We start from the raw sequence: 57,671 nt of genomic DNA on the forward strand, positions 1-57,671 counted from the left end.
ACATACCACAGTCTACATTCAGTATTTTATATTTTAATGCTCGTCCTGGACAATTATTATTTCCCGGATTGGGCATTATTATCTTTTATATGCAGTTGCAAAACAGCAAAATACATGTATATGACATAACAAGTCATCAGTACATGGGTCAAGGAGTGGTGGTTGAACCACTTGCTGATGGTGATTTGAGTGTTGTAAACATAGGCGATCAGTCCCGCAAATAATATTCCGGAAATGACATACCACGATTTGTTGTTTTTCCAGTTAACAAGAGCGTAAAGGTAAAGTGGCAGAATGACGCCCAGGTAACTAAAGGTCGCATTCAGCTGAACCACTCTGAAACTTCGAGTGGACGGAAAAATCAAAAGCAGATAAAACGCGACCAACTGAACTAAAGTGATGATTTTCAGCATATCATAGACCCGGGGAGGCAATTCTTTTTTAAAATATTCGAAGGAAGCCCGCTCAAAACAGTACAGTCCTATAGCACTTAAACTCCAACCCACCATTTTCCATTGCGGACTGATATAGTGTAAAAAAGCATGACCGATGGTGCCGGCACACACGGTAGCCAAACCGGTGAACAGAAAATACAGGGTAAAAAGCTGCATACTCCTTTCCGGTGATCTGTTTCTCCACAGGAGATAAGCCACGATAAGTCCTGTAACCCCGGTAATAAAATCCGTAAGGGAGCCTACCGGTTCCAGGATTACAAAACCATTGATTTCCATTTCATTGAGTTTCATAGGCATTGTTTTTGTAGCGCTTTTGCAAATTTTTGGAGGTCTCACGGGAGCCGTCTACAGACCAGCCGGGAGGACCGAATACATACATGAATGCTTCGTGTGGATTGCTAGCGTTTTTTACATCATTCCAGATATCCTTGAATTCGTGGGTGAGGATGACAAAGGGATTAAAGGAATCAGGCGGATGAAGTACCCCGTATTCTACTTTATCGGTGGATGGATCATATTCGTAAAACGTACCAAATAGCTTGTCAAAAATGCACAAAATACCTCCGTGATTCATATCCAGATGAGGAATATGCCTGGAATGATGAACCTGGTGTTGGGAGTGGGTAACCAAAAACTTCTCCAAAAATCCCAGTTTTGGAACATACTGTGTATGCAATTGGAACTGGTAAATGGTTTCGATCCCCAGACAAATGAGGAGCATTTCATAAGGGAACCCAATGGCCAGTATCCAGAGGTAAAAAATTGGCTTGTATATTAACACAAACCACCCAATCCGGATCCCCGTTCCATAATTGAAATGATCAGAGGAATGGTGGGGAAGGTGCATTGCCCAGAGGATTCGAATGGTATGGCTAAGCCGGTGATACCAGTAAAATGAAAAATCGTCCAAAAATTGGCAGGCCAACCAGACATACCAGGCATAACCAAAGGATTGATATCCGAAAATATTCATCCTGACCCCATCTACCAGTGGGTTGAAAAATTGATAAACATAGAAAAACAATATACTGATCACCATCACCTTTAAAAGAGAACCCAAAACAAGAGTGCCTGCCCCGATAAATAGGCTGGCTCCGAAATCCCTGGCCTCATAAAGTTTTTTATCTCCAAATAACCGGCTAAGACTTGCTTCCAGTACTATAAATCCAATAAATACTGGAGCGGCATAAATTATTGGGTTTGAAATATCCATATTATGGGGTGTAATTATTTTGTCTTTATGGGGTTTGATTTTTTACTCATTGTCTGTTTAATCTGTTCCCTAAACTTTCATGTTCGATGGCAACAAATGAATAACAATGTGACAAAATTAGAATAAAAAAAATTCCTCATTAGGAGAATCCCAAAATTATTATGGATAAAAAGTACACATTATCCGATGATCAGGCGATAACACTACCTGAATAGGAGATTTTTGCATTTTCTTATCATCGTAATTGGCATACAAGTTTTACATGCCCAACAATTTTTTCTCAAAAATCCGGTACCGCTTATATATATTCCCCCCCAACCTTTCATAAATCGCCCGCATCTTGGTATTTTCCTCCATGACCACGTGACTATCCATAATGTCGAGGTTGCCTTTGCGGGCGGCTTCAAGCTGGGAAACGGCCATGAGGGCATCAAGGCCTGAATTCTGGTATTTTGTTTTGACGCATCCGAGCAGAAGATCGAGCTGTCTGGCTGTTTTGAGAGACCGGAGGATGTGGATAAATCCGAAAGGAAACAACCTGCCATTGGCCTTTTTAAACCCTTTGCTGATATTGGGCATGGCCACCATAAAGGCAGACAATTGGCCTTCTTTGTCTTTTACGAGTTGTATGTATTTAGGGTTCAGCAGTGGAAGGAAACGCTCAGAAAATTCCTTCGACTCGATTTCCGTCAACGGGGCAAAACCGTAGATATCGGTGTATGTTTCATTGATGAGGTCAAAAACCGGCTGGATATAGGGCCGCATCTCTTTTGATTTTTCGAGAGCAACCAGGTCGAAACCGCGATTTTGAACTCTTTCAGCCACTCTTTTATAAACTTCAGGAATAATTTCCGGGGTTTCAATCCTGTACTGGACCAGGTCTAATTTCTTTCCATAGCCATTCCGTTCCGTATGGTCTATCATATAAGGTAAACTACAATTCGTCACCATTACCGTCATGGGATCCTCAAAACCTTCTATGAGAAATCCTTGTGGATCCTTATCGGAAAAACCAAGCGGGCCAACCAGCTTTTCCATACCTTTTTCCTTTGCCCAATTTTCAACAGCCTGGATCAGGGCATCAAAGACTTCTGCATCGTCATAACATTCTACAAAACAAAAACGACCGGCTTTTTCGCCATGAGATTTATTGTAAAGCGGATTTATTATGCCCATGATGCGCCCCACCACCTGCCCTGCCCTTTCGGCCAGTAACAAAACCGTTTCGCAGGTGTCAAAGGAATGGTTTTGGGTTTTATCAAAAACCTTCCATTCATCAGAGATTAAGGGGGGAAGCCATTCTTTGTGATCTTTATGAATGCTAAAAGGGAGATGAATAAACCGTTTGAGGTCTTTTTTACTTTTTACGCTGGTAACTGTTATCATAAGTCCTAAATTTTTATTCATCCCAATCTTCCCTAAAAGTATAAATAATACCCTAAAATACTCCAACTTTTTCGTGGTTTCTAAACCAGGAACAAAAATGTATTTTCGGGAAGGGCTATAAACCATATTTACCCCTCAATATTTTGTTTATCGTGGATAATTAATTTACCTTGGAACCCCGCTAAATATAAATTTGTATCAAATGCAAAAAAGACAAAACATCCTGATTCTGGGATTTTTAATGCTTTCGTCTGCCGGATTTTCGCAGCCCCCTGCAAAAGAAACGTTGGATTCAGATGAAAAAACCACCCTGGTGACCATTTCAGAAACTAAAATGTACGCCGGCACCACATCTCCTAAAGCTCAAAATTTCTTTTCACAGGCACAGGAATACGACAGGAAAAACGACCTGGAAAATGCAAAAAAATATTACCTAAAAGCCATTGAAGAGGATGAATCATACATTGAAGCATATGATAATATCGGGTTGGTTTATAGAAGATTAGGCGATTTTGATAAAGCAGAATCCTACTACCTGCAATCGATAAAAATGTACCCGGAAGGCCTCATGGCTCACCAAAACCTGGCGGTGGTTTACTCCCTGAAACAAGAATACCCAAAGGCGATAAAATCCTATGACAATATCATTGCCATCAATCCGGAGGATCCTGAAGGCTATTTCGGAAAGGCCAACACTTATTTGCAGATGGGTGAATTTGAAAAAGCCCTTAAAAACGGGAAAAAAGCACTGGATATTTACCAGTTGACCAATTCCCCTCACCTGGCTGACGGTTATTACCTGGTTGGCCTTATTTATTATTATAAAAACGAAAAAGACCAGGCCATAACATTCCTACAGGAAGCCAAAAATCTTGGGGCTCAATTACATCCTCAAATTGACCAGGAACTATTCCCAGCCCCCAAGGCCCAAGAAAAAGATTTCACCCTGGAAAGCCCGGAGGATTATGCCAAATATGAAGAAGATATGATCAAACTGATCAATTGGCTTGAAAACACCCCACTCACCGAAGCCCCCGAACAACGCAAAGCCGTCAATGCTTTTGTGATTCAATGGATTACAGGTACACCTACCTTTTCCATCGAAATTAAACAGGAGATCATTCCCTATATGGATTGCGCAGAGTGCCTGATGATATTTATGGGCGGCTGGACCAAATACGCCCTGGAAAGTAAAGATTACGAAAATAAATTCCAGGGAAATTTAGCCGGTACCGAAAGTGTCATTTCCTTTTACCAATCCAATAAAAAGGCGATCGGAAAAAATAAAGAGATCGAAAAACTGGCCAAACTTAAGGAAAAGGGGCAGTTGGAGGCTTTCATTCGTTCGAACATGTAAATGTTTCAAAATCTTAATACCTTGTAACGAAAGATTAATTATATTTTTTGAATAAGGAAATTTTACAGATTGCTCCTGGAAATTTAATTTTTAAAAAGCCATCCATCACCCTGTGCTTTAGCCGCAAGAAGGCAGGCGCAGCAGACTAGTCTTTTTTTCAAATGGTTTATCGGAATTTGAAATACCCTGGAATCTTGAGGGAAAAAAGAATTGAGGCAAAAGTAGATATCCTGTTAATAAATCATTCCGAGGATGATTACGAGGTGATTATTAAAAATGAATCCGGATTTTTATTTGAACAAACCATAAAGTCTTCTATTGAAAAAACAAGAGAAATCTGGTTAAAAAAGAATGAGAAAATTTTCGTGGAATTCTGTATTTGTTTCAAATTAATTGAGAACAATAACACGATCAGTGAACTTGATTGTGATTGCCCCATTATTGAAGAACAATTTGCACCAATTATAAAGTATTGATTGATGTTACGCAAATAAACAAAACTGGGTTTCCATTTTCCTGCTTGCATATTTTCGGCCTCTCCTGGATAGTATCAAGGGGCGTTGTTTTTGGCAATTGAAATAACTTCGTTTGAGGGCACATATCATGATTTTTATTTTTAATTAATGATTCTCTCTAAAAGGATAATGACTTGTTTCAAAATAATTCATTGATCTGAGTTTAAATTCCTGCCAGGATTTTTTTAGATTTACTACCCTAACAAAATCTACCAACCTATGACTCGATTTATGTCCTTCCTCCTGCTCGTCGCCCTTTTTATTTACCCTGATTTTATCTACGCACAAGGGAAAGGGAAAAAAGGCAAAGATGAAAAAGCCTCCACTGAAAAAAAGGATACTTTTTCGCTGAAAAAGATTCCCCACCCCGGGTTATCTTTCCGAAGCATCGGCCCTGCTGTCACCAGCGGAAGGGTCATCGATATTGATGTCAATCCGTTGGATCATAGCGAATATTACGTGGCCTCCGCCCATGGCTCTTTGTGGAAGACCACCAATGCAGGCGTTACCTTCTCTCCTGTTTTCGACCATCAATCCTCCTTCGCCATGGGCGCCGTAACGATCGACCCTAACAATCCTAATGTGGTTTGGGTAGGAACAGGAGAAAACAACGCCCATTCAAATGTCATTCCGGGAGACGGCATCTATAAAAGCGAGGATGGCGGTAAGTCATGGGTGAACAAGGGGTTAAAAGAATCTCAGCACATTGGCGGGATCATTGTGCATCCGGATAATTCCAACATTGTATGGGTCGCCGCCTACGGCCCTCACCGAACCTCCGGAGGGGAAAGGGGTGTTTACAAAACGACCGACGGGGGCGAGACCTGGGAACATGTACTCAACATCAGCGATTATACGGGTTGCTGGGAAATCCATATGGATCCGCGTAATCCTGACGTGCTGTACACGGTTGCTCATCAGCGGCAGCGTTACCTTTATACCACCATTTCCGGGGGCGATGAAAGTGCTATTTACAAAACCACTGATGGAGGAAAAACCTGGAAAAGGCTAAAAGGCGGTTTACCTCAGGAGAACGTAGGTCGTATCGGCATGGCCATCTCTCCTGCTGCACCCGATGTATTGTATGCCGTGGTTCACGCCAAGGAAGGCAGCGGACTTTATAAAAGCACGGACCAGGGCGCCAGCTGGAGCAAACAGAGTAGTTATAATACCTCCTATCCCTTTTACATGCAAAAACTCTTTTGCGATACCAAAGACGTTAATAAACTTTACGCCATGGACGTTTTCAACCAGGTGAGCACTGACGGAGGGAAGTCGTGGTCAAATCTTGGCGAAGACAAAAAACACGTGGACAACCATACCCTCTGGATCGATCCTCAGGATAACAGGCACATGTTGTCCGGATGTGACGGAGGCGTTTATGAAACCTTCGACACCGGCAAAAACTGGGATTTTAAAGCCAACCTGCCCCTGGCCGAAGTCTATAAGGTGACAGCCGATCATGCCAAACCTTTTTACAACGTTTACATCGGCACCCAGGACAACAACAGCCTAGGCGGCCCCTCCAGGACCATCAACTCAGGAGGGATCACCAATGCCGACTGGTACTTCACCCTCGGTGGCGACGGATTCGAAACGCAGGTGGACTGGGCTGATCCCAATATTGTGTATTCCCAGGCTCAATTTGGCGCCCTTGCTCGTTATGACAAAAAAAGCGGAGAAAGACTTTACATCAAGGCCTATGAAGTGGGCGACACTTCCTATCGTTTCGACTGGGATGCCGCCTTATTAATCTCCAGCCATGACCATAAGCGCCTTTATCACGGTGGCAATAAATTGCTTAGATCAGATGACCAGGGCAGCACCTGGAAGGAAATCAGCCCGGACCTTACCCGGGGCATTCCCAAAGAAATGCACAAACTGATGGGACGAAGCTGGAGCATCGACGAATTAGCCTCCAAACGGTCCATGGCAAGTATTGTCACCATCGCTGAATCTCCTTTGGATGAAAACTTCCTGTTTGTCGGCTCGGCAGACGGGTTGATCCATTACACGCATGACGGTGGAAAAACCTGGAACAAAGGCCGGGCAGCAGGACTTCCCGAGCAGGCCAGGATTCACCATATCGTCGCCTCCAATCACAATAAAATGGTGGCTTATGCCGCCTGCAACAACTTTTTCGCCGGGGATTTCAAACCTTTTTTATACAAAACGACCGATGGAGGTGCCAGCTGGATAAACATCAGCGCCAATCTGCCTGAACGCGGAAGTACTTTTACCGTTGGTGAAGATCATATCAATCCCGACCTTTTGTTCGTTGGAACCATGTTTGGCGTTTATGTTTCCACGACAAAGGAGCCTTATTGGGTCCAACTGGATTCAGGGATTCCCACGGAAACGGTGATGGATCTCGATATTCAAAGAGATGAAGATGATCTGGTGGTGTCCACCTACGGGAGAGGCGTTTATATTCTGGACGATTATTCCCCTTTGCGTGAGGTAAATCCTGAACTCGCCGAAAAAGAAGCGGCCATTTTTCCAATCCAGGACGGGCTGATGTTTATACAGGCCGATCCGTTTGGATTCCCCGGAGTTGGGTTCCAGGGAGGCAGTTATTTTGCCACGCCCAACCCGGAAGTGGGGGTCGTTATCAATTATTATATCAAAGACAAACCAAAAACACGGAAGGAACAGCGCCAGGAAATGGAGCAGGAAAATCGCAAAGCAGGAAAAGACATAAAATATCCTGATTACGAAACCCTGAAAAAGGAAAATGATGAGCCTGAAACCTTCCTTTTGTTTACCATAACCGATGAGGAAGGGCATCTCGTGCGAAAAATAAAACAGCCCATTGCCAAAGGCATTCAGCGGGTGGTTTGGGATTTCAGGTATAGTCCGGTGGTCCCGGTTTCTTTAACGCCTTTTGATAACTCCGTTCCCTGGAACAGCCCTGACCTCGGATACATGGTTACCCCGGGGACCTACCAGGTTTCCCTTTCCCGATATGAAGATGGCAAAATGACTGAACTGGTAAAACCACGGTCTTTTAAATGTAAACCTTTGAACATTACAAGCCTTCCTGCTGAAGACCAGCAATCACTTGAACAGTTTAATAAAAAAGTGGCTTCTTTGTCCAGGGCCGTTTCAGCTGCCGATGCCCACATGGGACAAATAAAGGGTCAATTGCCTTACCTGGAACAGGCCATCATGAACGTTCCGGCCATGCAGGAATCCTGGTACACGAATTATTACGCCATCAAAGACGGGCTAAAGGAGCTGAACCAAAAGCTGAATGGCGATCCTTTGCTATCCAGATATGAAGGGGCGGACCGTACCTCTTTAAAAAATAAAATTGATCTGATCACTTCTGCTTTATGGAGTACTACTTCCGGACAAACGGCCACTTTTGAAAGAGCTTATACAGAAGCTTCCGGGGGCTTTGAACAAATTTTGTCCTCCTTAAAGGAAATAAACGATAGAATTTCAACCCTGGAAAAATCATTGGAAGATGCCGGGGCACCTTACACTCCGGGAAGGTTTCCTGTCTGGAAAAAGGTAGATTAGTGGAAGTCATCAGCGGGAAAAGGGCCGCTAAAAAAGAGAGTATAGGTGTCCTAAGCAAAATTTTCCGTAAAATTGCACCTAAATTTGAGGAGATATGACTTTTGAAGAACTGAATTTGAATAAAGCCCTTTGGAATGCGCTGAGTGACCTGGAGTATGAAAATCCTACGCCGATTCAAAGAGAAGCCTTTTCCGTGATCATGTCGGGAAAGGATATAGTGGGTGTTGCCCAAACAGGAACGGGTAAAACTTTTGCCTATTTATTGCCCTTATTGCGGCTGCATAACTTTTCCAATGAAAGGGATCCACGCATTCTAATCCTCGTGCCTACGCGGGAACTGGTATTGCAACAGGTGGAAGAAGTGGAAAAACTGACCACTTATATGAATTTACGGGTGGCCGGAGTTTATGGCGGCACCAATATCAATACCCAGAAACAAGTGGTCATGAATGGCCTGGATATTTTAATTGCCACCCCGGGCCGGCTCCGCGACCTAGCCCTGAGCGGGGCACTGAAACTGCGTTCTGTCCGCAAACTCGTCATCGATGAGGTGGACGAAATGCTGAACCTGGGATTCAGACCCCAGCTGGAACGCATTTTTGAATTACTTCCCCAAAAAAGGCAAAACATCATGTTTTCGGCTACCCTTACTGAAGAAATTGAAAAACTGATTACTGATTATTTTGAAGCCCCGGAAAAGATAGAGATCGTTCCCCACGGAACGCCCTTGGAAAAAATCATACAGCGGGGTTATCATGTACCCAATTTTTTCACCAAAGTGAACCTGTTAAGGCTTTTGCTGGAGCGGGATGAGACGATGAACAAAGTGCTCATCTTCACAGGAAGCAAAAGGCAGGCCGACCGGCTCGAGGAACAATTGTCGGAACAGTTTCCCGAACAAATTGGCGTCATCCATTCCAATAAATCACAGAATTTCAGGATCAACTCCCTCAACAGTTTTCATGAAGGAAAATACCGGATTCTTATCGCCACCGACATCATGGCGCGCGGACTGGATATTTCCGATGTTTCTCATGTATTGAATTTTGACATGCCCGAAGTGGCGGTCGATTACATCCATAGAATCGGAAGAACCGGGCGTGCAGACCGCGACGGTATGGCCATCAGTTTTATTTCCGATAGAGAACAGGAATATCAAGTAGAAATTGAAGCCCTCATGGACAGGACGATCACTCTTGAAAGCCTGCCGGAAGATCTCGTTATCTCCGATGAACTCCTCCCGGAAGAAAAAATTCCCATCGGAGGAGATAAGCATTACCTCAAGGCGCCTTCCCTGAAAAATTCAAAAGGAGCATTCCACGATAAAAAAGCAAAAAACCTGAAAGTAAACCGGGCCCAGGAGAAACGCCGGGCGAGACTGAAAGAGAAAAAGAAAAGCAAGAGAAAGAAGAAAAAATAGTCGAAGAAAGAAGGTGGACGAGGGAATATATTTTGAAATTTATTTAAATCCGCGGAGTACCGTGTAACAAAAATAATGGCTTTAAATAAAATTTCGATTGCCAGGTGCTTTAGCGCTATTTTCGATTGCCCAGTGCTTTAGCGCTATTTTCGATTGCCCAGTGCTTTAGCGCTGGGTAAAATATCATCAAGAACCCCAGGCCTTTAGGCCTTACCAATAAACGATCATGAGAAAGGGCTGAAAGCCCTGTAGTTTTTTTTTATTTCCTTTAGCCTGCCTTCCTGCGGCGTCAGGCAGGCTAAAGCACAGGGTGATGGATGGCTTTTTAAAAATTAAATTTCCTTAATTAAAAAATATAATTAATCTTTCGTTACACGGCGCTGAGTCCAAAAACGAGCTACCTGGTTAAGCAAAAAAAATGAACATAATTGAATGAAAAGGTATTGGTTTATCTTACTCTTTTTCCCGATGGGACTTATCGCTCAAATTGATACGCTTCCGCCTGAAACGCCTTCGGAACTGCAACAAATTATTGAAGACTATCTGGCGGAAACGGAAGAGGAAGATTTTGACTTCAACACCATCCTTGAAGAACTTGAAGTATATCTCAGGTCGCCACTAAACCTGAATACGGCCGATGAATATACCCTTCAGGAAATGATTTTGCTCACCAACATTCAGGTGGATGAACTCATTCGTTACCGCACCGAGATCGGCCCCTTACTTTCCATTTATGAATTACAGGCCATTCCGGGTTTTGACCTTCCTTCTATACGACGATTATTGCCCTTTGTGACCGTGGGGGGAGATACCTATGACTACAATTTGTCGCTCAAACAGATGGTCTCCACGGGAAAAAACGAACTGTACTTCCGATGGTTTCGGATACTGGAACAACAAAAAGGATACAGCCCGCTTGAGGAGGGCGAAACCGCCAGCCGTTATCTCGGCGATCCCAATCAGTTGTATATGCGTTTTAAACATTCCTATGGCAATAGGCTGAGTTATGGCTTTACGGCCGAAAAAGACCGGGGGGAAGAATTTTTTTCGGGTGCCAATAAAAAAGGTTTCGATTATTACACGGCCCATTTTTATCTCCGCGATTACAATCAACGCATCAAAGCTCTGGCCCTGGGGGATTATAGTATCAGCCTTGGACAAGGATTGATCCTGTATTCCGGATTCAGCTCCGGTAAAAGCACCCAGGTCACCAACATCAGGAAGGGAGGCAGAGTGATCCGTCCCTACACCTCCGTTAATGAAGCTCTTTTCATGAGGGGTGCCGCTGCCACCATAGGGATTACCAAAAACATCGACCTCACGGCTTTTGCTTCGATTCGCAACAGGGATGCCAGTTTTGTCGATCAGGTGGACACCTTTCTCGTTGACCCAACCCTGGCCGTCATTGCCTCACTAGGCACCACAGGTCTTCATCGCACCGCTACTGAGATTGAAAACAAAAATATCACCCGACAATATGCTACGGGCGCCAGTGCAAGATATCGAAAAGGCAACCGCCATGTGGCCTTAAATGTGTTGTACAACAGATTCAGTAATCCCGTTGAAAAAGATTATAAACCGTACAATCAATTTGATTTCCGGGGAAAGCAACTGCTCAATGCCAGCCTGGATTATGGTTTCCTGATCCGTAACCTCAGTTTTTTCGGGGAAACGGCGATCAGTGACAACGGAACCCCGGCCACTTTAAACGGCGTATTAATCGGCCTCACCCCCAAGGTGGATTTTGCTGTTTTACACCGTTATTACCCCCGGGATTACCAGGTTTTGGAAGCCAATCCTTTTGGAGAAACAAGAGGAGGAAAAAACGAAACCGGTTTGTATCTCGGTATGGAGGTTCGTCCTCATAAAAACTGGAAAATTTCCGGATATTTTGACCGATGGTATCATCCGTGGCTGCGTTTTTTAGCCAATGCGCCCTCCCGCGGACATGAATACCGGGCCAGGATTACCTGGTGGGCAAAACGTAAATTCGAAGTTTACGTAGAAGTGAAAGATGAAACCAAAGAAAAGAATTTTACCCTGGAAGAAACCAAAACCAAAATCGTACCTGAAACCCGGACTTTTCAAACCCGGCTGCATTTCAGTTATAACATCAACAAAGCCCTCACCATCCGAAGCCGCTTGGACATGGGATTTTATGACAATCAGCAGGAGCCTAAAAGTACCGGGGTAGTACTCTACCAGGATGTTATTTACAAATCACTGGAATTTCCAATATCTTTTTCGGCACGATTCGTATTGATGGATACTGACGGATTTGATGCCAGGTATTATTCCTACGAAAATAACCTGCTCTACACCTTTTCCATCCCTCCTTATTACCACCGCGGATCGAGGTATTACTTAAACGTTCGATACCGTGGTATTCGCAACCTTACCCTTGAAGCGAGATTGGAACGCACCTTCTGGTCGGATCAAACTTCCATTGGCGGCGGGCTGGAAGAAATTAATGGCCAAACCCGAACCGCCTTGAGTGCCCAGGTAAAGTATGAGTTTTGAGCATGTCGGAAGTCCGTTGCCGGTGCAGCACCCCTTGTATTTGACGATGAAGATTGAAGGAGATCCTCGTTTACGCAGTGCGGCCTGTCGTCAGAGAATTTTGCTTCAATCAACCTGGAACAATTTGAACCATTGGAACAATTTGAACTATTTTGAGACAATCTGAAACACCAAACATTAAACAAGGAAAAACTATCCCCATTCGACAATATCACATGACCGTTTTTCTAAAATTTTCAAAAATCCATTCGATGAATCGTTTCTTTTCGGTGATGATTTCTGCGGTTCCCGTCATTTCGGGGCTGGGTTCGATGGTCCTGTTCGTAGTAGTAACCAGGCCGTTAGGAAAGGAAATTTCTGCGGGGACGCTGTTATTGTGAGGCACCTTGCCCTTGTAGATGACCTCCCCGATGACGGCTCCAAAAGCTTCAAACGGGTAACTTTTAAACTTCACCACCACTCTTTGCCCTGTTTTCACCTTTCCTGACCCGTCGAGCCCGAGTTTCACCCTGCCGATAATGCCATCTTCCTTGATGGGCAAAACTACGGCCAGTTCTGTTTCATTTGGAATATATTGATCCTTGCCCAGGGTTTGATTGGTAATCAAAACGACTCCGTCCATGGGAGAGACGATCAGGAATTCCTTTCGCCAGTCCTCAATGCCTCGTTGTAGTTTAAGGAAAGTTTCCTTCAATTCTGATGAGGCTGTGCTGCTATTGATTTCGGAGCCGGTTTGGTAAGTACTTATTTCTTTCCTTAAAATGCTGATTTCGAATTCCTTACTTTTAATATTGGATTCAGCACTTTGAATAAGACGGTCCAGGGAAAGTAATTCTTCCTGTAATTGACGGACTCTTGCCACGGTGCTTAGTTTTTCCTGCAGTAGGTTTTGCTCCCGGATGTAACGTTCATTGACGAGATTATGCTCTTTGGTGAGGTTTTCCTTTCTTCTTTTCTCGAATTCAATACTGCTTTCAGCCTTGGAGATTTGTTTTCGCAACTGACTGATACTCAAATCCTCTAACCTGGACCTTCCCGAATGGTTCAACGCCTCTTGTTTTTCAACAAAAGCATAAAATAAATCCTGGACTTCGCCAAGCAATAGGTCTTTTGGCGGTTTAAAAGCCAGTAACGAAGAATCTTCGGTGTTTTTAACGCTGAGCATCTGGTCTTCGAGGCTGAGTACATCTTCAAACTGCGCTTTGCTCTTTAAGACCATCAGCACCTGGCTGGCTTTGACGGTATCTTCGTTTTTAATCAAAACTTCATCAATGAACCCGGATTTTTCGGTAACGAGTTTCCTCGGCGGTTCTTTAGAGGATACGACGATATCCGTCCGCACCACATCGGGATACCTGTAGAAATAACTCCCCCACCCCAACATCAACAGGGCCAGCAAACCAAGTATTGTCCCCCAGCGAACCAGCCAGCCGGGAGGAGTCCCCAGGATTTCCTGCACCTCATCACTCCGTATTTCTATATCTGAAGCCATTGATAATATTTTTTTCTACGTGAAAATGAATCACAACTCGGCATCGAGAATATCCTCGGAATCCAAAACATCATTCGATTCATTCACTGCAGCAGGCGCATTTACTGCAATCGTATAACTAATATAGGCACCTAACGCCGCTCCTAAAAGGGCAAACAGGTACAACATCCCCCCCTCTCCGTAAATCATGGCCCCTATTACTGACCCGGTAATCTCCAAGCCAAGCCACAATGCCACCATAATAACAATGTATTTCGTGGCTTTTAATCCTTTAGCTTCGACAATTTTTTTAATTTCCTTCCCAAGGAAAACTGCCGCAATAATTTCTAACATCTTGCAAAAATTTATTGGTTGATCACTTTATTCCTAATTTCTTTTGAGCACTTGCTTATGCCCCAAGTTCCAACTGGTTTTTCACCAAATGATAATACGTACCCCGTAAATAAGAGAGTTCTTCGTGCGTACCCTGTTCCACAATTTCGCCCCCATCGATCACAATAATGTTATCTGCTTTTTTAACCGTACTCAGTCTGTGTGCCACTACCACTACCGTACGTCCTGCAAAAAACTCTTCCAGGCCTTCCATCACGATCAATTCATTATAAGCGTCGAGGGAAGAGGTTGCTTCATCAAAGAAAATATAATCAGGATTTTTATAAACCGCTCTGGCAATAAGAATACGTTGTTTTTGTCCCTGGCTCAATCCTAATCCTTCCTGTCCGATTTTAGTATTGTATCCCAGTGGAAGCGTTTCTATAAAAGTCTGAATATTAGCAACTTTAACGGCTTTTAGCAACATTAATTTATCAACGATATCATCTCCAAGGGCGATATTCTTGGCAATGGTATCATTGAAAATATACCCATCCTGCATAACTACGCCACATTTGCTCCGCCAAAGACTACTGTATACATTACTGAGGTTGATATCCCCAACCCTGATCGTCCCCTCCGTAGGTTGATAAAAGTTGAGCAATAATTTCAACACAGTGGTTTTACCGCTACCGCTGGCCCCGACAATTGCGGTTGTTTCTCCTTTAGGAATGGTAAAATCGACATTATTGAGGACCATTTGCGATTGAGGCCCATTATATTGGAAGGAAACATTTTCGAATTTGAGGTCGCCTGTTTCCGGCAAAATGGTAATTTTTTCCTCTATTTTTTCTTCATCCTCTTTGGTATGGATTTCATTCATGCGCTCGAGGCTGATTTTAGCCTCCTGGAGCGTTCCAATGAAAACGACAAATTGGTTGAGGGGAGTGTTCAACTGGGCAATGATATATTGAATGGCCACCAACATTCCAAGGGACATGTTCCCTTTCAACACCCCTAAAACGACAATAAAGGTGATCAGAATATTTTTAGTCTCGTTGATAAACCGGGCGCCGGTCTGCTGCCATTGTTCAATGGTTAAGGAAGCAATTCCGGTTCGGAACAACCTTGCCTGATTGCGTTCCCAGGCCCATCGTTTTTGTTTTTCTGCATTATGCAATTTCACCTCCTGCATCCCATTGATCAATTCGATCAGTTGTCCTTGTGATTCAGAGGATTGGTCAAATCGCTTATAATCCAGTTCCCTTCGCCTTTGTTGTGAAATAATCACCCAGGCGAGGTTCATAAGGGTACCCAGGAGGAAAACGCCAAAAACGACGGTATCCCAGACAAAAAGCACAATGAGGAAGGTTAAAAAATTGAACAAGGAAAAGACAGAAACCAGGCTGGTGGAAGTCAGAAATCGCTGTACCCGCTCGTGGTCGGCAATTCGTTGCATCAGGTCGCCGGTCATCTTGGAATCGAAAAAACGAATGGGAAGTTTGGTGAGTTTGATCAAAAAATCACTGATCAGGCTCATATTCACCCGGACACCGATATGCAGTAATATCCACCGTCGAAAAGATTCCACGCCCAATTGGGTGATGAATAAAAGAAACTGCGCCAGGATGACCAGGGACACAAATGAAAAGTCTACTTTGAAAATCCCTACATCTACAAGGGATTTGATGAGGAAGGGAAATATGAGCTGAACTACGCTGCCCACAAGCAATCCGGCCGCCAACTGTATGATCAGCGCCCTGTATTTTCCCAGGTAAGAGGCCAGGTAACCAAATCCTGATTTATTGATCTCTTCACCGTCTCGCCGGTAAAACTCAGGAGTGGTTTCGAGCAATAACAATACCCCAAGATCCTCCCCGTCTTCAGTGGTGCTAATCCAGCTTTGGAGAAATTCCTCCCTGGTCAGTTTGAATTTGCCGGCCATGGGATCGGCGATCCAGACGAATTTATTATTGGTCTTGTAAACCACCACAAAATGTTCCTGTTTCCAGTGAGCAATGCAAGGTAAAGGAATATCTTTGGATAGTCGGTCGAAGCTGGTCTGTACCGCCAGGGATTGCAGCCCGATATGCTCGGCCGCATCGCTGATGCCAAGCAAAGTAACCCCCTGTTTCCCCATGTACGTGAGTTCCCGGAGATAATCAAGGGAATAATACCTGCCAAAGTACCTGGCGACCATCCTCAGGCAGGTAGCCCCACAGTCCATTGCATCAAGCTGCTGGTAAAATGGGAAAATTTTGGGCATATCCTACTAATTAAGTTCACTGCTGTTTCAGGTTGGCGCTGTTATCCCCAACCCCTAAAGTTTTCCATTAGACTTCATTCCACAGCAAATGTCACTGTTTTGATGTCTTCTGATTGAAAGGCCCGGACAACGTCCATCAGGCTTTTTGTTTTTTCTCAATAGTATGCCTAAAAGTATGAATGATCTGAAACCAAACACTTCAATTCCAGATTTGTTTTTGCTGATTCACAATCTGTAAATCAAGTGATTAAAAATAATCAACATTAAAGTTACTAATTAAAATACAAACTTTAACTTTTTTGCTGCAATTATAACCATTTCAAGGTCTTCTGTCCAATATTTTAAAAGAAATAACTGCGAATAGAGTGTAAAGCGTTTTACCTTTAGGCGATCAAACAATTTTGAAAATTTCTTTTTGGGAAAGATTCATCATGAAAATTGTATCTGAACGCATATGCACAATAGTTTTATTTCAGTAGTCAGCGTCATCAATTCCCCTTGGGAAAAGAGCAAGGTTCCCGAATTGCTTGAAAACGTTTATAAGGTATGCAAACCTGCATTCAGTGATTTTGAAATCATCCTGGTCAACAATATTACCGGAGAATCCATCGACCCTTTGATCGATCCGCTGCAAGAAGACCTCAAACACCAGGTATCCTTAATCAACTTATCGAACCACGTAAACCGAAATAACGCAATGTTGGCAGGGCTGGACCGCTCCAACGGGGATTACACGGTCATTTTCGACATAGACACCTACGATCATCCCGAAGTCATCTCCCAACTTTTTGAAAAGACCCGGGAACATTTTGACGTCGTTTACCTGAGAGCTGCCGACCGAAAAATAAAATTGCAGCACCGCATTTTTTATCGCATCTTTTACTACATCATCCGCAATTATTCCCAACTCAAAATTGACGAAAAAGCACTCAATGTGCGCATCATTTCCCGAAGAGCGTTGAATTCACTCCTCCGCCTGCGGGAAAATTTGCGCTACATGAAAGCCATTTACTCCATCGTAGGATTTAAAACGACCTTTATTGAGTCCGAAATACCGCTGCAGGATGAAAACGAACCCTTTTCCGAAAGATTCAAAACCCTACTGGTGGCCGTTTCCTCTTTCACGACTTTTTTGAGGGCTACTTTGTTGAGAATATTTTTGTTCTCCATCGTTTTCCTGATGGCCGTTATTGGGAATGCGCTGAAGGTGAAATTTACCGGTATTGATGTCTTTGGCATTCCCAGTGAAAATGCAATCACCGGCTGGACCTTCCTGGTCGTGCTGATGTCCGTCTTTTTTGCCATCACCTGCCTGAACCTTTACATCATGTCCATTTACCTTTCCAATATTTACAACGAGATCAAACAGCGGCCTTTGTACCTCATTGAGTCGATCAAAAGGTTTTGAACTATTGAAGCAGCAGTTTACCTAAATAACTTCCTTCAATTTTTCATAATATCCCAGGTACTCGACTAAAAATGGAATCAAGCCTTTCTCTTTATTTCCGGAAACGAAAATAGAATCGAGTTTTTCCACCTGTAAAGCCGAAAGATAATAATCAGGCACCAACTGCTGCTGGATTAATTCAACTACCTTCCTTTTCCCAAAAAACGCCGGATGATCAAATAATAAATGTGGATAATGAATAATGGCCAAAAAATCAAATTCGCGGTTCAATGACTCCATATCCGCCCAATTTCCTGTCATTAATACCATATTTGAAGCGTATTTTGACCATTCACTTATCCGTTCCATTACGCCGTAATCAAACAGGAAATAATAGTTTTCAGGAACCAGCTTTTCGGCATCAGAATAAATCCTGGCTTCATGCCCTGTAAGCTCGCGTATGGCTTGTTGAATGGCAGAAACCTTAAAAAAAGTTTCCCGCTTTTCAGGGTCTGAATTTTCGTCAGGAGAAAAAACAAGATCAATTTTCATTTGTTTAAAAATTTATTAATGTTTTTAAAATGGTTCTAAGGTAAAAAGTATATCAAAATTAACCAACATCGTTCCGGGTTTTGAAATATTGAACAAGCAGCTTGCCTAAAGAACTTCCTTCTTCCTTGCGAAAATACACCAATTGCTTTCCGTCTGGAAATTTGAACCGACCTAATTCCTTTCCCTGCATTTTTTCTACCCACTCCGGATGACCGTATATTGCCGGGTTTTCACTTGACAGCTGCCTCAGATCAAATGCGCCTAAAAATGATGTTGCCACGCCGTCGAATTCATAAATATCCATGGACATACAAAGCAAAACCACCTTTTCTATTAATGGCCCCAGTTTATCGCGCAAATAATTTCCCTCACTGTTAATGGCAATGTAAAACCCATCAGGGAGCGGCATTTCCGGTTTGTAAAGGACGAGAGGCATTTGCCCTGTTTCCTTAAAAATTTCCTCCCGCAGCTTTTCTATCTCAAATATTTTCTTCAATTGAGGCAGGTTGTTGTCCTCTGTGACATCATAAAGAAGTATTCCTAAATTCATTGTTAAAATGGTTCTAAGGTAAAAAGTATATCAAAATTAACATAAATCTGATCACTCCAATCAAACCCATATTCATCCAGAAGTTCCTGGGTCATTTCAGTAATTTGGTAATTTATCAATGCCTGCTCAGGGGTAATCAATTTGACATTGAGGTTCGTTCCGATTCCTGCTTCAGATATCCTATATCCTGCCTGTTTCAAAGTTGAGACAGCATAATCCACAGAAGACACTTCGAGAATTTCAGCCCCAAATTGGGTCAGGTCGGCCAAATTGCTTTCATTCATACGCTTGGTAACCTCCAACATCGTCCTGGCATTCTGAATCATACTCATTTTACTATTCGTAAGCGATCCATCAGGAATCCCCATCATCTTCATCTGACGTAAGGAAGCAAACATCTGAGTTGGAATCCCCTTACCTTCCACTAATGGAACCTGGCCATTATCCAACCACGGGGGAGCATCCCTGATAAACCCCACCTTAAAAGTAAATAAATTTTGAGATGCATCGTAGGACCTTTCAAAAATTCCTGGTTTAATTCCAATGTCGGGTGCTACATACGTTAAAATACCATTTCCAATCACTACATCACTCAGCTTTCCTCCTAAATCATCTTCAACAGATATTTCATCATACAAACCTCTTACCCGATGTTTAATATAATCCCCCGGTTGTCCAGGTCCTAGCAGGTCATCCACATACTCCTGCTTATTCGTTGCCAGGATATAATCGATCTGAGTATCCGTAATGGATTCTGGATATTCATAAAGGTACTCATCGACTATGTCAAGGTTACTGGTGTTGGTGCGCATGGCCACCAGGGCATCATCTCCCTGTCCGTACAATACATCCCATGCCTTGACAAACGTTGGCCGATCTTTAAAATAATTGAGGAGCCATACCTTTTCCTCAAGGTCTGCGAGCAAGGTTTTGGCCTTGAACATCCCGGTTTCATTAATGCCCAGTGCTTCGATTTCATTCCGGATCTCTTTCCAGCAACCAACAGCATCAATGCTTTCGCTATGTTTGGCCATCAGGGCGTAGAATTCATCCCCGTATTGTTCCAAATGAGTGTAAAAAGCGATCTTACCCGTTTCATCCAGCGCCTGGATCGCCTCTCTTGCCGGGGCACCGAGAGCGTTGACCTTTCGCCACAACGCCACGGGTTTCATCGTCACCGAAGCATCGTCAAAAATTTGTTTGAGTACTTTGGGGTTATCGGCCATCTCCGCCAGGAATGCCTGTCGCTCGGGTTTAGGCATCACGCGGATGTGATCAAACAATTTGTCGTTTTCCAGAATCACGCGGTGCAGTTTCCGACCATCCTCCACGGTAGTGGTCACCAATTTCTGGGCCGTGCTCCCATAGCTCGATTCAGCCAGGCCAAAGAGTTTTTTCACCCTTACCGGATCAGCGCCTTCGGCTATGGTCTGTTTGGTTACAAAACCGATGGATGGACCGATGAACAACTTTTTACCTTGTTTTAGCGGGACTTCCACATAATTCTCCCCGATCAAAAAGAGTCCTACCCCACTGGTGGAGATGGCCGTTAATGCCCGTTCCGTGTCTTCTCCCCAAATGAGCTCAGACAACCCCACCAATAAAATGGCTCCATCTGCCACTTCCCCTATCCCCGGGATCAGGGACAAAACATCCAGCGGATCATAAGCCAGTTCATAAAACCCTATGTCAAACACAATGCCATTGTCCTCGAGATCATTGAACTCCGTATGCCATTTTGCGGTAAAGGCGGTCTCATTCTCAAACTCAAGGATAGCGTACTTCGCCAAGTATTCTCCTCCTTTCCAGTAGGTTGGCAATTCGGGGTCCAGATACCTTTCTTTGATCTGGTATTCGTAATTCACCAGGTCAAAACCATTGGGTGCCGACATATAAACGGCCTCGAGCTGTTCCGCCAGGGCATCACATTGGGAATAGGTGTCTTCATCGAGATCCAGTTCCGAGAGGCAAGACGTTAGCTTTTCAGCTTCCAGGTCCAGTACGGTTTGAATTCTTTTGTCCTTGTACAAATACAAATCGTTCATATTCATATACCCCGTCACCAGCTCCGGTTGATCCGGCGGGGTCATGTCTTCCAGAAAAAGGCGGGAAGCATAATCCTCTTCCCTGAAGTTGCCCAGCATGAGCGTAGCTCCATGTATCCGGTGAGGCTTCGGGGTATGTTTGTAAGCCAGCGTCATAAGGTCCCAAAGCATTTCGCCTTCGGCGAGTACTGCATTCACTTCCGTGTAAAAATCTTCACCGATCAGGTTAGGTGAACAGGCAATTCCCGGCATGGTCGAAGGATGATCCGTTAGGTTCACCCCCCCCACGTTCAAAATGTCTTCCCCAGGCATGAAATACGGGAAACACAACAAAACGGCTCCTTCCTCCAACTCGCTCAATCCCGATTCAATGAATAAACGGTTGGCAAAAACATTGTATTGCTGGGGAGACATCAGGAAGTCGGCCCGTTTGAAGTAGAGGTAAAATTGCAAGCCGGACTTATGGGCCAGGTAAGCCAGCTTGTCATCCAGCATGAGCATCTTCTTTTTAGTCAGCTCGCTGAAGTCTGTCGTGACGGCATTGATGATAAATTTATGTTGGGGCGTTTCCGACAAAAGGTCTGTATTCAAATTTTGGGCTTTTTTCAGGGCAATTTCCGCCGCTGCCACTGCAACGGCAGCTTCAAAGGCCTCTCCCCCATCCTGGCTTTTGAGGTGGTCAGGAATGGTTTCCCAGGGAACGTAATGCATGCTTTCAAAATTCAGCTGATCTACCAGGGGGACGTAAGCGGGGTCTAAGTTTCCATTCATAAATTCAGTAAAACCCTCCACATTATGGCGTACGGAGGTTTCACGTGAATTGAGGCTGTTATAGGTTCGATGGTTCCGGACAAAATCCACATACTCAAACAACTCCTCCTTATCTGCAAAAGCGTTCATATCATTCGGTATGGAAGCCCATGACCGGAGGACACCCCCTGAAAGTTTTTCCTGCCCGAAATAAAAATTGGCACGAAACTCTGCAAGTCCCCAAACCACTTTATTGCTTTTGGTAAACTGGCTGTACGTCTGCCCCTGGTGGGTATTTTCCAGTATGGCACCCAGGATGTTATAAAACCGAACCTGGACAGAATCCCGGAATACCTCGTCGTCATGGGATGAAAATTCCAGCAACAGCTCTTTGGTGGAAATGACGGCATTTTGATTCTGGATCAGTTGCTCCGGATGGAAAGCCCGTATCGGTATTTTCCAGTCCGTGACCAGGCAAATGTACAATTGGGCCTCAGCCGTTTCATGCTGGTTAAAGGCCACCAAAAGCTCATTGACTTCCTGCAGGTTCTGGGGATCGTAAAGGGCGTTTCCGTCGGCATCCTGCCCGCCGTTCGACAATTCAAGCCATTGGTCATCGGGATTGAAACTGAAAATATACCAGTTTTTATCGGGGCAGCCCTCCGATTCATTTTTTGCATTGTATTCCAGTAAGTGGCGGTATTGGCGGGTACCTTCTCGTACATTTTCCTGAAAATCGGCAGGCACAACGACCTTTTCTGAAAAGCCGAACAGAGGTAAGAACAAAAAAACAATCAAAATGGCAATGCTGTATTTCATAAAACTCGATTTTGTAATACCCATGCAACAGTCCTTCCCGTTTGATTCCGGGGGTTAGTTTTTCATTTGGCCCGTCAGGGTATTGGGTGGATAAAAAATGTAAACAACTTTTATATATAAAAGCCGCGAAACCCTGAAACGTGACATTTTTTGAGGGTGTTTTTTTGATTATTCTAAATTCATGCCGCAATTAACCTTATCATTTGTGTGTTACCTGACACATTGGAATGGAAAAACCTTCACCAGGACAATGTGGGGGTATCTATGGAATGGTTTTATTGTTTATTTTTGCGTGCAGCATAAAAAAGATCATGAAAATACAAGGCACCCCTCGTTTGTACATTTTAGGATTTATCCTGGCAGTGACGGGCTGCAAGGTTCCATCGGTTGACCCCGTCATGCCATCCACTGAAGTAAGCCAAAAAGAGAACCGGGCCCCAAGTATACTGACCCTGATCTTAAAAATAAAAAACTCACCCGATCAAACTTTGCCCGAGGTAAGCCTGGATCAAAGCATTGTGGCCAAAGGTTATTTAAAAAACAAAACCACCACCATTGACCTCAATAAGGAAGAGAGCATTCTCATTGAATTTTTTGACCGTGAAAACAATTCGCTTCAGATTGACCAGGTAGAAAGCCCGTTAAAAAAACGCTTTGAAAGTACGGATGAAAACGGCGAATTACAAAGCCATGATATTGAACTGACAGAGGAGTTTTTTTCGGTACGCATCCAAAACACCCCTGAGATTTCCACGGTTAAGATTTACCTTGTACAACGATCACAAAAAATTTTACTACAACAAATCGACATTTGATGAAAAAATGGACTCTTTTTATTCTATTGCTGGCCGCGCATATCCTCCCGGGCCAGGTTTTTCCGGTGGTTTCCGTTTTAAACAACGGAGATGATGCCCAGCGCATCAATTTTGTGGTGCTGAGTGACGGATACACCAGCGGTCAGTTGGATGATTTTGTTACGGATGCCCAAAACATATCCAACCAATTATTCAATAAAACCCCCTTTAAGCAATACCAATCTTTTTTTAATGTATATGCCATCAGGGTACCCTCCAACGAAAGTGGGGCAGATCATCCGGGTACTGCTACGGATGTAGGGGAACCGGCCCACCCTATAGCCGACGTGGACAATTATTTCGGCTCGACATTTGATTATTTTAATATTCACCGACTATTGTTGCCCATCAAAACTGGAAATATTTTAAGTGTTTTAGGCACCAACTATCCAGGGTATGACCAGGTGGTGATCCTAACCAACTCTCCCTATTACGGAGGTTCCGGAGGTGCATTTGCCACTACCTCCCTTGAGGCTTCGGCTCCGGAAATTGCCATCCATGAACTCGGTCATTCCTTTGCAGCTCTGGCGGATGAATATTGGGCGGGAGATTCTTACGCTACAGAAAAACCGAATATGACCGCCAATTCAAATCCGAACACCGTAAAATGGTCAGAATGGGTGGGTGAGTCAGGGATCAATGTTTACGTTCATGGAACTTCCGGTGTTTCCGCCAACTGGTATCGCCCGCACCAGAGTTGTGAGATGCGCTACCTCAATCAGCAGTTTTGCGGGGTATGCCGGGAGGCTTTTATCGACAAGATATATGACCTGACCGACCCGATTGACAGTTACCTTCCGGTCAGCAATAACCCTGTTTTTAGCGGAACGCCCCTTAATTTTTCACTGGATCTCGTTTTACCTTCCCCTAATACAATAAAAGTGGAATGGCTCTTAAACGGTTCGACATTTGCTACGGATGTCAATGCAATCCTACTGGACGGGGGCGACCTTCCCCTGGATAACAATACCCTGGTCGCCAACATCATTGACACCACCCTCATGTCAAAGTCCTATGCCCCTTCAAGCGGTTATGTGTTCAGCGTTAACTGGAATATTAAAAATAGCGTGCTGCCTTTGGAATTAATTGATTTTCAGGCTATTCAAAAAGAACCCTTTATTAACCTAAACTGGACTACGGCTCGTGAGGTCAACATTGAACAATACGAAATTGAACGTTCTGAAGACGGTGAAACCTTTAAACATATAAAAACCATCACGGCATTAGGCAACAATAATGAAACACGGGCTTATACAACGATCGACGAACAGCCCCTCGAAGGAAAAAGTTACTACCGCCTAAAAATAGTGGAAGAAAACGGGCAATATGAATACAGTTCGGTAAGGGTCGTAAACCGGGTGGAAAAGTTTTTCTTTAAAGTATATCCGAACCCGGCCCAGGATATCGTTTTGCTACATTATTCGAACAACTCCTTTGAAACCGGTCTTTCCGCTGAACTGCTGAATGCTGCAGGGCAGACGCTAAAAAGCACTTCTCTGAATGGGGCCAAAGGCATTCACCAGGTGGAGATTGATCTTTCCGGCCTGGCCGCCGGGATATATTTTGTACGGTTACACAAAGGTGATTTAGTGCGGGATATTGAGGTGATGAAAAATTGAAAAATGTTTGAATGATTGGTGGTTTTGAAAGATTCACCGACAAATTGAAACTAGGTACAGAGCCTAACGTTTCTGTATACCGGTTGCATTAAAGTTGTTCTGGAGTTATTGAATTAATTCAGGAAGAAATAACGAAAGGTTAACGTTGGGCTATGCCTTTATCCCTTCCTTTCGGTCGGCACAAGAACATAGCCCGACGTTACCGGTTGCTCACGCATAAAATTATTAAACAATGAAACAACTAGCAATTACCCTTTGCATTGCAGTGGCTATCCACACTCACTTGACAGCTCAGTCTTGTATTCCTATGCCGGGCTTACCTGATTCCGTGATATTTTTCCCTTCACCTTATCAAGAGGGCATTCCGGGTTCGGGAATTCAGGACACTGCTTGCGTCGGAGTACCCTTCGAAACCATTCTGCACCTGAATGTACCAAGTCAGGTCGAGTCACAGTTTGGGACTTTTCCGGTCAATTCTATTGATATGCCGACTCAAGGTGCTTTTTTAAATTTACCTGCTTCTCTCAATTATGCTTGCAATCCGCCGAATTGTATCTTTAAAAAAGACTCAACCGGATGCATTGTTTTGTTTGGCACACCGCAGCCTGGAGAAGAAGCCGTGTATGATTTGAACATCAATGTGACCATTCGCTCCGTGATAGACTTGCCCTACACCTTCCCGGATAACTTTTTGGTTCCGGGAAATTATGATCTCCATGTGAAGCCAGCAGGGAATCCCAATTGTCAATCTACGAGTGCGACGGAGCCTGCGAACACAAAAATATCTGTGTTCAACAGGCCCAACCCTTTTTCGGATTACACCGAATTCGTAGTCAATATACAACACAGTGGACAATTCCGGCTGACGCTCACAGATGTTTTCGGCAGGCAATTCCACCAACAATCCGTGGATTTGCAGGCAGGCGAAAACATTATTCCCTTCCAGAAGGGGGCATTGCCTGCAGGGTGCCACCTTTTTATGCTGGAAAACAAGAGCGTTTCTGTCGGAGGTCGAATTGTCATCTTGAATCAATAGGCTTCTGCCGCTTATCAGCCAGAAGTCAACAACATCAGGTGTCCTGAATACTCCGTTTTTGAAACAGCCGCAGAAGCCTGGCCATGTGATGTGATGAGTGTATTGGGTCGAAGCTGAGAGTTGCTGCCATCGTTGGTGGGGGTAATTTTTTTGCCCGGAAGGAGGTCGAATCGGATTTTTTTTGTATTTTAATGCATCGTTATGACCACATTAGAGCAAGAAAATAAAGCCCTCAAAGAGGAAATTTCCCTACTCAAAGCTGAGCTGGCACAGCTCAAGAAGCTGATCTATGGTACCAGGCGCGAACGCCTCATCCATGGTCCAAATCCAGATCTGTCGGCGTTGTCCAAAGCAACGTCAGGGGAGGTTGAGGCTGATAATGAAAGACAAATCAGAGCTGTCTTTGATGATGATACCATAACAGTTTACCAAGCATATAAAAAAGAAATTGCTTTACCCGCTGTAAAAAATCAAAAATTCGTCTCTCCTTTCAAGATGGGAAGAATGACTTGGATTAAGCCTTCTTTTCTTTGGATGATGTATCGATGTGGCTGGGCTCAAAAAGAAGGACAAGAACATGTACTTGCCATTAAGATCAGAAGAGAAGGCTTCCAATGGGCTTTGGATAATTCTTGCCTATCGCACTTTGATCCTGAGTTTCACAGTTCAAAAGAAGAGTGGAAAGAAAAACTTCAACAGTCTCCTGTTCGTATTCAGTGGGATCCTGAACGTGGTATTCATTTAGAAAAGCTTGATTATAGATCTATTCAGATAGGACTCTCTGGTGAAGCTATCCCCAGATATGTAAATGAGTGGATTGTTTCCATTACAGATATTACTCCGCTTTGTAAAAAAATCCACTCACTTATTTCTGAAGATATTCAAGAGGCTATTAATCATCTTCCTAAAGAAAGATTGTTCTATTCAAGTTGATTCAGTCGATTGATTCCAATATTTATCAGAGCAACTTACCAACTCATTAATATCTGACCTAACACCTGTCCAAGACTCTAAAACTGACTCTTCCAAAATCCATTCACCGAAACATGTATGAAATTTTAAATTGTCAAAATCAGCATAAACTTGTGGCATAAACTTATTTCGCTCAACATCTTCAGCTGTATCATAAAAAGCTATGGCGACTTGCCTTGACATTTTGAATTTTTCAATTAATTCTAAAAACTTTTCTCCTTTTTCTTTATCACTTATCTCCCAAGAGATACCCCATTGCCCCCAATGATTCATAACCCAGTAATCAACAGGAACAACATACCACGATGCATTACCTTTAGATAACACGTACGACACTATTCCAATTTGAGACAATAACTTTTTAATTCCTTCCTTTTCCATTATGGTACAATTTTACCAGATCCTGATATTACATTTAATTGAAACTCACTTTGCCAATAAGTATCCCATTGTCTTGTTGTAAATGGATGGCCTGATTGGTTAGGGTCAGCAATTTGTGGAGTAACCCCATCTGCATAATTTACATTATTCGTTGCACCCCATTGCGGTATTGCATCTCCCTTCATTGCATCATCAAAAGATTTAGGCATTTCAAACTCTATTATATATCGATTAGCAGGATCTATATCTTTGAAATGTCTGGCATGATCAATATTATCAGTACTGAAATTTAACCAATCATTTGAACTGGAACCAAATGTTACATTTCCATTTCCATCTAATGATAGAATTTCTTCAGGCCCATTTGGCCCAGCTTGCTGAACTCTATAATATTTTATTGGACCTCCTCCCTGAGTGGCTTGATTGAGATATATTGTTTTTCTCTTTAAATAATTTACATATGTTCCCGGTTGTCCTTGCGGTAAAGTAGGTATCCCATCATCAATCCATTTCCAAGCATCAAAAACGACTTCATCTGCTTCAAAGGCAGCTTTTAATACGGCGTTATTAGCAATCTCGCTTACCGCCTTGTTAATTTGATTTGCAGGATATCCTGCTTGTGTCCAGTTATCAACTTTAGTTAACCAGTTAACATCTGTTTTTATTGCTACAGCTCCTGCATCATCAAGCACCTCCCACGCCTCAACCAACCCCACATTCCCCTTAAAAGGCTCCACCAACTCCGGGTAATGCTTCAAATCCGCCAGCAGGAATTTTGCTTTTTCAATGGCTTCCGCGCCTTCGCCCAACTCATCAAGCTTCCCTTTTATGGCATTCCAGCATCCTATGGCATCAATCTCGTCTGATTGAATACTGGCAAAGTTATGTAAATCATCTTCAAATTTCGAGAGATGCTTGTAAAAGGTTACTTTTTCCGTTTCACCCAGCGCCTGGATCGCCTCTCTTGCCGGGGCACCGAGGGCGTTGGGTAAAGCATTGACTTACCTGCACAACGAGTGGCCTAAACTCAAAACCATCTTTTTGGACGGTCGACTTCTGGTCGATAATAACTTTATCGAAAACATCATCCACCCACTGGCCCTGGGGCGCAATACAGAGCTTGAACTTAATGATAAACTGCTAAATAGAATTAAGGAAGTCACTAAAATGACCGCGGCTCCTGCGAGAAGGATAAAGATCATGTCTTTACCCTTCTCGATGCTTTTATCGATAGAACTAAACTACAGGGATTTATTTAGATTGCTGTGTCAGGTTTTCTCGTTAAAAATTTTTGATAATCTAAAATACTTTCATTGTCACCTTTTGAAACATTAATTATCATAAGTAAAAACCATCTGTATGCTTCTTCTTCAGAATTTTCATGTAATATTTGATGTCCATCATTAAACAAAATATTCAAAGCTTCACCATTTGGAATTTGTTTCATTAAGATTAATTTTATAAGGCTTGTCCAATTATCCCTATAAAATGGCTCTTTAAAAATAGATTCTCTTAGGTTAGCTATTCCTACATGATACCATTCTTCTTTAAAAAATTCAGCAACCAGTGTTTTCAAAACATTTAAAATATTATCACTCATAGTTTCATTTTAAGGATTGTACCATGGATAAGCACTAATCATTTTATAACCAGTCGGATTTGTAGCATCTTTATTGAATGTAATTTTTACTTTTGTAGTTGTGACTTCGTTTAAAACTGCTCCCGCACCATATTCACCAGAATTGTAATACCCTGAACCAACTTGGCTACCATAATCAATATCCCATTCTTTATAGCCGCCACCATTTGCAAAGTGGGCTTCTATATCAACCTTATGCTGATTAAATGCCGCATTTACAGCATCGTCATGAAGTTGTTCACTATCAAATTTGGTTGATTTTTTAGTTTGAGGTAATGTTGGATGTTCACCTTTGGCTCGTAATTGTAAATCATTTGGTGTTAATTGTGTTCCATGTCTTGCTTTAGAATGACATCCAGGAAACGTTTCTTCAACATCAAGTAAAATCTTTGACCTTTTTGGGTAATAGCGTTCTAATACATCAATATTGCTCCTAAGATTTGGGAAATCAATCCAACTTTCCCACGCCTCAACCAACCCCACATTCCCCTTAAAAGGCTCCACCAACTCCGGGTAATGCTTCAAATCCGCCAGCAGGAATTTTGCTTTTTCAATGGCTTCGGCGCCTTCGCCCAACTCGTCAAGCTTCCCTTTTATGGCATTCCAGCATCCTATGGCATCAATCTCGTCTGATTGAATACTGGCAAAGTTATGTAAATCATCTTCAAATTTCGAGAGATGCTTGTAAAAGGTTACTTTTTCCGTTTCACCCAGCGCCTGGATCGCCTCTCTTGCCGGGGCACCCATAGCGTTGATTTTTCGCCACAACGCCACGGGTTTCATCGTCACCGAAGCATCGTCAAAAATTTGTTTGAGTACTTTGGGGTTATCGACCATCTCCGCCAGGAAAGCCTGTCGCTCGGGTTTCGGCATCACGCGGATGTGATCAAACAATTTGTCGTTTTCGAGGATCACGCGGTGCAGTTTCCGACCATCCTCCACGGTAGTGGTCACCAATTTCTGGGCCGTGCTCCCATAGCTCGATTCAGCCAGGCCAAAGAGTTTTTTCACCCTGACCGGATCGGCGCCTTCCGCTATGGTCTGTTTGGTCACAAATCCGATGGATGGACCGATGAACAACTTTTTACCTTGTTTCAGCGGCACTTCCACATAATTCTCCCCCATCATAAAGAGTCCTATGCCGCTGGTGGTGACCGCCATCAGTGCTCGTTCCGAATCTTCTCCCCAAATGAGCTCAGACAACCCCACCAATAAAATGGCTCCGTCTGCCACTTCCCCTATCCCCGGGATCAGGGACAAAGCGTCCAGCGGGTCATAGATTTTTTCATAGAACCCGATTTCAAATATAATTTTTTTATTCTCAAGCTCATCAAACTCTGTATGCCATTTTGCCGTAAAGGCGGTCTCATTCTCAAACTCAAGAATAGCGTACTTCGCCAGGTATTCTCCTCCTTTCCAGTAGGTTGGCAATTCGGGGTCCAGATACCTTTCTTTGATCTGGTATTCATAATTCACCAGGTCAAAACCATTGGGTGCCGACATATAAACGGCCTCGAGCTGTTCCGCCAGGGCATCACATTGGGAATAGGTGTCTTCATCGAGATCCAGTTCCGAGAGGCAAGACGTTAGCTTTTCAGCTTCCAGGTCCAGTACGGTTTGAATTCTTTTGTCCTTGTACAAATACAAATCGTTCATATTCATATACCCCGTCACCAGCTCCGGTTGATCCGGCGGGGTCATGTCTTCCAGGAAAAGGCGGGAAGCATAATCCTCCTCCCTAAAATTTCCCAGCATCAGGGTGGCACCGTGTATGTGGTGTGGTTTGGAGGTATGTTTAAAAACCAGCGTCATAAGGTCCCAAAGCATTTCGCCTTCGGCGAGTACTGCATTCACTTCCGTGTAAAAATCTTCACCGATGAGGTTTGGAGAACAGGCAATTCCCGGCATAGTCGAAGGAAGATCCGTTAGGTTCAAACCACCCACGTTCAAAATGTCTTCCCCAGGCATGAAATACGGGAAACACAGCAAAACGGCTCCTTCCTCCAACTCGCTCAATCCCGATTCAATGAATACGCGGTTGGCAAAAACATTGTATTGCTGGGGAGGCATCAGGAAGTCGGCCCGTTTGAAGTAGAGGTAAAATTGCAAGCCGGACTTATGGGCCAGGTAAGCCAACTTGTCATCCAGCATGAGCATCTTCTTTTCAGTCAGCTCGCTGAAGTCTGTCGTAGTGGCATTGATGATAAATTTATGCTGGGGCGTTTCCAGCAAAAGGTCAATTCCCTGATTTTGGGCTTTTTTTAGAGCAATTTCTGCCACTGCCACTGCAACGGCAGCTTCAAAGGCCTCTCCCCCATCCTGGCTTTTGAGATGGTCAGGAATGGTTTCCCAGGGAACGTAATGCATGCTTTCAAAATTCAGCTGATCTACCAGAGGCACGTAAGCAGGATCTAAGTTTCCTGTCAAAAATTCTGTAAACCCTTCCACATTGCTCCGAACCGTAATTTCACGCGAATTCAGACCATAGTAGGTGCGATGCCCCTCGATAAACCCGATGTATTCCAACAACTCTTCCTTGTTGATAAAAGTGTTCATCTTATCAGGCAAAGAGTCCCAGTATCTCAAAACGCCGCCAGACAATTTAGTCTGTCCGAAATAAAAATTCGCCCGGAACTCCGTCTCCCCCCAAACCACTCGGTTCACTTTGGTAAACTGACCATAATCCTGTCCCTGGTGAACATTTTCCAGGATGGCTCTCAGGATATTAGAAAAACGAAGCTTAATCAAATCCTGGAACAACGTGCGGCTATCATTAGAAAAATGATTCAGAAAATCATTTATGGGAATGGTTGGATTTTGATTTTGGATCAGTTGTTCAGCGTGAATAGCTTCTAAGGTTATTTTCCAATCCGTGACCAGGCAAATGTACAATTGGGTCTCAGCTGTTTCATGCTGGTTAAAGGCCACCAAAAGATCATTGACTTCCTGCAGGTTCTGGGGGTTGTAAAGAGAGTTGCTGTCGGCATCCCACCCGCCGTTCGACAATTCAAGCCATTGATCATCAGGATTGAAACTGAAAATATACCAGTTTTTATCGGAGCAGCCCTCCGATTCATTTTTTGCATTGTATTCCAGCAAGTGGCGGTATTGAGAGCTGCCTTCACGTATATTCTCACTGAAATCGATATCCTTGTAAACTCCATTAGAAAGAGCAAAAACCGGGATCAAAAATACAATCAGAGCAAATAGGGTTTTCATTTGTTTAAAAGGTTTAAAATGATTTGAAATTTTCTTCGTTTTTTGGGGAATTACACAAGGCTTCGCCTATCCTTTACGAAGCAGGGGGTGGCTCCAAAGGCCACCCCTCTGCCCCAAGGTTACCCGGCCGCAGCCTGCTTAACCTCGGCTTCCCGCACTGCGGTTTCTATCGCCTTTCCCTTCAGTTTACTTCTGAAGGCCAGCATCATTTTCATCAGGTCAAAGGATTCTTTGTGAAATTTTTCGAATTCGTCTGTAGTAATATACGCCCGGTTTTTAGCCTTGTAAAGGCCCGTCACCATTTCGGAGAGCGAGCGGATGGCCTCCCCCACCATTCGTTTAAATTCACTCCTGGGCTGCCCCGTCGATCCCACTGAAATGTTCAGAGCAATGTCATCGGCTGCGGTTTGAATCTGGTTAAAAAGACCCAGGCTCTCTTTTTTGGAGCAGTTTTTCGACAATAAATGGACCTCTTCTCCGATTTCCATGGCTTTCTGCCAAATGTTCAGGTTTTCAAAATTGAATTTCATTGGTTAAAATTTATGAAGGTTAAAAAATATATTTCACGAACCATTTCTATGGCTTGCAAAAGGAGCACCATGCACCCACCGAAGGCTTGCTGCCTTCAACAGGCGCACAGTGCACCACAAAAGCCAAATGATACCAATCACTAATATCGTTTACAAATTCCTCAGGATCTTATCAATGCCTGCCAGAATGCTGGATTTCACCATTGGGATGATCTCCTCGTTTGTCTTGTCCTGGGCCACCTGCGACCCGATGTAATCCAACAGGTCGATTTCCTTATTCATCAAGGCGGCAAGGAAGGGGATGAGGTCTGCATTGGTCTGAATTTCTGCCTTGAGATCCTGCACCCCTTTCATTTGCCCGTAGGCGAACACTTTTTCGTAATAATCACCAGATACATCGATCATGGATTGCATAACCTCGCTGTTGGTCCCAATCGTTTCCATCTGGTCGGTGAGGTCTTCTTCTTCCCATTCTACTTCCTCAAAACCAACAGGTTCTCCTTCAGGAGTTTCCGCGGAGGCGGCATAAATGCCATTGTATTGAACATCAAAATCATGCAGGTTCCCCGTTGCCGATTCATAATCAGCAATGATCTGGTCCGACTGGAGGCTGAAATCCTGATCCAGCTGATCGAGGGATTCAATGATGATATTAAGCACCCTCGCAAGCAGTTCGGTCATCGCCGCCTGGAAGTTTTGGTTGGCGGTTTCAAGAGCAGCCTGTGCCGCAGCAATATCCTCGGGGTTGCCGGTGGCCTGGGCCGTGGTCAGGGCGGTTTGGGCATCCTCTAACTGCTGAATGACTTCCTGTGGAAGATAAGGGCCGAGGGTGGCAATGATCTCATCAATGATCTCGAGAATCCCTTCCGCTTCGGCCAGCAAGTCATCAAGGCCTTCCAGCCCGTCTACAATGTCTCCAAGCAATGCCGCGGTTTCCTCACTGATGGCCTGCAGTCCAACACCCGTCACCACTACCTTTCCGTCCACCACCCGGTATTCATTATTGACCTTGAGGTTGTTGAATTTTACATTCACCCGTGCCCGGTTAAAATAAGGGACGGGAATGTACCCTCTTCCGGTAAATTTGCCAATCTGCCCGCTGACCTGCGTAACCAGCACCCCAAAGTCTCCCACTGTAATGGAGTCACCGGCATGTAAATAATCCAGCGGATAAAAATTCTCGGGGTCAAAAATATTCACAGCCAGTCCACACTCGAAATATTCATTATGGAGTGAATTCCTGCCGAGCAGAAAAGTATCCTGATCTTCATTATACAGCAACCCGGCGCTCAGGCAATTCTCGGCCACCCGGTATTCGTAAATTTTATTGGTTTGCAAGTCAGTAATTTCTGAATAATCGTTTCCCGTCTCGATCACTGCCCATGCCGGAGGATGAAGGGTATCCTGCAACCGGTACTCTACCTGGTAGTGATTTTCCCCGGCAGAAGCCTGCCAGGAAATGATAATGGAAGAATGAGAATCCATGTATTCTTTGGTGACCTGGAGGGGGGCAATGCACTCGTCGGTTCTGAATTCGTAAATCTCCGACCAGTCGGTCCATCCGAAATTATCGCAGGCTGTCCGGACCCGATACTGGTAAGTGACATTGGAAGCGAGATCATTGAAATCGTATCCCGGTGAGATGGAAGTAAAGGTTTCCCAGGAGGAGGTTCCTTTTTCCCTAAGCTCAACCCCATAGGTTTTGTCGTTAAAGCGGGCATCCCAGGCAATAGAAGCCGTATCTGTCCCGACAAAGGTCGCTGAAATACCCTGGGGAGCTTTGCAATTGGCCCGGGTGAGAAACTGCTGTATTTCAGCATCCGTCGTCCAGCCAAATCCTTCGCACCAACTTTCTACTTTAAAGTCATACCATTTATCGGGCACCAGACCTTCGATCAACAATTCAGGATCAAGACAAACCTGGTACACCCAGCCATCAGTGGTTATCGTCGAGGCAATTTTACCCACCGTTCCTCCTTCCAGTTGTTCCGAAATGAACGGTGTTCCATCGGTACGGCGATAATACAGGCCCCATTTTAAGGGACGTTCTGCGGCTTCCCATGCCAAACGGGCAGAAAATGGGGTCACTTCCGTCAACTGATAATTGGCCGGCGAATCACAACTTATTTCCGTATGAAAAAAACTCACTTCAGTATATGCCGACCATTCACTTGTTTCGTCGCATTTCACACGAACCCTAAACTCGTATTCCGTATCATCCAAAAGCCCTGACAAACTCCGTGAAGGGGTGGTCATTCCCTTAACGAGCCAGGTTTCTGTAAACCGCTGGCGATAAGCGAATTCATAACGAATCCCAAGGTCGGGGGTACAGTTCAGGACTGCCTTGCTTGGGGTTATATGATCAGCCCAAATGGACGCCGGCGGGGCACAATCCGTCAGAAATGAACCGGTAGGACTCCAATCCGACCAAACGTCCACACAATGCTTCGAAATATTGTACTGATACCATGTATTGGATTCCAGGAAATCCAGGCCCAATTCCGTAGCTTGAATAAAAGCGACCTGCCATACCGCTTCTCCGACTGCCCTGTAGCGAATGGAATACTGATCGGTGTCGTTTCCTGCTGAATCCTGCCAATCCAGATAGGCACTGTGGAAGGAAATGTCAGAAACCGTTTGCCCTGAGATAGTATTCCCCTCACAAAGTCTGTCGGTGGTAAACTCATACACAGGGGTAAATCCCCCCCATTCTGCGGTGCACAATACCCGTAGTTTGCATTCATACGTCGTGTTAGGCGTTAAGCCGCTGAGCACCACAAAAGCATCCGTTGTACTCTCGCTCAGCCATTTGTTGGAACCGACGGACCTGTATTTTAACTCATAGGTCGTGGCATAAGAAAGGGCCGCCCACTCAATCCTTGCCGACTTTTCGTCTTTGTCTGCCACCCAAACGGCATTGGGAATAATACAGCTGGTGTTAAATTCAATGGCTGCCGACCAATCGGAAACCAGTTCCGGTGCACAAAGGGCTCTTACTCTGGCTTCGTAAACCAATCCCCCTTCAAGATCACCGATATACCCGTTTAATGAATCAGCAGAAATGTCATCCACCTGTTTCCATTCCGGGTCATTGAGCAAATGGTATTCGATCTGAAACCCTGTGTTCACCTGCCCGGCAATATCTCCCCAAAACATTTGAGCCATTACTGGGTAATCTGCCACCACCGAAAGACTTGAATTCTCAGGGGGATCACATTTGGACACCGGGGATTGATCCGGGCACACCCAAAAATCGAAGGACAGTTGTTGTCCAATAATATTCGGGGAAGGACTGCCCTGTCCATAAAATCCCGGTTGGGGCGTGGGCCCTCCCAGTTCAGGAGACAGGCAATGATCAGAAAAGGCAGAGGAGGTCACCTCCAGCGACAATGGAACATCAGAAACGTTTTCTGCCGTCACCACAATGTGGACGAAACAATACCCATAATCATCAGTCGTGGAGACTATTTCCGTGACGGTAAAATCCCCTATGCCCAGGTTATTAAGCGAAAGCTCCGGCGAACCTCCTGGTGGCACCTGAATGTTATAACTGGCTTTTTGGCAAACCAGCGTCCCATATTCAAAATCACAAAATTCGGCACAAAAGGTCGCTTCCCACTGATAACAACCGGCGACACCCGGCGTTCCGTAGGAGAAATATTCAATCTCGCTCCACCCGCCGTTTTCAAAGGCTTCATATTCTGCCACGTCTCTTACCCTAACACGGATGAGATACTCCTGCCCTTCCGTCAGTTGGGGATCGAGATCAGTGTATTGATAAATGGTTTGAAAAGTGGTGGACGAAAAAACCGGCGCATTGGAATTGACAATGATATCGTAACTAAAATCTGTATTTTTCTCATAGATCTCAATATCATAAGCTACCGCAAAAACACCGCTATGCTGAGGTGTCCATCTGATCAGCAGATTCTGGGGAGAAACGACCGTTTGTTCTCCAAGAGGAGACAGGATCAATGGAGGAGGATTCAGCTGAATATTTCCCGTAACAGAAGATTTATTGGAAACCGCCTTATCCAAAACAGCATCATGAGCCGTAATGCTGATCACCACCGGCCCGTCCGGCAGTTTACCACCCTGGGCAATAAAATCTTGTTTGGAAATCCCCGAAAAATCCAGCTTGTCGGGATCGATCAGTTCCTGTAAATCTATCCCAGTCAGGGTAACAGGCTGGTTTTTATACAATTCGAGGTACTTCCCTCCTACCAGGCCTTGTTTGCTTTTAATGAGATATCCCTGCCCGGAAATCTCCAATTTGACTAACACAGGATAAACGGGTCGTTTGTCTGTGGACAATAAGGTGACGAACATTGAATTCGTTTCGGAATAATCGGACAGGTAAGGGTTGAAAGAGGTTACCTGTACATTGGAGGTCACTGCAAATGACTGAGCAGCCAGTTGAATCCGGCCCAATAACAGGAAAAGAATAAATGGAAAAATGAAGGTAATGTTTTTCATCTGGTTGTGTTTTTTAATTTAATTGACAAAATCCAATTTGAGGTCATTGGGGTATTTTTCAATGGCACATCGATCGGAAAAGATTTCACTCCAATAAATCAGGCATTCCCATCAAAGCACCCTAATAAAAAGGTAAAAAGGCAAAATTTTCAATGCATATCCATTCGTTTTCGGTGTTAAATAAATACTGATCTCTATACATAAAAGCCGCGAGATTGCCGAATGTGACATTTTTTGGACTACTTTTTTAAAAAAAATCTGTTTTCATTTTACGCTTGCTTTTATATTAATTTTCATATACTTTTGTCAGATACTCCAATATTCAATCTGGCATTTCTTTCATATAAATCCTTAATTTACAGTCAATAAGGTTAATTTTTTCAATCGATCTTTCCTTTTCACAACCACTGAAAGATCATGAAAAACTATTCTTTTACCCTGACCATCTGCATGGTATTTTTTCTTTTTTTTGAAAAGACTGAATTAAAATCCCAGAGCCTGGAATCCTTTTTCGGGGGCATAAAAAACCGAATCCAACAAAAGGAATGGGTTAAAATTTCGGGAGGGATCCGTGCCGCGATACTAGGTAACTTCATGAACGGGATGGACAGACGAGCCGATCCTTTTTCCTTTCGAATGAATGCAAGCCTGAACCTTGATATTTTAGGCATCAAAGCCCCGTTTTCGGCGAGTTTTTCAGATGGCAACAAGGTTTACAAACTTCCTTCCTATGCTTTTTACGGCATCAGCCCTTCCTATAAGTGGATAAAGCTCCACCTGGGAGACCGAAGCATGGAATTTTCGCCCTATACCCTGTCCGGACACAATTTTTTTGGTGCAGGGATGGAGATAAGTCCCGGAAAATTCAGGTTTAGCGCGATGAAAGGCATACTAAAACGGGCTGTGGCGGAAGACCTGAACCATTTACAAAATATTGAACCTTCTTTTACCCGTTCAGGTTGGGGCATTAAGGCCGGTTATGAATCCGACCACAATATGCTCGAATTCATTTTATTTAAAAGCAAGGATGACCCACTGTCCATTGCTGTGCCTATTGAAAACATGGATCTACATCCCCAGGAAAACACCGTTTTGGGGCTGAAAGCAAAACAAACCATCGGGAAGTTGATCAGCCTCGATATCGATTACGGATTCAGCGGGCTGACCAGGAATAGCAGCAGTCCTGTATTGGAAAGTCTTCAAAAAGATTTTATCAAAACAATGGGCGGCCTTTTTCAACCCAAAACATCCTCCGGCTTTTATCATGCGATCAAAACCAGCCTGGGGATAAACACAAATTTCGGGCAGGTGGGATTCAATTACGAAAGGATAGATCCTGGGTATAAAACCCTGGGGACTTTATTTTTTAATCATGATGTGGAAAATTTCACCTTGAACACGAGTACTTCTCTGTTCAAAAACAAGGTCACCCTATCGGGCAATTTCGGTCTTCAACGCAACAACCTGGGCAAGCTGGAACATCATACCAATAAAAGGTTAATTGGCTCTATGAATATGGGGATTCAGGCCGGCGAAAGGGTGAATTTTAACCTGGCATGGTCAAATACCAGCAATACCAGCCGGCTGCGGGCCCTTACGCTGCCTGGTTTGAATGTCGATTCACTCATTTTGGTGCAAACCAACAGCAGCGCCAGTTTAAATGGCACTTTTAATTTATCGAAGAGTAAAGAAAGGCAATCCACCTTATCGGGGATGTTTAGTTACCAGCAGGCCAGCAGTATCGAAAATGACGAGGTGAATGAAAATCAGTCCACCGCCTATTATATGGGCACCCTTTCCCACATTTACAGTCTTCAGGCGTCGGGGATGAGTATTAATTCCTCATTCCTGGTCAATTATGGTCAGATTCCGGGGCTCAATATTTTAACGTATGCGCCCAGTATGGCAGTGAGTAAAAAGGTCATGGACGAGCAATTGAATTTAACGGCTTCTTTTGCTTTTTCCACGATTTTGTCCAATGGCCTTAACACCAATAAAATAGTGAATGTCCAGTTGAGCGGGGGAATTAAGTTGTTTGAAAAACAACAACTGAATGTAGGATTTTCCTATGTAAACAATAAAAGTAATGCAGCGGACCAGGCGTATCGTGCCTTCAGGGAATTGAATGGTAATTTGAGTTATAGCTGGAGTTTTTAGATTGTTGCCGGTGGGCGAAAGGAACCAGGGAACATCAAAACATCAACATTGGATATTCTGCATTAGGAGTGTTCAGAAAAATATTTTGAACATTATTTTTAAGAATCAGCTATGAAATTCACCCAGGACCGAAAGTATAAAGTCAATTTTTTGTTTTTTTACCCGCTAAGTTCGCAGATGGAGCATCCCGTACCACCGGTCGGGATAAAGCGCAGTGATCGCAAAGATTTCTCTACGGCCTCAGCGGTTAAATTCTTCCGTTAAAATTTTTCTGCCCCCCCTAATTCTGTATTTAGAGCTTGTCTAAAATTCCATCAATTGGCTGCAAGCGGCAAATTTCATCCTGCTCTGCGTTAAAAAGCCTCGCCTTACCTTCCAGGTATGCCTGCGTTTTTTGCCTTGATCAGAATAAAATTTGCTCACTTTCGCTCAATCATGGAAATTTAGACAAGCTCTTATTATTCTGCGCTTCTGCTGGATTTGTTTATCTCTTTTCTACGTAAGTTTACTCTTTCAACAACTTTTTCCACTCCCGGTATCCTTGGACGGCCAATACCAGGAAAATAGCATATTGGATTCCGGTGAATCCATAGCCTTTTACAAAGTACAAAGGCACTGAAACGATATCCCCCGCGATCCAGAGTTTCCAGCTTTCAATTTTTTTATTGGCCATTTGCCACATGGCGGCGAAAAATACCCCGGTGGTAAAAGTATCGAGATAAGGTGTGATCTTTCTAAAATCCTCCAGGCTGCCGGAAGTCATATTCTTGTAGGTATACTGAATACTTTCGGCGATCCCCAGTTCATTAGGCATTACATTATAATAACGGTATACAACGATCACAAACAAGGAAGTAAAGATGAAAATGCCAAAGGCCTTTATTTTATCACGGGTTCCGGAGCGGGTAATCGGAATATGATGTTCATCGACGAGGCGACTCCACATGTACCAACCATAAATACTCATCAACGTGTAATAAATGTTGATGATCAGGTCGCCGTAAAGATTCCAGCGAGACAATAAAAACACGTAAATGACAGTACTAATGATCCCAGTAGGATAAACGAGTATGTTTTCTTTTTTGGCGTAATAAACACTAATCACCCCAAAAAAGGCAGCAATGAACTCCAGCACAACCATTATAATATCGGCCCCACGATAAGGCTGGATAAAAAAGTCTAAGATTTCGGACATCGGAAGTAATTGTGGGCAGACTATGCCGTGCAGGTAAGCCGGTTAAAGGTTATCCACCGGTTTCTATTCGGAGTTTTTCGATTTGAGTTTCCCATAGTTGTTTTTGGTCATCTACCTCATCATCATCCGCAAAGTCTGTAACAAAAAGGATCGTTTCACCCGTCACCGGAGAAGTATCCATCCTGAATTCCAGAAACTCGTCTTCATTCTCAGCATCCTCCCATTGAAACCTGATAAACTCACCTTCCTCACTTTCGAGCACTTCGGCCACTTCATCACTTCCGCTCCAAAAAAAGGTGTACTTTCCGCCTGGTGTGATATCCACGTCATCACAAAACCACCTGACAAGGCATGCAGGGGTCGTAATAAAATTGTATAGAATATTCGGTGAGGCCCTAAACAGAAATTCCAACGTATATTTAACTCGATTCATTAACACTACTTTTGACCGTAATAAAAAGGAAATAAATGGTTTTTCCAAATTTATTTATTCTAAAAGACTTTTCAAAGTAAAACAAAACTATTATTAATCCTTTTTGTTTACCTTATGAAATTACACGGAACAAGCTGTAACTGAATTGATTCAGACGCAAAAACAAAGTATATACTGTATAAAAAAGTCCAACTATTACCCCTGTTCATTTGTTAAAACTTTAAATTTATTTAACAGAATAATATTTTGGGCTTGATTTCTAAATCTAATTACCTTAATTTTGTGCGCGAAAACACTCAGGGAGAAATTGGAGAAGCACAACACGATACGTACCAAAGTCAATATCATAATATCTAACCTATTTCACAGCGAAGGACTGTATCGTAATTTCCCACCGATAAATAAACCCTCTACGGAATTTAATCTTGTAAAGAAACAAATAAAAAAGCAATAATACTGTATGAGACAGCTAAAGATTACGAAGTCTATCACCAATCGTGAGAGTCAGTCACTGGAAAAATATTTGCAGGAAATTGGGAAGGTAGATCTTCTTACCCCTGAGGAAGAGGTGGAGTTAGCCAAAAGAATCAAACAAGGGGATCAATCAGCGCTGGAAAAACTTACCAAAGCCAATCTCCGTTTTGTTGTTTCAGTGGCCAAACAATACCAAAACCAGGGACTTTCATTAAGTGACCTGATCAACGAAGGAAATTTGGGATTGATCAAAGCCGCACAACGTTTTGATGAAACAAGAGGATTTAAATTTATTTCCTATGCCGTTTGGTGGATTCGTCAGTCCATCCTGCAGGCGCTGGCCGAACAATCAAGAATCGTAAGGCTTCCTCTCAACAAGGTGGGGTCTCTCAATAAAATCAACCGGGCTTTTTCAGAACTGGAACAGGAATTCGAACGGGAACCCTCATCTGATGAGTTGGCAGAAGTGCTTGAAATCCCTTCCAATGAAGTTGAAATGACCCTTGGCGTAGCCGCACGACACGTATCCATGGATGCTCCATTTGTCGATGGAGAAGATAATTCATTGCTAGATGTGCTGGAAAACAGCAGTACTCCCAAAACAGACCAGGAACTGGAATATCTCGAATCTCTAAGAAGGGAGATCGAACGCTCTCTTTCTACGCTGACCGATCGTCAAAAAGATGTTATAAAATTATATTTCGGTATTGGCGTCGAACATCCAATGTCTCTGGAGGATATTGGTGAAAGATTTGGCCTTACCCGTGAAAGAGTAAGACAGATAAAAGATAAAGCTATCAATAAATTGCGGTCAGCTAGCCGCAGCAAATTACTTAAACACTATCTTGGTTCTTAATAGAACCGAACTTTGAGGGTTATCTACAAACACACACATTTTTTAAAGAGGCTTAATTGTTTACAATTGAAGCCTCTTTTTTTTATATCTAATTCAACTTATAATCCAGCTTTAACCTGGCCAACTCCTGGATAAACTCATTGTCTGCCAGTACCTTCCTGTCGGCAGAGAGCATTTTAAGACTTATCTTATTGTTATAATCCAGCAATTGTATGCGCAAGCGGTGTTTCCCCTTGTGTGTTTTGCATAATTTGTCTATGCTATCAATGAGTTCCGGCTCCACCTTACTCAAAGGAATTTTTATAGTGATGGCGTCGGTTTTATCTGAAGCAACCCCCTCTAAAAGACTGATTTCCTTTATTTTAAATTCCATTTCGTCCCCTTTCCACGATTGCTCGAATTTACCGTTGAGAAACAGCACCTTGCCCGGTTCAAGCAGATGTTTGTGTTTTTGATAATCATTACCAAAAAGCCTGAACTCAACGCTGTTGGTGTAATCACTTATCTCAAAAAAGCCCCAGCCATTCCCATTTTTACTGACGAGGTGACGGGCATTGGTCAACATGCCGGCAACATTGATGGACTGGCGATTTTTATATTTTTCGATATTTTCGAGTTCACAGGTGGTAAAATTTTCAATTTCCAGCCGGTAATCATCCAACGGATGCCCCGAAATATAAATTCCGGTTACCATTTTTTCCCGGTTGAGCTGTTCAATCAAGGGCCAGGGGGGTTGTTCCGGAATTTTAGGCTCAGGAATCATGATATCCCCTGTTTCTCCAAACAGAGAATTGACCGATTGTATCTTTTGATTCTGATAAGCATTTCCATACTTCAATGCATGTTCGATCAGGGTATCGTATTTTTCAGAAGGGGCAAAATACTGGGAACGCTCAACACCTTCGAAGCAATCCAATGCGCCGCCGGTAATGAGGCTTTCCATGACTTTTTTGTTTACCGCCCGGAGACTCATCCTCCTCATGATATCAAAAATATCGTTAAAAGCACCTTTTTCCCTTTCTTCAAGGATGGCTTCAACAGGGCCCTCTCCCACTCCCTTTAAAGCAGAAAGACCGAAACGTACATGCCCCTGTTTATTAACTGAAAAGTCTGACACACTCTCATTGATATCGGGACCCAATACGGTCAAACCTATTTGTTTGCATTCCCGCAGGAAAAAAGTAATTTTTGAAATATCACTTTTGTTGCGTGTCAGGACCGCAGCCATGAATTCAGCAGGATAATGGGCTTTTAGGTAGGCCGTCTGAAAGGCGATAAATGCATAACAGGTGGAATGCGACTTATTAAAGGCATAGGACGCGAATGCCTCCCAATCCTTCCATATTTTATCCAGTACTTCTTTAGGATGACCAAAGGAAGCCCCGCCTTCAATAAATTTGGGGTAAAGCGCATCGATGATGTCTTTTTTCTTTTTTCCCATCCCTTTTCGAAGCATATCCGCCTCCCCTTTTGTGAACTTGGCCAGCTTTTGGCTGAGCAACATCACCTGCTCCTGATATACTGTAATCCCATAAGTTTCCTTGAGATATTCCTCCATCTCGGGAAGGTCATAGGTGATCGGGGACCGACCGTGTTTACGCTCAATAAATTCAGGGATGTATTCTATCGGGCCAGGGCGATACAATGCGTTCATCGCGATGAGATCTTCAAAAGTCGTTGGCGCGAGGCTCTTCATGTGTTTTTGCATCCCGGGGCTCTCATACTGAAAAATCCCGATGGTTTCCCCTCTTTGGAACAGTTCATAAGTCTTTTGATCCTCGAGGTCAACCGTATCCACGTCGAGTTTCACCCCATGGTTTTCTTCAACCATTTTTACGGCATCCTTGATAATGGACAAGGTTTTTAATCCCAGGAAGTCCATTTTCAACAATCCGGCGTCTTCCGCAACACTGTTATCAAACTGAGTCACCAACATGCCCGTATCCTTATCTGCTTTGACGGGAACGTATTTGGTAATTTCATCAGGAGTGATCACTACTCCACAGGCATGAATCCCTGTATTTCTAACCGATCCTTCGAGCTTCATAGCCGTCTTGATCATCTCCGATACCTGCCCGCCATATTCTGCCAATTGCCGAAACTGGTTTGCTTTTTCCACATCCTCCCCATTCATCTCGCCCTTGAGTTTTGGATCAATGCCTCCACGAGACAAAACCCCGTTCAAGGTAGCTTTAAGGTGGCTCGGGAACGTTTTGGACACCCGATCCACTTCCTGCAGGGGAATATCCATAACCCGGCCAACATCACGAAGAGACATTCGCGCGGCCATGGTGCCATAAGTGACTATCTGGGCCACCTGGTTTCGGCCATATTTATCAATCACATAGTCGATCACCTTTTGGCGGCCTTCATCATCAAAATCGATGTCAATATCCGGCATAGAGACACGCTCCGGATTGAGAAAACGCTCAAACAGGAGGTCGTACTTAATGGGATCGATATTGGTGATCCCGTTACAATAAGCTACTGCAGAACCCGCTGCCGACCCTCGTCCGGGTCCTACCGCAACCCCCATTTGCCTGGCGGTAGTGGTAAAATCCTGCACGATCAGGAAATAACCGGGATAACCCGAAGCCTCGATTACTTTTAACTCAAAATCCAGCCGTTCCTTTATTTCAGGCGTAATGGTACCATAACGTTTTTTGGCGCCTTGATAAGTGAGATGACGCAGATATTCGTCCTGGTTTTTAAACCCGGGAGGCAAAGGAAAGGCAGGCAACAAAATATCCCGGGCCAATTTAAGATTATCGACCTTATCAAAAATTTCCATCGTATTGGCAATGGATTCAGGCACATCTCCAAAGAGTGTCCCCATCTCTGCCTGGGTTTTGAAATAAAAATCAGAGCTCGGAAATTTAAACCGATTAGGCTCGGCGATCAGGCTCCCAGTATTGATGCACAACAATACATCATGCGGAGCGTAATCCTCTTCCTCCACATAATGAGAATCGTTGGTGGCAATTATTTTGAGGTCATACTTCCTGGCCAATTTGATCAACTCCTGATTGATATCCTCCTGGCTGACACCCGAACCGTCAATATTTTCCAACCCGCGATGCCGCTGCAATTCGATATAAAAATCTTCTCCAAACCGTTCTTTCCACCATTTCACCAACTCCTCGGCTTCCTCCAGTTTTCCTTGCAAAATAGCCTGGGGAATTTCAGCACCAATGCAACAACTCGTAGCGATAATCCCCTCAGAATATTTCCCCAGCAATTCCTTATCAATTCGAGGGAATTTTCCATAGGCCCCTTCAATAAACCCAATGGAACACAGTTTTGAAATATTTTCGTACCCTTGTTTGTTTTTGGCGAGTAATAACTGGTGATAGCGATTATCCTTTTCTCCATTGGCCCGGGAAAATGATTTTTTATGGCGGTCTTCCACCATGTAAAATTCACATCCCACCATGGGTTTCAGCCCTCTTTTATTGGCTTCCGCCACGAACTTAAAAGCACCGAACATATTGCCGTGATCCGTAAGTGCCACGCCTTTCTGGCCATCAGCCTTGGCTTTATCCATCATACCGGTAATACTCGCGGCTCCATCGAGCAGAGAAAATTGAGTGTGGCAATGCAGGTGTACGAATTCTGACATGTTTTATTTGTTGTTTAAATTCTTAATTGATCTGCACTTTCAACCTTAACGGGCATTGTCTAATGGGAAGAAAGCACATGAAAACGGCCAATTTCAAGGAAATTATGCAGCTGTGATACCTGAACGGTACAGTAGGATTCGGTGATTATCAGGCAATATTGTTATGGTTCGGGGGTAAATCATTAAAAACTCTAAATTAAGTAATTCCTGAATAATAGAATGGGATAAATCCATAAAAAGTTATCCACACTATTTTTTTTCAGTGCTAAAAGGAGCAGCCGGCAACTCTTCTTTATTGTATAAATTGGCTCACTGGGATACATCCGTTATCTTTGTCGATGCAAAATAAGCAACAGGCCCTGTTTACCTTCCAATTCTTTTTGCTGTGCCTGAGCACTGCCCTGTTTTCCGCGAGTTTCAATATGATTATTCCGGAGCTGCCCGAATTTCTGACCAAGCTGGGCGGAGCGGAATACAAAGGGTTGATCATTGGATTGTTCACGCTTACGGCAGGACTTTCGAGACCTTTAAGCGGTAAGTTAACCGACAACATTGGAAGAATTCCCGTCATGGTTTTTGGGACCCTAATTTGCGTTAGCGCCAGCCTTTTTTATCCCTTTGTGACGACGGTTTTTGCTTTTCTGCTTCTAAGGCTTTTTCATGGCTTTTCTACCGGCTTTAAGCCCACGGCATCCACCGCTTATGTGGCGGATATTGTGCCGGCTGCGCGGGTGGGAGAAGCCATGGGGATTTTGGGGATCAGCATGAATTTCGGAGCGTCCATTTCCCCGCCCATCGGAAGTCATTTTGCGATGATCTGGTCTCTGGATGCCATGTTCTATATTTCTTCCGGGCTGGCCCTGATTTCTGCTTTAATACTGATCGGCCTTCCTGAAACGAAAAAAGACAAACCCCCTTTCAGCTGGTCATTATTCAAAATAACCAGACATGACATTTACGATCCTTCGGCCCTCGCCCCTGCCATTGTAACCGTATTTACTTATTCCTCCTTTGGGGTCTTGTTGACCATTGTGCCGGACCAAAGTACTTATGTAGGGTTGGAAAACAAAGGAATGTTTTTCACCGTTTTTACGGTGGCTTCTATTGCCTCCCGTTTTTTTGCAGGAAAAACTTCAGATATATACGGACCTATCCCGGTGATGAAAATCGGAGCAGTCATCCTGGCCATTGCCCTGGTAATCATGGGATTAGCCTCTTCTCCTTTCGTTTTAATGACCGGGTCGGGCATCCTCGGTTTTGCGGCGGGCATGAACTCCCCGGCCGTATTTTCGTGGGCCATAGAACGCTGTAGCCCTGCCCACCGGGGAAGGGCCATGGCTACGGTTTATATTGCGCTGGAAGTGGGTATTGGTTTGGGAGCCGTTGTTTCTGCCTGGTTATACCATAATGATTACAGCCGTTTTGGCCTGACTTTTTATACTTTTGCCGGCATTGCACTGCTTGCACCGCTTTACCTGCAATTTATTTACAAGGAGGAAAATACGGTATACCCCGGCCGAAATGACCCCGGCATCCACTCAAATTGAGGAAATTTTAGACCAATCTTTAATTTGTCTGGATAAACGACAGCCACCAAACAACCTCGCTTCAATAACTTTGTCTCTTATAAAAATTAACTTCATCCTGGAATTCTTCGATTAATTTTCAGGTGTCAGGCCACATCATCATTTCATCTACGGATTCATTTACAAGAGCTTCTGTCTTTCAGATAGTCCCGTGCAACTGGCTGGCTTTTGCGGGAATTATCTTCTACACCGGAAGCCTTAAGTAGTTCATAAATCATTTTTTTAACATAAATCACCTGACATGAAAAAATTTGAAATCACCCTATTTTGCCTTTTACTGGTTATCGGATCGCTAAGTGCCACCAATGACCCGGAACCTCTGGTAAACAATGGTTATCGTTACTTCGTAGATCTCGACAATATCGAGAACGACAAAGTACCAGTGGAATTGATCGCTCCGAAAATCGACAAACCGACCATCACCTTTTTTATGCCAAAGATCATTCCTGGCACCTATACCATTTATGATTTTGGCCGGTTCGTCAGCGATTTTCATGCTTTTGATCAAAAGGGAAATGAACTGCCGGTTACCCATTCTGATGTCAACGCATGGATCATTGGTAATGCCCGGTCATTGTATAAAATAAGCTACAAGGTGGATGACACTTTTGATAACAATCCGGGTAAACCTGTTTACGGAATGTCCGGCACCAATATTGAAGCAGGAAGGAATATCGTGCTCAACGGACACGGGTTCTATGGTTATTTTGAGCATATGAAGCAAAAACCATTTGAGGTTAATGTGCAGCGTCCCGAAAATTTTTACGGTTCTTCTGCCCTCAACCCCGTTCGGACAACAAATGATTCCGACACCTACACCACCGTTTCCTATAATCACCTGGTCGATACGCCGATGATGTATTGCAAACCTGATACTACCGTCATACAGGTAGCCGGGGCTGAAGTACTGATCTCGGTATTTTCACCATCCGGCAATATACAATCTAAATTTCTGGGAGAAAAATTCGCCCCATTACTCAAAGCTCAAAAAGATTACCTGGGTGGAAAGCTTCCCGTTGATAAATACGCATTTGTCATGTATTTTCTCTCTCCTGAAATGCAAACCGTTGGTACCGGGGCGCTGGAGCACAATTACTCCTCCTTTTATGTACTGCCTGATATGCCTCAGGAGCAAATAGCCCCATTTATCGTGAATATCGCCGCACACGAATTTTTTCACATAGTAACCCCATTGAACATACACTCCAAGGAGATCCATTATTTTGATTTCAACGATCCTGATATGTCCCGGCATTTATGGATGTACGAAGGGGTAACCGAGTATTTCGCCCACCATGTTCAGTTGACTTCAGGGCTGGCCAATCTGGATCAATTTTTAAACACCATGGCCCAGAAAATCTTCCAAACCCAAACGATCTATAATGACCATCTCGCCTTTACAGAAATGAGTCGAAATTGCCTCAAAAAATACAGCAATGAATATGGAAATGTTTATGAAAAAGGAGCCTTAATAGGCCTAGGTCTGGATATTGAACTAAGAAAGCTTTCAAATGGGGATTACGGTCTGGTAGACATGATGCATGAACTGGCCGAAAAATTCGGGAACGATAAACCTTTCAATGACAAAAAACTATTCCGGGAGATCCGGAAGATTACCTATCCGGAAATTGGTAAATTCCTAAAAACCTACGTTGGGGGTAAAACGCCCCTGCCCCTTGAAGCAATTTTCAGCAGCATAGGGGTCCGATACCAGGCCCCTGAAAAATTTATGGACTTTACTATCGGCAATGTAGGCATTGGGGTCGATCCTGAGACCAACCGTATGTTCGTTCAGGGGATCCAGAACCTGAATGCGTTTGGGAAAGCTCTGGGGTACCAGGATGGGGATGTATTCCATAAATTGAACGGAGATCTTGTACCCGAATCAGGTTTCCAGCAGTTCTTTGCTGAGGTGATGTCTAAAATGAAAGAAGGGGACCTTTTCGAAGCAGAAGTTTATAGGAAAGATAAAAACGGAGTAGAAAAACTGGTGGTGCTATCTGCCAAAACCATCAAGGTTGAAAAGACCCGGCCACCTAAACTGACGCCTTCTGAAAACCCGACCGCAGCTCAGCTAAAATTGCGGAGAGACTGGATGGGGCACTAGGATACATAACCATTTTGATTTAATATGAGTCATCCCGAATTTTGCCGATCGGCAAAGTTCGGGATTTTTTTATTTACAAAACGTCAGTATTTTCAGATCGATCTACTTCCTTAACCTTAAGAACATTTTCTTTATCTTTGGTCAATTCGAGTGCCTCGTCGTTTTGGTTGAGGTCCAAACCTCCTAAAAGAGGGGCTTTCAGAAGTTTGATCTCCTTCTTTTCGGAGGAGGACTCCCCATCTACGCTTTTCACTTCCAGGCTTGCCCATTGACGACCAACCAAAATGGTGAAAACTCCAAAACCGACCAGTTTGAATACCAGGAAAAAATTCCCACCATCAATCCCCGGAAGAAAAAGTCCGATAATGCTTAAAATGAATAAAACGGTGGAAGCCACCAAGAGGGCGAATCCTACCACAGAAACGACAGGGGCGATTTTTTTTCGGTTTTCTTTATCCTTAATTTTATCAAAAAGCTGGTGTATCCTGGCACGCATAGGCTATTTTTTATCACCACACTATAATTTCAGATTATTCGTAAAAAATGAAAAAGCCAAAATAATGTGCAGTCCTTTTACGGGAGATTTCCATAAATAAATATACGCGTAACCTCGCTAATTTCCAATTAATCCTGCACCTTTTCAGGTCTGGAGTACCCCGGGATTAAATTTCTCCACCGGTGCATTATTCGCCATTTTTATCCCTTCAGAAATCCATTTTCTGGTATCTATTGGATCGATGATCGCATCCACCCATAAGCGTGAAGCAGCGTAATAAGGAGTCGTTTGTGTTTCGTAACGCTGGTTAATTTCATCCAGCAGTTCATTTTCCTGGGCCTCCGAAATCTCCTGACCACGGGCCTTCATCCCTGCCGTCTGGATCTGCAACAAGGTTTTGGCCGCCTGGGCCCCGCCCATCACCGCAATTTTTGCAGTAGGCCAGGCCACAATAAGTCTCGGGTCATAAGCCTTTCCGCACATAGCATAATTGCCTGCTCCGTAAGAATTTCCCATTACGATGGTGAACTTTGGGACCGTAGAGTTGGAAACAGCGCTCACCATTTTTGCGCCATCCTTGATAATGCCTCCCTGCTCCGATCGGCTCCCGACCATAAACCCGGTGACATCCTGCAGGAAAACCAGGGGAATTTTCTTCTGGTTGCAATTCATGATGAAACGCGCTGCTTTGTCCGCAGAATCGGAATAAATGACTCCGCCGAACTGCATCTCACCTTTAGCACTTTTTACCAGCTCACGGCTATTGGCTACAATGCCAACGGCCCAACCATCGATCCGGGCATAAGCACAAATGATGGTTTTCCCGTAATCCTTTTTATAAAAAGTAAGTTTGGAATCGTCCACCAGGCGCTTGAGAATTTCCTCTGAATTATAAGGTTTGCCCCTGTCCTCGGGAAAATAATCATACAGTTCTTTTGGATCGAATTGTGGCGGTTTCGAGGCTTCACGGCTAAAACCCGCCGATTCAAAAGTACCAAACTTATCCATGAGATCCCTGATGGTCGCCAGGCAGGTAGCATCATCAGGCATTTTATAATCCGTTACGCCTGAAATGTCACTTTGGGTGGTGGCTCCCCCAAGGGTTTCTTTGTCAACGTCCTCCCCTATTGCGGCCCTGACGAGATAAGGACCCGCCAGAAAAATGGAACCCGTTCCTTCCACAATTAACGCTTCATCGGACATGATAGGAAGGTAAGCGCCTCCGGCCACGCAACTGCCCATGATGGCTGAAATTTGAGGTACCCCCATAGAAGACATTTTCGCATTATTCCTGAAGATACGTCCAAAATGCTCCTTGTCTGGAAAAATTTCATCCTGCATGGGCAAAAACACTCCGGCACTATCGACCAGGTAGATGATCGGCAATCTGTTTTCCATGGCAATTTCCTGCATTCTCAGGTTTTTCTTTGCCGCCATGGGAAACCAGGCCCCGGCCTTTACCGTTGCATCATTGGCCACAATGATACATTGCCTCCCACTTACATATCCTATTCCCGCCACTACACCGGCAGCCGGACACCCACCATATTCAACATACATCTCAAACGCGGCAAAAGCACCTATCTCGAGAAATTCACTGCCTTCGTCAATAAGGGCATTAATCCGCTCCCTTGCGGTCATCTTACCTTGTTCATGTTGTTTGGCAATACGCTTTTCACCTCCCCCGAGATAGATCTTCTCAAGACGGTGGTTCATTTTTGCCACCAACAATTGCATGGCATCATGGTTCTTGCTTTTTTCAATATCTATTTTTGGCATATTGTTTATTTTACGGATGCCAAAAATAAGAAGAATTATTATAGGAAAAGACTATTAAAGAGGAGAATGCAGAGAAGGAACAGGCAAAACAAGCTTCTTAACACAAAATATTTGATCCTAAAACTTTGAAGCTTGCCTTTAAACCTTCCCGGGGGTTTATTACCTCGCTATTTCAAAAAACGGGACCACTTTGGCAAATTCCAGGTTTATCATTGAATAAAAGTGTGGAGTGGGCCCCCAAAATAGGACTTAATAGCGTTGGGTAACTCCCGATTTTCGCGGATTATTATTATTAAGACACAAAAAAACACCTTTGTGTACAACCATTCTGGTTGTTTCCAGTTAAATAATTGATTAAAACAAATGAATTATCTAATTTTGTGCCGCTTTTAAAACATAAATCTATTCAATGCAAACTACAGAAACAAAATTGAAGTTTAAGGTAAAGGATATTACCCTTGCTGCCTGGGGTCGTAAAGAGATCGAACTGGCAGAAGCTGAAATGCCCGGACTCATGTCTCTCCGTAAAGAATACGGTGATTCAAAGCCCCTTAAGGGAGCACGTATCGCCGGATGTCTGCACATGACCATCCAAACTGCTGTGCTCATCGAAACCCTCCAGGAATTAGGCGCTGAAGTCAGCTGGTCTTCCTGCAACATTTTCTCCACCCAGGATCATGCCGCGGCAGCTATTGCCGAAGCTGGAATACCTGTGTTTGCATGGAAAGGGATGAATGAAAAAGAATTTGACTGGTGTATTGAACAAACCCTTTTTGCCTTTAAAGACGGAAAGCCGCTCAATATGATCCTCGATGACGGAGGTGACCTGACCAATATGGTTTTGGATCAATATCCTGAACTGGTGGAAGGCATCAACGGGTTGAGTGAAGAAACCACCACTGGTGTTCATCGCTTATATGAGCGCATGGAAAAAGGCACTTTACCGATGCCTGCCATCAATGTCAACGATTCCGTGACCAAATCCAAATTTGACAACAAATACGGATGTAAGGAATCTCTGGTAGATGCCATTCGCCGGGCTACTGACATTATGATGGCCGGCAAAGTTGCTGTGGTGGCCGGTTATGGTGATGTTGGCAAAGGTTCTGCAGCCTCCTTGCGTGGTGCAGGATGCCGGGTAATTGTTACGGAGATCGATCCGATTTGCGCCCTTCAGGCGGCTATGGACGGATTCGAGGTGATCCCTATGAAAAAAGCCATTCCCCGCGTTGACATAGTGGTCACAGCCACCGGAAACAAAAACATTGTAAATGGTGAGCATTTCAAGTTGATGAATGACAAAACCATCGTTTGTAATATTGGCCATTTTGACAATGAAATTGACATGGCCTGGTTGAACAAAAACTACGGGGACACCAAAGTGGAAATCAAACCTCAGGTTGATAAATATACTATCGACGGAAAAGATATTATCCTCCTTGCAGAAGGTCGTCTGGTGAACCTCGGTTGTGCTACCGGTCACCCTTCGTTTGTCATGTCAAACTCTTTCACCAACCAGACTTTGGCGCAGATCGAACTTTGGACCAATGCCGACAATTACGAGAATAAAGTGTATATGTTGCCTAAACACCTCGATGAGAAAGTTGCTCGTTTGCACCTTTCCAAACTGGGTGTTGAGCTGGAGGAATTGTCTAAAGATCAGGCAGATTATATCGGGGTTACCGTTGAAGGGCCTTATAAACCTGAATATTACAGATATTAAAATGAACTGCCTGCCGGAAAATTTCCTGTCCAGGTAAAATGAAAAAAAACGGGTTTTTGCTTTTTAAGTGAAAACCCGTTTTTTTTTTGTATTTTAATGTTGAATTAAAAAGGAAATATATGAGATCGAATATTTTTATTCTTCTTTTGTTAGGGAGCCTGTTTTCCTGTAGCTCAGAAAAAAACACTAATACTTACTACAGCGATATCGAACAATGGCGAAAAGAGCGGCTGGAATCCCTGACCCAACCCGATGGCTGGACGACACTGATCGGTTTGTATTGGCTGGAAGAAGGAATTCAAACTTTTGGTTCTTCAAAGGAAAATGATATTGTTTTTACTGAAAAAGCGCCCTCTTTTATCGGCACATTAAGTGTATATGGTGACAGCGTAAGCATTCAGATAAACGATACGGTGGATGTCTTGATCAATGGGGAAATGGTAAAGTCCATGAGTCTGAAAGATGATACCGAAGAAAATACCACCCTTATGCAATGGGAATCCCTTACCTGGTACCTTATTCAGCGGGGAGGCAAATACGGCATACGCCTGAAAGACAGCCTGGCTGAACAACGGTTTGCCTTAAAGGAAATTCCCCATTTTGAGGTAGATGAACATTGGAAATTTAAAGCCACCTTTATCCCTCCTGCTCCCGAAGCCACCCTAAAAGTAGAAAATATCCTGGGTCAGGTGTCGGATGATCCGCTTGAAGGTCACCTGGAATTCACGTATAAAGGGAAAAATTACCCGTTGGCGTTACTCGATGGAGGTGAAGATGCTTATTTTCTGATCATCGCAGATGAAACAACAGGGGAAGAGACTTATGGAGGAGGAAGGTATATTTATGTCGACCGTGCCGACAGTAGCGGGGTGACTTATATTGATTTCAATAAAGCCTACAACCCGCCTTGCGTTTTTTCTGTTTTTGCCACCTGCCCTTTACCGCCGCAGGAGAATTATCTTCCCTTCCGGGTTTTGGCAGGAGAAAAGGAATTGCCGCATCATTGAGCAGGATTTAAAGCCATTTTTTGAGCCTTGAAAAAAAATCATCTCCCTGTTCCGTTGTTTGTACGGAAAGCCTGCGGAGGTACGTCTGCCCGTGGACTTCGATCCAGGCATTGTAATGGCCATTTGCCAAAGGGGATGAGGGGCTGATTTGCACCAAAGTTTTGCCCTTAGACAAATGAGTCTTTTCTTCGTAAAGGCATTTGCCTAATTCATCACAAAGCACAAAAGCTAAAATCCCTTCTGTATTCACTTCGCAATGAAGGGTAATCCGGGGAGTTTGATGGTCTATTGTGTAAGTGATCTCCCCAATATATTCCTTGACCACTTTATCGTAGTTTAAACCCATGTAGTTTTCTCGTTGTAAAATCACCGCCTGTGCAAAGTCATCAAGGCATGATCCGTTAAAGTATATACTGAATTAAAGTTCCAGGTAAGGAATAAATCCGTTTTTCCTCTTTTTATTGTGCTGAGTTTATGATTTGTCTTGTATCCGGCGTCCATTCCTGTTTTGGATTAACTTTTGGACGAATAAAAACCCAAAAAGTCATTCCCGTAATGGAGCGGAAAAAAAATTGCAAGAACTAACGAAGAGGATTCAAAGATTCTCTACCGTACATTTTTTTGTCTCGCTGATCCCGCTGATTTTCGCTGATCATTTTGGGTTATTTTGCCTTATTTTTCCGAGCAAACCAGGGTATGTTACTTTGTTCTATCTGCGAGAACCAACCATAAATTCTCAGGACTTTTCCCAAAAGTGTAAGGTAGCAAATTCAAAGATGCCACTTTCCCCAAAAACAAAAATGCGTTAATGCTTCAGGGCATTTTCGACCGCTTTCATAATACATTTTGAAGTGGTGGTCGCCCCGGTAATGCCGTCCACATTTGCATTTTGATTTTCGATGATCCGATCCAAAACCGGGCGCGCAAATTTTTCATATTGGGAATGGCGATCATTTTGGCTCTCGATTTGCACCATCTTTTCCTCTTTCATGTACACCTTTACTTTGTAAGTCCCTCCGCCGCCGACAAAGCTGCCTTCATATACGCCATCCGGAAGGTTGGACAGCTTAGAATTTTCGATAGGCATTTTCCGCAATTTATTGAGGTTGATATTGCCTATAATCCCGAATACAAGAAATAAAAAAGTGAGCGACAATAAAATGATTCGCAACCTCCTGATATTTGAAACAAGATCCTCTTTTCGTTTGCCCCAGGGTTTGATGGTCGAAATAAAAAAAATGGCCCCGAAAAGCCCGATCAAAACCACACACCAAAACAATCCCCTTTGAACAAAATCCGAATATTCTGCCTCAGCCCCTGCAGTATTCAATCCTGCATCGGAGAGAGATGTCATCCCATTGACCGAAGGGATAAACCTCATCATAAACAATACGGCAAGGCCAATGAGTAAGAGCCATTTGACCACGACCCAGTCAAATTTAAAAAATCCCCATCTCGTGAACAGCCCATAGGTCATGGCAGTCAGGATATTACCCATCACCGAATAATAAACCACCGAATTATTGATCAGGTAAATGCTCCGATCCATTGGGAACTGGTTGATGTCCGGGTTGGAAATTTTAAGCCCAAAAAGCGCTAACATCGACAACAGGCCTCCAAGGGTAATGGCTGCAAAAATAAGATGAAATCCTTTGAGAATTTTTTGTCCGCCGGCAGAAATAAAAACAGGGTTGGCATTCATTTTGAAACAATTATAGCTGCATAAAAATACAAAAAACTGCCTGATTTTTTTTTACAAAGTGTATTCAAAATAAATTTACCGTTCCCATAAAAAGGCCATATTTCCCCATTTTGGAAAATATGGCCTAATGGTTTACCTAAAATCAACTTTCCTACAAGCCGGATTTTATCACTTTTACCGATTGTATTTTTTGCCCTTTGGTAAACTTGAAAATATAGGATCCGGGAGGTAAATTATCAATAAACACCGTAGAAATCCCTTGAGAAAGAGCTGTTTTAGTGATCAACAACTGACCCTGTAAATCCAGAATTTCCAGCTTATCGACGTCATTTTCAAGGTCCACAAAAACGTATTCATTGGCCGGCAGCGGGTAACAGGAAGCTTTGAATGAATCTTCCGATCCTGAAGCCTGCTGGTTTTGGGTTTGAGGATCTTCCTCCTTACAATTTTCGTAAGCGGTAAATTCTACAATCAGGCTAAAGAGCAGATCATTGAGAAAAACCACATTGTAAGCACCTACTGAAGGCTCGGCATGATCATTGCCTATCCCGCTGTCATCGGTCAGAAACAGGAAACGACTGTTGGTCGTAAGCGCCATGGCGCGCATGAGGTATTCACAACTGCCCTGGCTGCCGCTGGCGAGCACAGGAACTATCCTGATGCCTTTTTCGGCTGCTTTTTTAGCCAGGGATTTCATTTTTGCCTTGATCTCCTCTGTTTCGTGTGGCTGAGCATCCAGGACAACAAACGCTATCCTGGCGACTGCATCTTCCGACCATTTTTGATTGAGGATGGCTTCTTCCATGGCAGTTTCCACCGCTTCGGGACCGTCTCCTCCCCCATTGGCATTTTGTTTAGCGATAAACTTCAGAGTGGCATCGGTGTCTGCAGATAAGTTTTGCGTTCTGACCACATATTCATCGCCGATATCCCGGTAAAAAACGGATCCGGTATGGAGTTCTCCAATAAAATTCAGCTTTTTAACCCTTTTGATCACATCGCCCAATTCAGCCTGCAAGTAACGAATTTCATCGCCCATCGACCCTGTGGCATCCACGACGAATAATATTTCCGTTTGCTGAAACTCAGGACATTCCACACCGATCACTACTTCATTGAGTCCCTTTTCAAAATCCTGTATTTTAGAAATGGTTTTGCTTATTCCATTAAAAGAAACCGTAATTTCCTGGGGTTTGGCCCCGGAGGCTGCCTTTTCTTTATCGTCATACCACAATTCGGCCCGCCCT

Annotated in this window: 40 protein-coding genes (1 of these 40 running past the window's edge); 17 read left to right on the forward strand and 23 right to left on the reverse strand. The window is 43.7% G+C overall.

Features of this window, described 5'->3' with window-relative positions:
• Positions 1-56 precede the first annotated feature (56 nt).
• The 3 genes from H6571_04460 to H6571_04470 all read right to left on the reverse strand — a co-directional run bounded on the left by H6571_04460 (position 57) and on the right by H6571_04470 (position 3,054).
• Positions 57-746 carry a hypothetical protein gene (locus tag H6571_04460; GenBank protein ID MCB9322975.1) on the reverse strand — a complete coding sequence of 230 codons (690 nt, stop codon included), beginning with the start codon at positions 744-746 and terminating at the stop codon, positions 57-59.
• A complete protein-coding gene (locus tag H6571_04465) occupies positions 733-1,668 on the reverse strand; it encodes a sterol desaturase family protein (GenBank protein ID MCB9322976.1) in 936 nt (311 codons plus the stop codon). The genes H6571_04460 and H6571_04465 overlap by 14 nt, the downstream gene beginning before the upstream one ends.
• A gap of 258 nt (positions 1,669-1,926) precedes the next feature.
• Positions 1,927-3,054 carry a hypothetical protein gene (locus tag H6571_04470; GenBank protein MCB9322977.1) on the reverse strand — a complete coding sequence of 376 codons (1,128 nt, stop codon included), beginning with the start codon at positions 3,052-3,054 and terminating at the stop codon, positions 1,927-1,929.
• A gap of 202 nt (positions 3,055-3,256) precedes the next feature.
• Between H6571_04470 and H6571_04475 the strand changes: the two genes are divergently transcribed.
• From H6571_04475 to H6571_04495, 5 genes are all read left to right on the forward strand, one after another.
• Positions 3,257-4,411, forward strand: coding sequence for a tetratricopeptide repeat protein (locus H6571_04475; GenBank protein MCB9322978.1), 1,155 nt, complete (start codon positions 3,257-3,259; stop codon positions 4,409-4,411).
• A 176-nt stretch (positions 4,412-4,587) separates the two neighbouring features.
• Positions 4,588-4,887: a hypothetical protein gene (locus H6571_04480; GenBank protein MCB9322979.1), complete on the forward strand. Its 300-nt coding sequence runs from the start codon at positions 4,588-4,590 to the stop codon at positions 4,885-4,887.
• A gap of 258 nt (positions 4,888-5,145) precedes the next feature.
• Positions 5,146-8,451, forward strand: coding sequence for a glycosyl hydrolase (locus H6571_04485; protein MCB9322980.1), 3,306 nt, complete (start codon positions 5,146-5,148; stop codon positions 8,449-8,451).
• A 94-nt stretch (positions 8,452-8,545) separates the two neighbouring features.
• Positions 8,546-9,871 (forward strand): DEAD/DEAH box helicase, encoded by a 1,326-nt coding sequence (locus H6571_04490; GenBank protein MCB9322981.1) that lies wholly within the window; start codon positions 8,546-8,548, stop codon positions 9,869-9,871.
• A gap of 432 nt (positions 9,872-10,303) precedes the next feature.
• Entirely contained in the window at positions 10,304-12,391 is a 2,088-nt protein-coding gene (locus H6571_04495) for a helix-hairpin-helix domain-containing protein (GenBank protein MCB9322982.1), read from the forward strand.
• A gap of 211 nt (positions 12,392-12,602) precedes the next feature.
• Here the strand turns inward: H6571_04495 and H6571_04500 are convergent, their stop codons facing one another.
• Genes H6571_04500 through H6571_04510 form a run of 3 tightly spaced genes read right to left on the reverse strand, consistent with a single transcriptional unit; the run spans position 12,603 to position 16,461 of the window.
• Positions 12,603-13,883, reverse strand: coding sequence for an HlyD family efflux transporter periplasmic adaptor subunit (locus H6571_04500; protein MCB9322983.1), 1,281 nt, complete (start codon positions 13,881-13,883; stop codon positions 12,603-12,605).
• Between the two features lie 30 nt (positions 13,884-13,913).
• Positions 13,914-14,216: a hypothetical protein gene (locus tag H6571_04505; protein MCB9322984.1), complete on the reverse strand. Its 303-nt coding sequence runs from the start codon at positions 14,214-14,216 to the stop codon at positions 13,914-13,916.
• 55 nt (positions 14,217-14,271) lie between these two features.
• Entirely contained in the window at positions 14,272-16,461 is a 2,190-nt protein-coding gene (locus tag H6571_04510; protein MCB9322985.1) for a peptidase domain-containing ABC transporter, read from the reverse strand.
• A 454-nt stretch (positions 16,462-16,915) separates the two neighbouring features.
• On the opposite strand from H6571_04510, the gene H6571_04515 reads away from it, so the two are divergent.
• Complete coding sequence (locus H6571_04515) at positions 16,916-17,869, forward strand: glycosyltransferase (protein ID MCB9322986.1); 954 nt, start codon at positions 16,916-16,918, stop codon at positions 17,867-17,869.
• A 21-nt stretch (positions 17,870-17,890) separates the two neighbouring features.
• On the opposite strand, the gene H6571_04520 is transcribed toward H6571_04515, so the two are convergent.
• Genes H6571_04520 through H6571_04530 form a run of 3 tightly spaced genes read right to left on the reverse strand, consistent with a single transcriptional unit; the run spans position 17,891 to position 22,564 of the window.
• On the reverse strand, positions 17,891-18,400 hold the full coding sequence (locus tag H6571_04520; GenBank protein ID MCB9322987.1) for a hypothetical protein: 510 nt from the start codon (positions 18,398-18,400) through the stop codon (positions 17,891-17,893).
• A 58-nt stretch (positions 18,401-18,458) separates the two neighbouring features.
• Complete coding sequence (locus tag H6571_04525) at positions 18,459-18,950, reverse strand: hypothetical protein (protein ID MCB9322988.1); 492 nt, start codon at positions 18,948-18,950, stop codon at positions 18,459-18,461.
• A gap of 2 nt (positions 18,951-18,952) precedes the next feature.
• Positions 18,953-22,564, reverse strand: coding sequence for a hypothetical protein (locus tag H6571_04530; protein ID MCB9322989.1), 3,612 nt, complete (start codon positions 22,562-22,564; stop codon positions 18,953-18,955).
• 311 nt (positions 22,565-22,875) lie between these two features.
• On the opposite strand from H6571_04530, the gene H6571_04535 reads away from it, so the two are divergent.
• From H6571_04535 to H6571_04550, 4 genes are all read left to right on the forward strand, one after another.
• Positions 22,876-23,379, forward strand: a complete 504-nt coding sequence (locus tag H6571_04535) for a hypothetical protein (GenBank protein ID MCB9322990.1) — start codon at positions 22,876-22,878, stop codon at positions 23,377-23,379.
• Complete coding sequence (locus H6571_04540; protein ID MCB9322991.1) at positions 23,379-25,037, forward strand: T9SS type A sorting domain-containing protein; 1,659 nt, start codon at positions 23,379-23,381, stop codon at positions 25,035-25,037. Before H6571_04535 ends, H6571_04540 begins: the two co-directional genes overlap by 1 nt.
• A 232-nt stretch (positions 25,038-25,269) precedes the next feature.
• On the forward strand, positions 25,270-26,073 hold the full coding sequence (locus tag H6571_04545; GenBank protein MCB9322992.1) for a hypothetical protein: 804 nt from the start codon (positions 25,270-25,272) through the stop codon (positions 26,071-26,073).
• Positions 26,074-26,274: 201 nt separating this feature from the next.
• Positions 26,275-27,006: a DUF4291 family protein gene (locus tag H6571_04550; protein ID MCB9322993.1), complete on the forward strand. Its 732-nt coding sequence runs from the start codon at positions 26,275-26,277 to the stop codon at positions 27,004-27,006.
• On the opposite strand, the gene H6571_04555 is transcribed toward H6571_04550, so the two are convergent.
• Positions 26,998-27,426 (reverse strand): hypothetical protein, encoded by a 429-nt coding sequence (locus tag H6571_04555; protein ID MCB9322994.1) that lies wholly within the window; start codon positions 27,424-27,426, stop codon positions 26,998-27,000. The genes H6571_04550 and H6571_04555 overlap by 9 nt on opposite strands.
• A complete protein-coding gene (locus tag H6571_04560) occupies positions 27,426-28,235 on the reverse strand; it encodes a hypothetical protein (GenBank protein MCB9322995.1) in 810 nt (269 codons plus the stop codon). The genes H6571_04555 and H6571_04560 overlap by 1 nt, the downstream gene beginning before the upstream one ends.
• 187 nt (positions 28,236-28,422) lie before the next feature.
• Here H6571_04560 and H6571_04565 point away from each other — a divergent pair, with 187 nt between their 5' ends.
• A complete protein-coding gene (locus H6571_04565) occupies positions 28,423-28,761 on the forward strand; it encodes a transposase (protein ID MCB9322996.1) in 339 nt (112 codons plus the stop codon).
• On the opposite strand, the gene H6571_04570 is transcribed toward H6571_04565, so the two are convergent.
• The 4 genes from H6571_04570 to H6571_04585 form a co-directional block, all read right to left on the reverse strand.
• Entirely contained in the window at positions 28,682-29,026 is a 345-nt protein-coding gene (locus tag H6571_04570) for a hypothetical protein (protein MCB9322997.1), read from the reverse strand. The two genes, H6571_04565 and H6571_04570, sit on opposite strands and share 80 nt — an antisense overlap.
• A gap of 9 nt (positions 29,027-29,035) precedes the next feature.
• On the reverse strand, positions 29,036-32,284 hold the full coding sequence (locus H6571_04575; protein MCB9322998.1) for a hypothetical protein: 3,249 nt from the start codon (positions 32,282-32,284) through the stop codon (positions 29,036-29,038).
• A 119-nt stretch (positions 32,285-32,403) separates the two neighbouring features.
• Positions 32,404-32,814, reverse strand: coding sequence for a four helix bundle protein (locus H6571_04580; GenBank protein ID MCB9322999.1), 411 nt, complete (start codon positions 32,812-32,814; stop codon positions 32,404-32,406).
• Between the two features lie 150 nt (positions 32,815-32,964).
• Positions 32,965-37,290 carry a fibronectin type III domain-containing protein gene (locus H6571_04585; GenBank protein ID MCB9323000.1) on the reverse strand — a complete coding sequence of 1,442 codons (4,326 nt, stop codon included), beginning with the start codon at positions 37,288-37,290 and terminating at the stop codon, positions 32,965-32,967.
• A gap of 417 nt (positions 37,291-37,707) precedes the next feature.
• Between H6571_04585 and H6571_04590 the strand changes: the two genes are divergently transcribed.
• Positions 37,708-39,447, forward strand: a complete 1,740-nt coding sequence (locus H6571_04590) for a hypothetical protein (GenBank protein ID MCB9323001.1) — start codon at positions 37,708-37,710, stop codon at positions 39,445-39,447.
• 505 nt (positions 39,448-39,952) lie between these two features.
• Here H6571_04590 and H6571_04595 read toward each other — a convergent pair.
• On the reverse strand, positions 39,953-40,642 hold the full coding sequence (locus tag H6571_04595; protein ID MCB9323002.1) for a nicotinamide mononucleotide transporter: 690 nt from the start codon (positions 40,640-40,642) through the stop codon (positions 39,953-39,955).
• Between the two features lie 49 nt (positions 40,643-40,691).
• Positions 40,692-41,075, reverse strand: a complete 384-nt coding sequence (locus tag H6571_04600) for an SRPBCC domain-containing protein (protein ID MCB9323003.1) — start codon at positions 41,073-41,075, stop codon at positions 40,692-40,694.
• A 460-nt stretch (positions 41,076-41,535) separates the two neighbouring features.
• Here H6571_04600 and H6571_04605 point away from each other — a divergent pair, with 460 nt between their 5' ends.
• Positions 41,536-42,405 carry a sigma-70 family RNA polymerase sigma factor gene (locus H6571_04605; GenBank protein ID MCB9323004.1) on the forward strand — a complete coding sequence of 290 codons (870 nt, stop codon included), beginning with the start codon at positions 41,536-41,538 and terminating at the stop codon, positions 42,403-42,405.
• An 88-nt stretch (positions 42,406-42,493) separates the two neighbouring features.
• Here H6571_04605 and dnaE read toward each other — a convergent pair whose 3' ends face one another.
• The gene (dnaE, locus tag H6571_04610) at positions 42,494-46,024 is read right to left on the reverse strand and encodes a DNA polymerase III subunit alpha (GenBank protein ID MCB9323005.1); all 3,531 of its coding nucleotides are present in this window, start codon (positions 46,022-46,024) and stop codon (positions 42,494-42,496) included.
• A gap of 338 nt (positions 46,025-46,362) precedes the next feature.
• Here dnaE and H6571_04615 point away from each other — a divergent pair, with 338 nt between their 5' ends.
• Together H6571_04615 and H6571_04620 are read left to right on the forward strand one after the other, a co-directional pair.
• Positions 46,363-47,571, forward strand: a complete 1,209-nt coding sequence (locus H6571_04615) for an MFS transporter (GenBank protein ID MCB9323006.1) — start codon at positions 46,363-46,365, stop codon at positions 47,569-47,571.
• A gap of 280 nt (positions 47,572-47,851) precedes the next feature.
• Positions 47,852-49,717, forward strand: coding sequence for a peptidase M61 (locus H6571_04620; protein MCB9323007.1), 1,866 nt, complete (start codon positions 47,852-47,854; stop codon positions 49,715-49,717).
• Positions 49,718-49,790: 73 nt separating this feature from the next.
• On the opposite strand, the gene H6571_04625 is transcribed toward H6571_04620, so the two are convergent.
• Both H6571_04625 and H6571_04630 read right to left on the reverse strand, forming a co-directional pair.
• Positions 49,791-50,213, reverse strand: a complete 423-nt coding sequence (locus H6571_04625) for a hypothetical protein (GenBank protein ID MCB9323008.1) — start codon at positions 50,211-50,213, stop codon at positions 49,791-49,793.
• Positions 50,214-50,357: 144 nt separating this feature from the next.
• Positions 50,358-51,992: an acyl-CoA carboxylase subunit beta gene (locus tag H6571_04630; GenBank protein MCB9323009.1), complete on the reverse strand. Its 1,635-nt coding sequence runs from the start codon at positions 51,990-51,992 to the stop codon at positions 50,358-50,360.
• Positions 51,993-52,401: 409 nt separating this feature from the next.
• Here H6571_04630 and H6571_04635 point away from each other — a divergent pair, with 409 nt between their 5' ends.
• Entirely contained in the window at positions 52,402-53,715 is a 1,314-nt protein-coding gene (locus tag H6571_04635) for an adenosylhomocysteinase (GenBank protein ID MCB9323010.1), read from the forward strand.
• Between the two features lie 119 nt (positions 53,716-53,834).
• Complete coding sequence (locus H6571_04640; GenBank protein ID MCB9323011.1) at positions 53,835-54,722, forward strand: DUF1684 domain-containing protein; 888 nt, start codon at positions 53,835-53,837, stop codon at positions 54,720-54,722.
• Positions 54,723-54,729: 7 nt separating this feature from the next.
• On the opposite strand, the gene H6571_04645 is transcribed toward H6571_04640, so the two are convergent.
• The 3 genes from H6571_04645 to H6571_04655 all read right to left on the reverse strand — a co-directional run.
• Complete coding sequence (locus H6571_04645) at positions 54,730-55,068, reverse strand: hypothetical protein (protein ID MCB9323012.1); 339 nt, start codon at positions 55,066-55,068, stop codon at positions 54,730-54,732.
• A gap of 459 nt (positions 55,069-55,527) precedes the next feature.
• Positions 55,528-56,424: an FMN-binding protein gene (locus H6571_04650; protein MCB9323013.1), complete on the reverse strand. Its 897-nt coding sequence runs from the start codon at positions 56,422-56,424 to the stop codon at positions 55,528-55,530.
• Between the two features lie 151 nt (positions 56,425-56,575).
• A protein-coding gene (locus H6571_04655; GenBank protein ID MCB9323014.1) for a carboxypeptidase-like regulatory domain-containing protein crosses the window boundary here: on the reverse strand, positions 56,576-57,671 show its 3' portion. 1,043 nt of this gene lie beyond the right edge of the window; 1,096 of the gene's 2,139 nt are visible here — the last part of the coding sequence; its start codon lies beyond the right edge, outside the window; it ends in the stop codon at positions 56,576-56,578.

The organism is Lewinellaceae bacterium (assembly GCA_020636105.1).
Classification (GTDB): domain Bacteria; phylum Bacteroidota; class Bacteroidia; order Chitinophagales; family Saprospiraceae; genus BCD1.

Excerpts from the sequence above, each read along its gene's own strand:
- H6571_04460 (MCB9322975.1), bottom strand. The coding sequence starts at position 746 with ATGAAACTCAATGAAATGGAAATCAATGGTTTTGTAATCCTGGAACCG.
- H6571_04465 (MCB9322976.1), bottom strand. The coding sequence starts at position 1,668 with ATGGATATTTCAAACCCAATAATTTATGCCGCTCCAGTATTTATTGGA.
- H6571_04470 (MCB9322977.1), bottom strand. The coding sequence starts at position 3,054 with ATGATAACAGTTACCAGCGTAAAAAGTAAAAAAGACCTCAAACGGTTT.
- H6571_04475 (MCB9322978.1), top strand. The coding sequence starts at position 3,257 with ATGCAAAAAAGACAAAACATCCTGATTCTGGGATTTTTAATGCTTTCG.
- H6571_04485 (MCB9322980.1), top strand. The coding sequence starts at position 5,146 with ATGACTCGATTTATGTCCTTCCTCCTGCTCGTCGCCCTTTTTATTTAC.
- H6571_04490 (MCB9322981.1), top strand. The coding sequence starts at position 8,546 with ATGACTTTTGAAGAACTGAATTTGAATAAAGCCCTTTGGAATGCGCTG.
- H6571_04495 (MCB9322982.1), top strand. The coding sequence starts at position 10,304 with ATGAAAAGGTATTGGTTTATCTTACTCTTTTTCCCGATGGGACTTATC.
- H6571_04500 (MCB9322983.1), bottom strand. The coding sequence starts at position 13,883 with ATGGCTTCAGATATAGAAATACGGAGTGATGAGGTGCAGGAAATCCTG.
- H6571_04505 (MCB9322984.1), bottom strand. The coding sequence starts at position 14,216 with ATGTTAGAAATTATTGCGGCAGTTTTCCTTGGGAAGGAAATTAAAAAA.
- H6571_04510 (MCB9322985.1), bottom strand. The coding sequence starts at position 16,461 with ATGCCCAAAATTTTCCCATTTTACCAGCAGCTTGATGCAATGGACTGT.
- H6571_04515 (MCB9322986.1), top strand. The coding sequence starts at position 16,916 with ATGCACAATAGTTTTATTTCAGTAGTCAGCGTCATCAATTCCCCTTGG.
- H6571_04520 (MCB9322987.1), bottom strand. The coding sequence starts at position 18,400 with ATGAAAATTGATCTTGTTTTTTCTCCTGACGAAAATTCAGACCCTGAA.
- H6571_04525 (MCB9322988.1), bottom strand. The coding sequence starts at position 18,950 with ATGAATTTAGGAATACTTCTTTATGATGTCACAGAGGACAACAACCTG.
- H6571_04530 (MCB9322989.1), bottom strand. The coding sequence starts at position 22,564 with ATGAAATACAGCATTGCCATTTTGATTGTTTTTTTGTTCTTACCTCTG.
- H6571_04535 (MCB9322990.1), top strand. The coding sequence starts at position 22,876 with ATGAAAATACAAGGCACCCCTCGTTTGTACATTTTAGGATTTATCCTG.
- H6571_04540 (MCB9322991.1), top strand. The coding sequence starts at position 23,379 with ATGAAAAAATGGACTCTTTTTATTCTATTGCTGGCCGCGCATATCCTC.
- H6571_04545 (MCB9322992.1), top strand. The coding sequence starts at position 25,270 with ATGAAACAACTAGCAATTACCCTTTGCATTGCAGTGGCTATCCACACT.
- H6571_04550 (MCB9322993.1), top strand. The coding sequence starts at position 26,275 with ATGACCACATTAGAGCAAGAAAATAAAGCCCTCAAAGAGGAAATTTCC.
- H6571_04555 (MCB9322994.1), bottom strand. The coding sequence starts at position 27,426 with ATGGAAAAGGAAGGAATTAAAAAGTTATTGTCTCAAATTGGAATAGTG.
- H6571_04570 (MCB9322997.1), bottom strand. The coding sequence starts at position 29,026 with ATGAGTGATAATATTTTAAATGTTTTGAAAACACTGGTTGCTGAATTT.
- H6571_04575 (MCB9322998.1), bottom strand. The coding sequence starts at position 32,284 with ATGAAAACCCTATTTGCTCTGATTGTATTTTTGATCCCGGTTTTTGCT.
- H6571_04580 (MCB9322999.1), bottom strand. The coding sequence starts at position 32,814 with ATGAAATTCAATTTTGAAAACCTGAACATTTGGCAGAAAGCCATGGAA.
- H6571_04585 (MCB9323000.1), bottom strand. The coding sequence starts at position 37,290 with ATGAAAAACATTACCTTCATTTTTCCATTTATTCTTTTCCTGTTATTG.
- H6571_04590 (MCB9323001.1), top strand. The coding sequence starts at position 37,708 with ATGAAAAACTATTCTTTTACCCTGACCATCTGCATGGTATTTTTTCTT.
- H6571_04595 (MCB9323002.1), bottom strand. The coding sequence starts at position 40,642 with ATGTCCGAAATCTTAGACTTTTTTATCCAGCCTTATCGTGGGGCCGAT.
- H6571_04600 (MCB9323003.1), bottom strand. The coding sequence starts at position 41,075 with ATGAATCGAGTTAAATATACGTTGGAATTTCTGTTTAGGGCCTCACCG.
- H6571_04605 (MCB9323004.1), top strand. The coding sequence starts at position 41,536 with ATGAGACAGCTAAAGATTACGAAGTCTATCACCAATCGTGAGAGTCAG.
- dnaE (MCB9323005.1), bottom strand. The coding sequence starts at position 46,024 with ATGTCAGAATTCGTACACCTGCATTGCCACACTCAATTTTCTCTGCTC.
- H6571_04615 (MCB9323006.1), top strand. The coding sequence starts at position 46,363 with ATGCAAAATAAGCAACAGGCCCTGTTTACCTTCCAATTCTTTTTGCTG.
- H6571_04620 (MCB9323007.1), top strand. The coding sequence starts at position 47,852 with ATGAAAAAATTTGAAATCACCCTATTTTGCCTTTTACTGGTTATCGGA.
- H6571_04625 (MCB9323008.1), bottom strand. The coding sequence starts at position 50,213 with ATGCGTGCCAGGATACACCAGCTTTTTGATAAAATTAAGGATAAAGAA.
- H6571_04630 (MCB9323009.1), bottom strand. The coding sequence starts at position 51,992 with ATGCCAAAAATAGATATTGAAAAAAGCAAGAACCATGATGCCATGCAA.
- H6571_04635 (MCB9323010.1), top strand. The coding sequence starts at position 52,402 with ATGCAAACTACAGAAACAAAATTGAAGTTTAAGGTAAAGGATATTACC.
- H6571_04640 (MCB9323011.1), top strand. The coding sequence starts at position 53,835 with ATGAGATCGAATATTTTTATTCTTCTTTTGTTAGGGAGCCTGTTTTCC.
- H6571_04645 (MCB9323012.1), bottom strand. The coding sequence starts at position 55,068 with ATGGGTTTAAACTACGATAAAGTGGTCAAGGAATATATTGGGGAGATC.
- H6571_04650 (MCB9323013.1), bottom strand. The coding sequence starts at position 56,424 with ATGAATGCCAACCCTGTTTTTATTTCTGCCGGCGGACAAAAAATTCTC.